Origin of the sequence: Dyella sp. (assembly GCF_035685805.1) — a bacterium.
GTDB lineage: Bacteria > Pseudomonadota > Gammaproteobacteria > Xanthomonadales > Rhodanobacteraceae > Dyella_A.
This window is the reverse complement of the sequence record NZ_DASSAB010000034.1, coordinates 112,147-168,909: the sequence shown is the minus strand read 5'-3', so window position 1 is coordinate 168,909 and position 56,763 is coordinate 112,147. Positions and strand designations below refer to the sequence as shown.

The window sequence follows — 56,763 nt, the reverse complement described above, 5'->3', positions numbered from 1 at the left end:
GGCGTCGCGCGCGGCCAGCCGTTTGAGCAGATCGCTGGCCTCCGGATGCGGCGTCATCAGGATGTCGCAGGGCAGGGCGGCGAGCATCCCCAGCGCGCGGTGGAAGTCGCCCAGACGCTCGGGATGGGCCGGATCGGTGTAGCGGTAGTTTCCCGCGGCCAGCAGGGTGAGGCTGTCGGCATAGACCATGGCCCGGCATTGAGCGCCCTCGCACGAGGTCCAGCTCCAGCTCGTGCTGCCCGGCGTGTGGCCCGGCGTGGCGTGCGCCCGGATGGCCAGCGGCCCCGCGTGCACCGTGTCTTCGTCGCCGATCACGCGCACGGTCTTTACTGCCGGAAACAGCGGTGCGTCGCCGTGCTGCGGATCGTCCACGTCCTCGCCGCCCGCGCGCAGCGCGCGCGCCTGCGCTGCGCGGGCTGCCACCTCGGCGCCGCTGTCACGCGCGAGCGCCGCGATCGCGCCGGCATGGTCGCCGTGCGCGTGGGTGTTGAGGATGACCTTGATGTCACGCAGGCGAAAGCCGAGCGCGCGGATGTTCGCCTCGATCATCGGCGCGTTCTCGGCCAGCGTACCGTCGATCAGCACGTGGCCCTGGGGCGAGGTGATCAGGATCGCGCCCAGGCCGCGGCTGCCGACGTACCAGGTGTTGCCGTAGATGCGCTCCGGCGCCTGCGGCTGGCGCCAGGTGGCGCGCATCGCGGCACCGGGCGAGGCGGCATCGGTGGCGCCAGCGCTGGCGACCAGCATCAAACCCGCGGCGGCGAGGGCGAATCGGTGGTGCAGGTGCATGCGTGGTCTCCCCTTGAGGTGATGAGCCCACGCACGCTACTGGTCGCAGGGGGCGTCCATCGGGCGATGCGTGGGCACCGCGATGACACGCTCAGTGCGCGAGCTGCGGCGTGCCCCCCACCGTGTCGAGGAAACGCGGCGCCTGCCAGACCTGCGAGTGCTGCTCGTAGCCGTAAGCGATGCCGATCAGCGTCGGTTCGCTCCACTTGGCGCCGAACAGCACGATCCCCACCGGCAGGCCGTGCGCGAAGCTCGCTGGCACGGTGATCGACGGATAGCCCGCCACGGCCGCCGGTTCGGTCGCGCCTCCGCCCACGATGTGGTCGCCCAGCACCGGGTCGGTCATGAAGGCCGGGCCGGAGGAGGGCGCCAGCAGCGCGTCGAGGTGATCCTTCGCCAGCGCCGCATCGATGCCCTCGGCGCCGGCCAGTCGCTTGGCCTTGGCCTGTGCCTCGACGTAGGCCTTGTCGGTCAGCGGCCCGCGCGCCTGCGACTGCTCGAACAGCTCCTGCGCGAACCAGGGCATTTCGCGATCCGCGTGCGCGGTGTTGAAAGCGATCAGGTCGGCCAGGGTCTTCACCTTCAGGCCGGTGCGGGTGGCGAGGTAGGCGTTGATGTCGTGCTTGAAGTCGTAGCTGAGCACGGTGCCCTCCGGCTCGCCCAGTTCATCCAGGTGCGGCAGCGTCACGGGGTCCACGATGATCGCACCCTGCGCCTTCATCACCGCGATCGCCTGCTCCAGCGCGCGGTCCGCGTTCGGCTCGGCTCCCACCAGCGCGCGCACCACGCCGATCCGCTTGCCCTCGAGTGCGCTGGCATCGAGGAAGCGGGTGTAGTCGGTGGCGTGGCGGTCGGCGTCCTTGGTGGCGGGGTCGGCCGGATCGCTGCCGGCGATCACGCTGAGCAGGGCGGCCGCATCGGCGACGCTGCGCGCCATCGGGCCGGCGGTGTCCTGGTTGTGGCTGATCGGCACGATGCCGGTACGGCTGACCAGCCCCAGCGTGGGCTTGATGCCGACCAGCCCGTTGCTGGCCGAGGGACAGATGATCGAGCCGTCGGTCTCGGTGCCGATCGCCACCGGCGCCAGCCCTGCCGCCACCGCCGCGCCGGAGCCGGCGCTGGAACCGCACGGGTTGCGGTCCAGTGCGTACGGGTTGCGCGTCTGGCCGCCGCGACCGCTCCAGCCGCTGCTGGCGTGGGTGGAGCGGTAGTTGGCCCATTCGCTGAGGTTGGTCTTGCCCAGGATGATCGCGCCGGCGGCTCGCAACCGGGCCACCAGCGGCGCGTCATTGGGTGCCGGTGCGTCGGCCAGCGCCAGCGAGCCGGCGGTGGTGAGCATGCGGTCGCCGGTGTCCACGTTGTCCTTGAGCAGCACCGGGATGCCGTAGAGCAAGCCCGGTTTGGCCGTCTGTGCGCGGGCGGCATCGGCGCGGGCGGCGAGGGCGAGCGCGTCGGGGTTGGTCTCGATCACGGCGTGCAGGGCCGGGCCCTTGCGGTCGATGCGCTCGATGCGCTCGAGCGATTGCTGCACCAGTCCGTGCGAGGTGAGCTTGCCTTCGCGCATGGCCTGCTGGAGTTGTGCCAGCGAGGCATACGCGGGATCAGCCGACTGCGCCGGCGCGGCGCTGGCGAGCAGGGTGAGTGCGACAGTGGCGTACAGCGCGGGCAGACGCATGGCGGATGGCTCCGGTAGTGGGCGTTGCGACAGGTTGTCGCGATCTTTCCAGATTAACGGCTCGCCTGCCGGCCGCGTGCCACCGGGCGGCCTATACTCTGGTCATGACTATCTCCTCATTGCCCCCACTCCGGGCGGCGTTGCTGCTGGCGTGTGTCGTCGCTGCCCCGGTTCACGCCGGGGAAGATGCGCCGCACACCGTGCCCGACACGTTGGCCCAGCGCATCGCCTCCTGCACCGCCTGCCATGGCGAACACGGCGAAGGCACGCCCGACAGCGGCTTCTTCCCGCGCCTGGCGGGCAAGCCCGCCGACTACCTCGCGCGCCAGCTGCGGTATTTCCAGCAGGGGCTGCGCAAGTACGGGCCGATGGAATACACCGTGCGCCCGCTGAGCGACGCGTACATGCACGAGATCGCCGACTATTTCGCGGCGCAGCAGGTGCCCTACAGCCGCTCGCCCGCGCCCAAGGTGTCCGATGCGCTGCTCGCGCGCGGCGAGGCGCTGACCGTGCATGGCGATCCAGCGCGCAAGGTTCCCGCCTGTGCCGCCTGCCACGGCAGCCAGCTCACCGGGGTGGAGCCGTCGACGCCGGGGCTGGTCGGCCTTCCCTACGACTACGTCAGCTCGCAGCTCGGCTCCTGGCGTACCGGAACGCGTGCGGCGGCCGCGCCGGACTGCATGGCGACCATCGCCAACCGCCTCTCGCCGGAGGACATCACCGCGGTGTCTGCCTGGCTGGCCAGCCGGGAGTTGCCAGCGGACATGCACGCCCAAGCGGCGGGCTCGGTGCAGCCGCCACTGCAGTGCGGCGTGCTCGGCGGGCCGACCGCTGCTACCGCGAGCGCGGGAGACGGCGCATGAAGTGGCTGATCCGTTCCTTCCTTCTGCTGCTGGTGCTGGCGCTCGGCGTCGTCGGGTGGTGGTTGTTCGCCTCCCATCGCGGCGACAACTCGGCAGCCCGTACAGGGCAGCTGACCGCAGGCGAGAACCTGGCCGATCGGGCACTGATCGCGCGCGGCCAGCACCTGGTGACGCTGGGCGACTGCGCGGCCTGTCATACCCGCCGCGGTGGCGCGGCGTTTGCCGGCGGCTATCAGGTGCCTACGCCGTTCGGCAACATTCCCTCGCCGAACATCACGCCGGACGACGAAACCGGCCTGGGCCGCTGGAGCTTTGCCGATTTCTGGCAGGCGCTGCATGCGGGCAAGGGACGGCACGGCGAGTTCCTGTACCCGGCGTTCCCGTACACCTCGTACACCAAGGTCACCCGCGACGACGCGCTGGCGATGTTCGCCTATCTCAAGTCGCTGGCGCCGGTGCGCCAGCCGGCCAGTGCCCTGGGCCTGACCTTCCCGTACAGCGTGCGCAGCGCGCTGGCGGCGTGGCGCACGCTGTACTTCCGCGAGGGGGTCTACCAGCCCGACGCGTCGAAGTCGACGCAGTGGAACCGGGGCGCCTACCTGGTGCAGGGCCTGGGTCACTGCAACGAGTGTCACGTGGCCCGCGATGCGCTCGGTGGCATGAGCGATCGCCCGGCGCTGTCCGGCGGCCGCATCCTGGCGCAGGACTGGTACGCGCCGGATCTCAGCACCCAGGCGCACGGCGGGCTGCAGGGCTGGAGCCGGCAGGACATCGTGGACCTGCTCAAGACCGGCCAGTCAGCCAAGGGCAGCGCATTCGGCCCGATGGCCGAGGTGGTGTCGCTCAGCACGCAGCACATGGGCGACGCGGACCTCGAAGCAATTGCCACGTATCTGCAGTCCCTGCCGCCGCGTCCGCAGCCGGCGCTCGCGGCATCCGCCATCGATGCCTCCGCCCAGATCAAGCAGGGCCAGGCGATCTACCGGCAGCGTTGCGCCGACTGCCACGGCGCCGATGGCAACGGCGTGGCCGGCGTCTATCCGCCACTCAACGGCAATTCGTCGGTGGACGAGCCGACCGGCATCAATGCAATCCGCGTGGTGTTGCTGGGCGGGTTTCCGCCCGTGACGGCCGGCAACCCGCGGCCGTATTCGATGCCTCCGTTCGCGCAGTCGCTGAGCGATGCCGAGGTCGCCGCGGTGGTCAGCTACATCCGACAGGGCTGGAGCAACCGGGCCTCGCCGGTGCTCGAGCGCGACGTGGGCAAGTATCGCCAGACGCCGATCGACTGATCGCACGGCACACGGTCGTCGATGCACAGAGCCCGCGTTCGCGGGCTCTCTTGCATGACCCGCCGCGGCGCCAGACCCTACTGCGGCGCATGGCCGGCAGCGCCGGGTAAGATGCGCCTTTGCCCCGCCACGGTCGAAGCGAACGCATGATCATCAATCCCAAAGTCCGCGGTTTCATCTGCACCACGGCGCACCCGGTGGGCTGCGCGCGCAACGTCGTCGAACAGATCGACATCACCCAGGCCAGCGGCCAGAGCGGCAACGGCCCCAAGCGTGTGCTGGTGATCGGTGCCTCCACCGGCTACGGCCTGGCATCGCGCATCACCGCGGCGTTCGGCTATGGCGCCGCCACGCTCGGCGTGTTCTTCGAAAAGCCCTCGAGCGAGACCAAGACCGGCACGGCCGGCTGGTACAACTCCGCCGCGTTCGATCAGGCGGCCAAGGCGGCCGGGCTGGTCGCCAAATCGATCAACGGCGACGCGTTCTCCGACGAGACGCGCGCGCGCGCCATCGAGCTGATCAAGGCCGAGATGGGCGGTCCGATCGACCTGGTGGTGTATTCGCTGGCCTCGCCGGTGCGCAAGCTGCCGGGCACGGGTGAAGTGAAGCGCTCGGCGCTCAAGACCATCGGCGAGCCGTTCACCGCCACCTCGATCGACACCAACCGCGACACCGTGGTCAATGTCACCGTCGAGCCCGCCACCGAGCAGGAGATCGCCGACACCGTCGCCGTGATGGGCGGCGAGGACTGGGCGCTGTGGATCGAGGCGCTGAGCTCCGCCGGCGTGCTGGCCAACGACGCTGCCACCGTGGCCTACAGCTACGTAGGCACCTCGATCACCTGGCCGATCTACTGGCACGGCACGCTGGGTCGCGCCAAGCAGCATCTGGACAACACCGCCGCCACCCTGCGCGAGCGCCATGCGGGCCTCAAGGCCCACGTCGGCGTGATGAAGTCGGTGGTGACCCAGGCCAGCGCGGCGATCCCGGTGATTCCGCTGTACGTGTCGATGGTGTTCAAGATCATGAAGGCCAAGGGCATCCATGAAGGCACCATCGAGCAGATCAACCGCCTGTTCCGCGACTTCCTCTACCGCGCCGACGGCGCCGCACCGCAGCTCGACGACGAGCACCGCCTGCGCCTGGACGACTGGGAGCTGCGCGAGGACGTGCAGTCCGAGTGCAAGGCGTTGTGGCCGACGGTGACCACCGACAACCTCAACCAGCTCACCGACTACGCCGGCTATCGCCACGACTTCCTCAAGCTGTTCGGCTTCGACCGCAGCGACGTGGACTACGGCCAGGACGTGGCGTCGGATGTGCGCTTCGACTGCGCGGCGATGTAACCCGCCCCTTCAAGCAGCAGGCCAACGGGCGCCTTCGGGCGCCCGTGTCTTTGGAGGAGCGGAAAAAACTGGCGGGTCCCGGCCTCGCTACGCGCCACGCACGAGCTTGGCCAGCTCGCGCCAGGGCTCCATCGACCAGTGCCCGCGCGCCTGTCCCGACGGCGAGGGAAGCACGAACACGCGCGTGCTGCCGATGCGCTCCGGTTGAACTCCGTAGCCAGTGATGGCCCGCCCCAGCGCCGCCTTCGCGCCGTGCTTGCTGGTGAACGCCAGCCAGCGCGGGGCGAAGCGCTCGATCTTTGCCCGCAGTGCAGGCACGTCGAATGCATCGCGCGGCAGCTCGCTGTCGTTGCCGCTGTGGAACTTGGCCAGATCGGTGAAGCCAATGCCCAGCGCCGGCAGTTGCGCGAACTCGTGCGGCGCGTAGATCCGCGGCGTGAGTGCCGCCTCGGCCAGCGCGCGCCAGAACAGGTTGCCCGGATGTGCGTAGTAGGCGCCTTCGCGCGCCGAACGCGTGCCCGCCGCCGTGCCGCAGAACACCAGCGCCAGGTGGTCCTGCAGCACGTCCGGCAGGATGTGATCGTCAGCGCCAGGGCTCATCGAGCAGGAAATCGGTGAACTGGAAGCGCTCGTCGCGCAGCACCGACTCGCCCTTGCGCAAGGCCAGCGGCGTGCGGAACAGCGGCCCGCCGAAGCTCAGCGTGTGGAACTCGCCGCGTTCCCCGCACGGGTCGACGCCGGCGGGCAGGGCATCGAGCAGGGCGCCGTCGAACGCGCGGCCGCAGAAGCTCGCCTCGAGCTGCTGCGTGTCCACGCAGCACAGCATCGCCTGGTGGCCTTCGGCGACGAAGCGGCGTGACAGCGCAGCGGTGCCCTCGCCCCAGATCGGGAACACCGCGCGCCATTCGGCCTTGCCCAGCTGGCGCACGCGGTAGTCGCGCACGTCCTGCAGGAACAGGTCGCCGAAGGCACAGTGGCGGATGCCCGGCCAACGCATGCGCGCCTCGGCGAGGGCATGGGCGTGGGCTTCCTCGTAGGCCTCGTTGGAGCCGGGCCAGTCCATTTCCACTACCAGCAGCGGCAGTTCGAGCGCGGCGGCCTGGGCATCGAGGATGTCGCGCCGCACGCCGTGCATGGCAATGCGCTCGTAGGTGCGGTTGACCGTGGTAAGCAGCGCGACCACCTGCCAGTGCGGGTCGGCACGCAGCCGCTGCAGGGCCATCAGGCAGTCCTTGCCGCCGCTCCAGGCGAGCACGATGGGCACGGAGTTCATGCCATTACTTTACGTGATCACTGCGCCCACATCGCGTGGACGTGGCTGCTGTCACGCTCATCGGCATGTTTGCCTTCTTCTCCGACCTGTTCGCCCGTTCCCCCCTGTTCCGCCTGGCCTTGACCATCGCCGCCGCCCTGCTGGTGGCGGTGGTGCTGCACCGGCTGCTTCGCGCCCTGCTGTGGCGACTGGCGAAGGGCCACCCGCTGGCGCGCGACGTGTTGCGCTACATCCGCGCGCCGATGGGCTGGCTGGTGCCACTGGTTGTGCTGGCTTTGGTGCTGCGCCTGCGTCCGGACGCGCTCTCGCCGGAGGTGGCCGGCCCGCTGGACCGGTTGATGCTGATCGTGCTGATCGGCGTGGTGACGTGGCTGGCGGTGCGCTGCGTGCATGCGGTGCAGGCGTTCTTCCAGAAACGCTTCCCGATGGACGCGACCGACAACCTGGAGTCGCGGCGCGTGCTGACTCAGGCGCGTGTGCTGGGGCGTACCGCCACGGTGCTGATCGTGCTGCTGGGACTGGCGGCGGCACTGATGACGCTGCCGCTGGTGCGGCAGGTCGGCGCCAGCCTGCTCGCGTCGGCGGGCCTGGCCGGACTGGCCGTGGGCCTGGCAGCCAAGCCGGTATTGAGCAATCTCATTGCCGGCCTGCAGATCGCGCTGACCCAGCCGATCCGCCTCGACGACGTGGTGATCATCGAGGGCGAGTGGGGCCGCATCGACGAGATCACCGGCACCTACGTCGTCGTGCGCATCTGGGACGAGCGCCGGTTGGTGGTGCCGCTGAACTGGTTCATGGAGCACCCGTTCCAGAACTGGACCCGCACCAGCTCGCAGATCATCGGCGCGGTGTTCGTATGGGTCGATTACCGCACGCCGCTCGAGCCCCTGCGCGAGGAACTCAAGCGGTTGTGCCAGGCCTCGGCGGAGTGGGACGGCCGGGTCAGCGTGCTGCAGGTCACGGATACGAACGAGCGTGCGATGCAGGTGCGGGTGCTGGTCAGTTCGGCCGACTCCGGTCGCAACTGGGACTTGCGCTGCGCTGTCCGCGAGGGCCTGCTGGCGTTCGTGCACCGGCACTACCCCGAGTCGCTGCCGCGCCTGCGCAGCGAATGGTCGGAGCCACCGGGTCATTCCGCGCGCGCCGCCGCTGCGCCGGTACCCGCGCAGCGCAGTCCGCACCCGGAGGACGGCGTCGGCGCGTCTGCGCCGGCCTCGCACGAGCGAGCCTGAGCAGCCGTCGGGGCCTGCGTCACGGCCCGCAAAGTCAAGGGCGGGCGCGCATCGACAGTGCCACGAGGCAGCCGCTATAAAGGCTGTTCAAGGCAGGGGTAGTGCGGTGAGCGAAGAGATCCTGATCAATGTGACGCCGCGGGAGACCCGCGTCGGTGTGGTCGAAAACGGCATGCTGCAGGAGGTACACGTCGAGCGGGCCTCGCGACGGGGCTACGTGGGCAACATCTACAAGGGCCGCGTGCAACGGGTGATGCCAGGCATGCAGGCCGTGTTCGTGGAGATCGGGCTCGATCGCGCGGCGTTCCTGCACGCGTCGGACATCATCCGGCCCGCGATTCCCGCCGTGGAAGGCGAGTCGACCGGCAGCGGTCACGTGCCCTCGATCAGCGAGCTGGTGCACGAAGGCCAGGAGATCGTGGTGCAGGTGGTGAAGGACCCGATCAGCACCAAGGGCGCGCGCCTCTCCACCCACCTGTCGATTCCCTCGCGCTATCTGGTGCTGCTGCCGCACGCGCGCACGCTGGGCATCTCCGCGCGCATCGAGGACGAGCCCGAGCGCCAGCGCCTGAAGGACGTGCTCAACCCGCTGATTGGCGACGACGTGCCGGGCTCGCCGCGGCTGGGCTACATCGTGCGTACCAACGCCGAAGGCCAGTCGGCCGAGTCGCTGGCCTTCGATGTGACCTACCTGGGCAAGGTCTGGCGCGTGGTGCAGGAGAACATCGCCAAGGCGAAGGTCGGCGAGCGCGTCTACGAGGAGCTCTCGCTGCCGTTGCGCAGCCTGCGCGACTCGCTCACCGACGGCATCGAGAAGGTGCGCGTGGACTCGCGCGAGACCTTCGAAAAAGTGGTCAAGTTCGTGCACAAGTTCATGCCCAGCCTGGACGACCGCATCGAGCACTACGACGGCGAGCGGCCGATCTTCGATCTCTACGGCGTGGAGGACGAGATCCAGCGCGCGCTGAAGAAGGAGGTACCGCTCAAGTCCGGCGGCTACCTGATCGTCGACCAGACCGAGGCGATGACCACCATCGACGTCAACACCGGCGGCTACCTCGGCACGCGCAACCTGGAAGAGACCGTCTACCGCACCAACCTGGAGGCCGCACAGGCAGCGGCGCGCCAGCTGCGGCTGCGCAACCTGGGCGGCATCATCATCATCGACTTCATCGACATGACCGACGAGGAGCACAAGCGCCAGGTCATCCGCATGCTGGAGAAGGGCCTGGCGCGCGACCACGCCAAGACCACGGTGTATCCAATGTCGGCGCTGGGCCTGGTGGAGATGACCCGCAAGCGCACCACCGAAAGCCTGGAGCGCCAGCTGTGCGAGCCGTGTCCGGCCTGCGCCGGCCGCGGCACGCTGAAGACCGCCGAAACGGTGACCTACGAGATCTTCCGCGAGATTACCCGCGCGGTGCGCCAGTTCAATGCGGCCAAGCTGCTGGTGATGGCCAACCCTTCAGTGGTCAACCGCATCCTCGAGGAGGAATCGACTGCGGTGGCTGAACTGGAGGAGTTCATCTCCAAGAGCATACGCTTCCAGGCCGAAGAGCATTACTCGCAGGAACAGTTCGATGTGGTGTTGCTGTAACCGGTCCGGCGGCGCGGAACGCACGCGGTGAAAAGCGCCTGGGCAAGGCATCTGCAGGGCACCTCGCGTGCGCTGGGCTGGACGATCGGCATCGCCCTGATCACCCTGGCAGTGATGGCAGCGCTGGCGCAGGTGCTGCTGCCGGCGCTGGCGCGGCACCCGCAATGGGTGGCTGCCCAGCTCAGCGAGCGGCTGCACCGGCCGGTCTCGTTCGAGGCGATGGAAGGGCGCTGGACTCCGGCCGGTCCGAGCTTCGCCCTGCACGGTGTGCGCATCGGCGAGCGTGGCCCCGGGCAGACGCCGCTGCAGATCCCGCAGGCAGACCTGTTGCTCGATTTCGGCGGCTGGTTGCTGCCCTCGCGGCACCTGCTGAACCTGCGCGCGCGCGGCCTCACGCTCGATCTCGAGCGCGGGGCCGACGGTCACTGGTCGATAGGCGGCCTGGGTAGCGACGATACGGCGGCTGCACCGGTGTCGCTGGAGCACCTCTCGCTGGACCTGTGGCTGGACGAGCTCACCATCGACGTCGCCGACCAACGGCTGGACCGGCACTACCGGCTGGTCGCCGACCAGCTGCGGGCAGGGATCGGTTCGGGCCGGGTGCGCCTGGGCGCGCGCCTGCATCGCCAGGGCGTGCGCGGGGTGTTGACCGCGGCGGGCGATTTTCGCGACGACGGCAGCAGCGGCCGGGTCTGGCTGGCGGGCGACGACCTCGACGTGAAGCCTCTGCTGGGCGACATCGATCTGGCCGGCTATACGGCCGAACGTGGCCGCGGACAGCTGGCGGCCTGGCTGGACTGGCGTGGCGGCAAGGTGGTCCGCAGCGTGCTGCAGGCCGACCTTGCCGGCGTGTCCCTGCAAGGACCCGGTGGCGCGCGGGCCGAGGTCGACGCCGTGCGCGGCGTGGCCGAAATCCGCCAGAGCACGGACGGCTACCGCGTGTCCTGGGTGGGCGACGATGGCAGTGCGCTGGTCGCGGCACTGCATCGGCCGCAATCGCCTGATGCACACGTGGGGGTCGCGGCGACCCATCTGCAGCTGGCACCGCTGGCGCCCTGGCTGGCGCTGAAGCCGGAGCTGGCGCCTGGACTGGCGCACTGGCTGGGTGCCGGCAAGCCGCGCGGCGAGCTCAGCCGCGCTGCATTGCAGTGGCAACGCGGCGCCGGCCTGGTGTCGTTGCAGGTGCAGTTCCGTGGGCTGGGCATCGATGCCGTGGATGGCTTGCCGGGGTTGGACCACCTCGACGGGACGCTGCGCGGCGACGCCGCCGCCGTGTCGCTGGAGCTGCCGGCGCAGGCGGCCGTGCTGGACCTGCCGCGCGCGTTCCGCCAGCCGTTCGCGCTTGATCGCGTGGCGGGCACGCTGGCGTTCTGGCGCGGCGACGAGGGCACGCACATCGGTATCGATGCGCTGCAGGTGGCCGGCCGCGGTTTCGACCTGGGCGCACGCGGTGACGTGCTGCTGCCTGCAGAGGGCGGTGCGCCGTTCCTCGACGTGTATGCGCGGGTGGAACACGCCGACGTCACCGCCGCCAAGCTGTTCTGGCCCCGGTCGATGTCCGAGCGGGCCGTGCAATGGCTCGACCGCGCGCTGGTGGGGGGCTCGCTCGACGAGGGTGCGGTGCTGGTGCGCGGCAGCCTCGCCGACTGGCCGTTCCGCCACAACGAGGGTCGCTTCGAGGCGCAGGGCACGCTCAATGACCTCACCCTCGACTACGGCGAACGCTGGCCGCGGGCCGAGCATGTGCACGCCGTGGCCAGCTTCGTCGACAACGGCATGCTGGTGCAGGCCAGCAGCGGTGATGCGCTGGGGCTGACGGTGGAGCGTGCGGTGGCGCTGATCCCCGATTTCGGCGACGCCATGCTCGACCTCAACGTGACCGGCACCGGCACCGGCGGCAACCTGATGAATTTCGTGCGGCGCAGTCCCATCGGCGCCGGCGAGGCAGACACCCTGTCCAAGCTGCAGCTGGGCGGGAAGGGCGATTTCAACTTCCACCTGCAGCTGCCGTTCAAGCCCGGCGCCGAGCTCACCCTGGGCGGTACGGCCCAGCTCACCGATGCCGATCTGCTGGCGCCGGAGTGGAAGCTGCGGCTGGACGGGCTCACCGGCCCGCTGCAGTTCGATGCCCACGGCCTTCGCGCCGGCCCGCTGCAGGCGGGCTTTCGCGGGCAGCCATCCAGCGTGCAGATGCGGATCGCCGATGCCACCGGCGACCCCAACCTGGTCTTCTCCGCCAGCATGGACGGACGCTACAGCCTGGCCGAGCTGGTGCAGGATCAGCCAGCCATCGGGTGGCTGGGCGAGGCCTCCGACGGGCGGGCCGACGTGCGCATCGGTTTCGACATCAGTCGCGATGCGGCCGGCGCGCCGCTGCATCAGCTGCTCACGGTCGACTCCACCCTGCAGGGCATCGCGCTCAAGCTGCCGGCGCCGCTGGACAAACCCGGCGGCAGTGTCCTGCCGCTGCACGTGACGCTGCCGCTGCCCACCGCCTCGGCCGACCTGCAGGTGGCGTTGGACGACGTGCTGCGGGCACGCTTTCGCCTGCCCGGCGCGCAAGGCGAGCCGCTCGGGGGCGCGCTGGTGCTGGGCGGCGCGATGCCCGACAGGGTGCCGGCGCAGGGGCTGCGCGTGCGCGGCCACGGCGATCGTCTCGACGTGAGCGGCTGGATCGCCCACGTGATGTCCGGCAGCGGCAACGGCGACGCGCCCACGCTGGAGAGCATCGACGTCACCGCCGACCACGCCAGCGTTTTCGACGCGGTGTTTCCCGGCCTGCACCTGCAAGTGCAACCCGAGGCCGGCGAGCTGAGCGTGGACGCCGACAGCCGCACCCTGTCCGGGCATTTCCAGGTGCCCACCGCCGATCTGGATCGACGCGGGATCACCGCGCGCCTCAAGCACCTTTACTGGCCGAAGGCGGCAGCCCCGGCCGGCACACCGGAGCGGGTGGCGGAGCGTGCGCCAGACACCGGGCCCACGCCGGCGCAGGCGGCCCGCACCGGCATCAACCCCGCCAGCCTGCCGCCGTTGCACCTGCTGGTGGACGACCTGCGCCTGGGGGATGCCCGGCTGGGCGAGGCGCGGCTGGAGAGCTGGCCCACCGCCAGCGGCATGCATCTGGACCAGTTGCGCGCGCTGTCCCGAAGCGTGCAGATCACCGCTTCCGGCGACTGGAACGGGACGCCCGCGGACAGCCAGACCCACATGCGCATCGACTTTGCTGCCGAAGATCTGGGCAAGATGCTGTCGGTGCTGGGCTTCGACGGGCTCTTCGACGGCGGCAAGACCCGCGCGCACCTGGATGGACGCTGGCCGGGCGGGCCGTCGGCCATCACCCTGGCCAACCTCGACGGCACCCTGGACGTCGACGTCACCGACGGCCGCATCCCCGAGGCCGCCTCGCCCGGCGTCGGCCGGCTGCTCGGGCTGGTGTCGCTGGCCGAGGTGCCACGCAGGCTGACGCTCGATTTCGGCGACGTGTTCGGCAAGGGGCTCGCCTTCGACCGCATCCATGGCAGCTTCGTGTTCGCCGACAGCGTCGCCACCACCAGCAACCTGAAGATCAGCGGCCCGGCGGCGGAGATCGCGGTCAGCGGCCGCACCGGCCTGCGGGCACGCGACTACAACCAGCAACTGCTGGTGGTCCCCCATGTGGGCAACAGTCTGCCGGTGGTCGGCGCGGTGGTCGGCGGGCCGGTGGGCGCGGCGGCGGGCTTCGCCGTGCAGGGGTTGCTCGGCAAGGGGCTGAACAAGGCGGCGAGCGCCCGTTACACGATCACCGGCAGCTGGGACAAGCCGGTGATCACGCTGGTGGAGAAGCGCGCCGCGCCGCCGGCCGCTCCGGCACCGGCGGCCAGCGCGCCGGCTCCGGCCTTGCCCGCTGAGCCGGTGCGCTAGTCGGGCGCCTTGGCTGACGCCGCCGGGCCACGGAACGGGAACAACTGCTGGCGAACGAAGCCGTCCGGCATGTAGTCGCCGACCACACCGTATTTCTCCGGGAACGTCTTGGTCGATTTCACCGCCGTGCCGAACAGGTAGTCCAGGAACGCGTAGTGCGCGGCGTAGTTCCTGTCGATCGCCTCGTCGTCGGAAGCGTGGTGCCAGTGGTGGAAATCCGGCGTCACCACCAGGTACTTCAGCGGCCCCCACGGCAGATGCACGTTGGCGTGGTTGAACACCGCCTGGAAGCCGACCACGAGGATGTAGGCGTTCATGACGCCTTCGCTGAAGCCCAGGATGTACAGCGGCGCCAGCACGCACACCCGCGTCACGATCAGCTCCAGCATGTGCTGGCGCGAGCCGGCCAGCCAGTCCATCGTCTTGGCGCTGTGGTGCACGGCGTGGAAGCGCCACAGGAACGGCACCTCGTGGTACGCGCGGTGGGTCCAGTACTGCGCCAGGTCCGCCACCAGAATGCACGCCAGCAGCTGCGGCACGAACGCAATGTGCTGCACGGTCTGCTGGAACGCGCTGGCGGTGAGCCAGCCGAACAGGTGGTGCAGCAGGAAATTCACCGTCAGCAGCGCCAGCCCCACCAGGAAGTGGTTGACCGCGAAATGCTTCAGGTCGGTCTGCCATTCCCTGCGGAACACCGTCTGCCCCTTGTACAGCGGGAACAGTTTCTCGATCGCCACGAACACGAGGGTGGAACCGAGCAGGTCGAGGATGAACCAGTCCAGCCCGATGTACGGCGTGTGGTCGGGAAAGCTGCCGACCGGCACCCGCGATCCGCCCAGGGCGGTGGCAGCCAGCACCAGCGCGAAGGCGACCAGGTTGAGGTTGCGCGAGCGGCCCAGCACCAGGTTGCCCAGCGCCATGCCGCCGGCGACCAGCAACGCGCCGAGCAGCAGCTGGCGCAGCAGGTCCACCGAGTACTTGTGGCGCAGGTCGGGTGTGGTCAGGTATTGCGGAAAGTGGAACGCCAGTACCGCCAGCAGGCTCAGCACCGCGAGCGACAGCGCCACCACGCCGCTGACCTTGCCCCGCCCCGGCTTGAGTTCGCCGTCGCGCTGGAGCATGGCCGCGGTTTCGGCCACCGGCTGGTGCACCGCGTGCTCGATGACATCGCGCGCGAGCTTGCGTTTGGAAAATGGCTGCATGATCGGTTCCCCTGTGGACGCCTTCCTGGCGATGCCGCATCGTAGCCAAAGCCGTGTCCGGCGGCAGCTTTAAACACGCCGCGTGCGGCCCCACCTTTGCCCGACACCCCGTTTTGCGAGTGCCTGCGTATGTCTTCCCTGATCGAGCAAGCCCAGAGCCGCCTGTTGACCCCGGGCGGACTGGCCACCGGCGACCTGGATCGCGTGTTCAGCCAGCTGATGGCGCCGTCCATCGATGCGGCGGACCTGTACTTCCAGCATTCGCGCAGCGAGTCGTGGCTGCTGGAGGAGGGCATCGTCAAGGACGGCAGCCATTCGATCGAGCAAGGCGTGGGCGTGCGGGCGATCAGTGGCGAGAAGACCGGCTTCGCCTATTCGGACGAGATCGTGCTGCCGCAACTGCTGGAGGCCTCGAAGGCGGCGCGCGCGATTGCCCAGGACGGCCGCGGCGCCGGCCGCCCGCTGGCGCTGGGCAACACGCGCCAGCTGTACCCGGCGATCGACCCGGTGGACAGCCTGCCCAATCCGGAGAAGATCGCGCTGCTGCGTGAGGTGGACGCCTACGCGCGCTCGCGCGATCCGCGCATCACTCAAGTGATCGTGAGTATCGCCGCCACCATCGACACCATCCTCATCGCTGCCTCCGACGGCACGCTGGCGGCCGACGTGCGTCCGCTGGTGCGCCTCAACGTGCAGGTGATCGCCGAGGCCAACGGCCGCCGCGAGCAGGGCCATGCGGGCGGTGGCGGCCGCTACGGCTACCGCGAGCTGATCGAGAACGGTCGCGCCCTCGCCTTTGCCGACGAGGCCGTGCGCCAGGCGCTGGTCAACCTCGACTCGATCGACGCACCGGCCGGGCAGATGACGGTGGTGCTGGGACCGGGCTGGCCGGGCGTGCTGCTGCACGAGGCGATCGGCCACGGGCTGGAGGGCGACTTCAACCGCAAGGGCAGCTCGGCTTTCGCCGGGCGCATCGGCCAGCGCGTGGCGGCCCGGGGCGTCACCGTGGTGGACGACGGCACGCTCGGTGGCCGTCGCGGCTCCCTCAGCATCGACGACGAAGGCACTGCGACCGAGTGCACCACGCTGATCGAGGACGGCATCCTCAAGGGCTACATGCAGGACAAGCTCAACGCGCGGCTGATGGGCGACAAGCCGACCGGCAACGGCCGGCGCGAGTCGTTCACCCAGCTGCCGATGCCGCGCATGACCAACACCTACATGCTGGCCGGCCAGCACGATCCGGCCGAGATCATCCGCTCGGTGAAGAAGGGCATCTACGCGCCCAACTTCGGTGGCGGCCAGGTCGACATCACCAGCGGCAAGTTCACCTTCTCGGCCAGCGAGGCCTATCTGATCGAGGACGGGAAAATCACCGCGCCGGTGAAGGGCGCCACCCTGATCGGCTCCGGCCCCGAGGTGCTCAACCGCGTCTCGATGATCGGCAACGACCTGGCGCTGGACGAGGGCGTCGGCGTGTGCGGCAAGGACGGCCAGAGCGTGCCGGTGGGCGTGGGCCAGCCGACCCTGCGCATCGACGCGATGACGGTGGGCGGCACCGCGTCCTGATCCGGCGGATCGCGCGGTGATGCACGCACGCCAGTCGTTCGCGGGACGAACATGAATCACATGGACCCGCAGTGGTTTTCCTGGAGAAGCCTTTGCGATGAGTGGAGCCGGAAAGACCTGCACGGCACGTCCCTGCGCGTGCTGACCCTGCTCGTGGTGCTGTGGCTCGCCATCAATCCGTCGCTGCTGCCGCTGGCGGCGTGGGTGGATTCGGTGGGCATCGAGTCGGCGTTGGCCCTGCTCGAGATGCAACTGGTGGTGGGGGTGCTGCTGGCGATCGAGGTTTACTGCCCACGGCTGTGGCCGGCGCTGGCGGACGGCACACGCCGGGCCGGGCGCTTCTTCAGCCGGCTGCGGATGTTCGTCGGCATGTACGTCCGCGACCTCTGAGCGGGAGTACCGCGTGGCGAATGCGCCCCATCGCGCCAGTGGCTGTCACGGCCGGTTGTGCAGTAGCCTGCGCCGGGTCCACGCCCGATCCTTCTATGGAGAGATGATCATGCTGACGCCGCAGATCCAACGTCCCACCGCTGCCTTCGTGGGAGCTTCGTGGCTCGCCCTGCTGACCGGCTCGGTTGCCTACCTGATCGGCCTGTGGAACGCGCAGATGGTGCTGAACGAGAAGGGCTACTACTTCACCGTGCTGATCTACGGCTTGTTCTCCGCCGTTTCGCTGCAGAAGTCGGTGCGTGACCGGATGGAAGGTGTCCGCGTCACCGGAATCTACTTCGGCCTGTGCTGGGTGTCGCTGGCGCTGGCGGTACTGCTGCTGGCGGTGGGGCTGTGGAATGCATCGCTCAGCCCGAGCGAGAAAGGCTTCTACGCGATGTCGTTCCTGCTCAGCCTGTTCGCCGCAGTCGCCGTGCAGAAGAACGTGCGCGACATGGCGCTGCATGAAGGCGAGCCGGAGCTCGGCGGCGGCATCGGCGAGGGCTGAGCCGCCGCGGCACGCGCCTGCAGCCCGGTCTCAGTCGGCGGTGCCGTTCTCGCCCTGGTCGGCCGGCATCCCGGCTTCCGCCGCGGCATCGGCCTGCAGTTCCTTCAGCAGCTGGAAAATCTCGCGGTACGCCTTCGGTGGCTTGTTCGGCACGTTCTTTTCCACCCTGGCCTGGCGGATCAGCGAGCGCAGGTGCTGCCGGTCGACCTCGGGGTGATGGGTGATCAGCTCGGCCAGCGCGTCGTCGGAGCTGTCTTCGGCGATCAGCCGCTCGCGCATGGACTCCATCCGGTGCATGGCGGCGGTTTCCTGCCGCAGCTTGTCGCGGTTGTCGCCCAGCGCGGCATGCGCGGCGGCGAACTCGGCGTCGTCGTGGCGGCGCATGACCTTGGCGAGAAAGCCCAGCTGGCGCTTGCGCGCGATGTGCGCGGTGATCCGGCGCACGTTGGCGACTTCCTCGCGCACGTCGTCGGGCAATTCGATCCTGGCGAGCTTGGCCGGCTGCATCTCCACCAGCTGGATCGCGAATGCCAGCACGGCCTTGGCGTCGCGACGCTGCTGGGTGCGGCTGGGGCCGTATTCGGCGTCGTCCAGTTCGTGCTGGTTGCGGCTGCGGCTGGGGCTCACGGGGTGCTTCCGGTGGATGGCATGACGGGATGGGCGGATTCGGGCTCGGCCTGCTCCAGCGCAAAGCGCGGGATCGGCTCACCCTCCAGTTCCACCGTTTCGCAGAACATCGCCGCGGGACGAACCCACAGGCCGTGCTCTCCGTACAGCGCCTGGTACACGACCAGCGGCTCCATGGTTTCGCTGTGACGGGCGGTGCCCAGCACGCGGTAGCGCTGGCCCTTGTAGTGACGGTAAATGCCGGCGGCAGGTTGCATGGAGTTCTCCGCAGCGGCCAGACTGGCCCGCTCTTTTCATCGCGTCCGCGCGACCCCATGTGGAGTCGTCTGGATGGCTCGGGACCGACATCGGGCTCCCGGGGGCCATCCATTCTACCCGTCACCTCGCAGGAAACCTAAGTGAGCGAAACCGCCATCAGCACGGACCGCAGCCGCGATGATCTCGATCGCCTGGCCAACCTCGCCGAGGACGTGATCCGCCGCGCCCGCGTCGCCGGCGCCAGCCAGGCCGAGGTAGCCGCCAGCATCGACACCGGCCTGAGCGTGAACGTGCGTCTGGGCGAGGTGGAGACGGTCGAGCACACCCGCGACCGCGGCTTCGGGCTGACCGTGTATTTCGGCCAGCGCAAGGGCTCGGCCAGCACGGCGGACCTCAACCCCGAGTCGCTGCAGGCGACCATCGAGCAGGCCTGCGCGATCGCCCGCTACACCGAGGAAGACCCCGCTGCCGGCCTCGCCGACGCGGCGCTGATGGCCACCGAATTTCCGGATCTGGATCTGTGGCATCCGTGGTCCATCGATACCGCCGGCGCGATCGCGCTGGGCCAGCGCATCGAAGATGCCGGTCGCGCGCACGCGGGCATCACCAACTCCGACGGTGCCGGCGTACAGATGGGCGAGAGCGTGTCGGTGTACGCCAACTCGCACGGTTTCGTGGGACGCGAGCGCGGTACCCGCCACTCGATCTCGCTGTCGCTGATTGCCGGCGATGACGAAGGCATGCAGCGCGACTACTGGTACGACAGCGTGCGCGACGCGTCGCGTTTCATGGACGCCAGGGCGCTCGGCGACCGCGCAGCGCAGCGCACGCTGGCCCGCATGGGCGCGCGCAGCCTGAGCACCCGGCAGTGCCCGGTGCTGTTCGCGCCGGAGCTGGCGCGCGGATTGATCGGTCATCTGCTCAGTGCGGTGAGCGGCGGGGCGCTGTACCGCCGGTCGAGCTTCCTGATCGACCACGTCGGCAAGCCGGTCCTGCCTGGCTGGATGAACCTGGTCGAACGGCCGCGCCTGATCGGTGGCCAGGGTTCGGGTGTGTTCGACGCCGAGGGCGTGGCGACACGCGACAGCAGCCTGGTGGAGCACGGGGTGCTGGTGCGCTACGTGCTCGGCAGCTACTCGGCACGCAAGCTCGGCCTGCAGACCACCGGCAACGCCGGCGGCATCCACAACCTGATCGTCGAGCCCGGCAGCGGCGACGGCGAGCTAAGCGATTTCGACGGCATGCTGCGGCGCCTGGGCACCGGCCTGCTGGTGACCGAGGTGATGGGGCAGGGGGTGAACACCACCACCGGCGACTACTCCCGCGGCGCCTCCGGCTTCTGGGTGGAGAATGGACGGCTCATGCATCCGGTGGAGGAGATCACCATCGCGGGCAATCTGCGCGAGATGCTGGCAGGCATCGTGGCGGTCGGCTCCGATGTCGATCCGCGCTCGCATCTGTTGTGCGGTTCGATCCTGCTCGAGCGCATGACGGTAGCTGGCGAATGAGGCCAAGCGGTCGGGTCTCGTACCGGGTCGGAAGTCCTCTCGGCAAGAACCTGCGATCGCGGTAGCATCTGCGGCAAATCGCCACGCGGTGGCGGTTCTTCAGTGACTACTACCGAGGGCATGCCATGAGCGTTCCACCCGATGATGTCGTTCCGCCGCCGCCGCATGATCCGGTGCCGCCATTCGATCCGGTGCCCCCGCCCGGCGGTTCGCCCTCGGCCGAGGAACGCCAGTGGGCCATGTTCGCGCACCTGTCCGCGCTGGTCGGCGGCCTGCTCACCGGCCACTGGCTGGGCATCGGCTGCTTCATCGCGCCGCTGATCATCTGGCTGGTGAAGAAGGACACCATGCCTTTCGTCGCCGACCAGGCGAAAGAGGCATTGAACTTCAACATCACCGTGGCCATCGCCGGCCTGATCTGCGGCCTGCTGATGTTCGTGCTGATCGGCTTCGTGCTGCTGCCGGTGCTGGGCATCGTCTGGCTGGTGCTGGTGATCATGGCGACCATCAAGGCCAACGAGGGTGTCGCCTACCGTTACCCGTTCGCGCTGCGCCTGATCAACTGATCGCGCGCGCGCTGGCTGGAAGAAAAAAGCAGCCCTCGGGCTGCTTTTTTTTCGGTGCTTCAGCAGTCACGGCTGACCGCGCTGGGCCCGGCGTCAATGCCGCCGCTGCGCGGCATAGCTCGCCAGTTCGCGCAGCAGGGCCGCGTGCGCGCCCAGCGGCGCCAGCGCCTCGAACGCCTGGTCGGTGAGCTCGACAAGCCGGCTCCGCGAGGCCTCGAGGCCGAGGATCGAGGAAAAGGTCGGCTTGTCGGCGGCGGCGTCCTTGCCGGCCGTCTTGCCGATGACGGCCGAGTCGCCTTCCACGTCCAGGATGTCGTCGCGCACCTGGAAGGCGAGCCCGACCAGGCCGGCGTAGCGGTCCAGCGCGTCGAGCGCGTCGGGGCTGGCGCCGGCAACCAGGCCGCCCAGGCGCACGGAGGCGCGGATCAAGGCGCCGGTCTTGCAGGCGTGCATGTGTTCGAGCTCGGCGAGCGTGAGCGCACGGCCCACCGCGGCCAGATCCAGGGCCTGGCCACCGGCCATGCCTTCGGCGCCGCAGGCGCGCCCCAGCGCGCGCTGCATCGCGATCGCGACAGCCGGATCCACCGGCGCATGTGCCAGCCCCTCGAATGCCAGGGCCTGCAACGCGTCGCCGGCGAGTATCGCCATCGCCTCGCCGAAGACGACGTGGCAGGTCGGCCGGCCCCGCCGCATGGCGTCGTCGTCCATCGCCGGCAGGTCATCGTGCACCAGCGAGTAGGCATGGATCAGTTCGACCGCGCAGGCGGGCGGATCGAGCGTGCTTGCCTCGCAACCCAATGCGTGGCCGGCGGCGTACACCAGCAGCGGGCGCAGCCGCTTGCCGCCGCCGAGCACGGCGTAGCGCATGGCGCGATGCAGCTCGACCGGGGCGGCATCGTCGCGCGGCAGTGCGGCGGCCAGGGCCCGGTCGGCCCGGGCGACGAGCGCCGCGAGGGATGGGCTCAGCGAGGTGGTCATGGGGTGCGGGTCGGTGGGCTGGCGTGCGATGGCCAGCGTGATGCTCAGAGTTCGGGTTGAAACGGTTCGGCGCCGTCGGGGGCGTCCGGATCCAGCAGCAGGCGCACGCGCAGATCCGCTTTCTCCAGCGCCTGCTGGCAGTGCCGGTACAGGCCGATGCCACGCTCGAACGACGCCAGCGAATCGTCCAGGCTCAGGTCGCCGCCTTCCATCCTGGCGACCAGTTGTTCGAGCTCGTCGAGCGAGTGCTCGAAATCGGCAACTGGCGCGGTGTCGGCGGGTGCGGGAGCGGTCTTGGCCATGGCCGGGAACGCTAACGCAGCAAGGGCGCCGAAGCAATCGAAAAGCGGCGTCGCGGGGGCCACCGCACACCGGGCGCAGTCGGTTCCGCAGCGCTGTCGGCGGGTGCGGCAAGCGAGGTTGCGTGAGGCACGCAGGTCACGAAATGCAGGGCGTCGCCGGAGCGCGCCCACCTGCCGGGCCGCAGCGATCATGCCGCACCGTGTTCATCGCCCCGGGCGCCAGCGCAGGCGCTCGCCGGGCGCGCCCAGCAGGGCTTCGCCGCGTGCGGTGAGCCAACGGTCGCCGACGGCGATCAGCGCGCCGTCCTCGTGGATCATCGGGCATGCCGTGCGCTGCCATGGGGGCAGCGCGGCCTGCTGCCACAGGTCGCGCAGCTCGCGCGTGTGGCGATCGCCGGCTGGCTTGAGGTGTTCGCCGCCGCGACGCACACCGACGATGAGCGGCCGCGCGAGCGTGCCCTCGAGCGTCAGCGTGCCGCCATCAGGAAGGGCCAGTGCTTCGCCTGCCCAGGAGGCTTGCCATGCCGGGTCGATCAGGGTTGCCGGCGGCAGCGCCCACAGGCGGCCTTTCCACACGTGCAGCTCGGCGCCGGGCCAGCGGATGCACGGGACCCGTCCCTCGCGCGCATCCAGTTGCCGCTGGATCTGCGCCCGTTGCCCCCGTCCAGGCGCAGGCAGCTGGCGGGCGTGCAGCCAGTGGTCGAGCAGCGGTTCGCGCAGAGCCGGCGCCAGCTGTCGCCAGCCGCTGGCATCGAGGCTGCCGGTGTGCGGGTCGTGCAGGGTATCGAAGGCAACGAGCCAGCGCTCGCGCAGCGCGTCGGCGGCCTGTCGGCAGAGTGCGGCGCTGTGGGTGATGGCATCGACCGCGTGCGGCCAGTGTGCGGCCAGTCGCGGCAGGATGTCGTGGCGCAGCAGGTTGCGTCGCAGCCGGGCGTCGGCATTGGACGGATCGCGCACACACCCCAGCGCATGCGTCTGCACGTAGTCCTCGAGCGCAGCACGCGGCAGCGCGAGCAGCGGGCGCCACAGCTCGCCTGCACCCAGTGGACGACGCTCGCGCATGCCGCCGAGGCCTTCCGGCCCGGCACCGCGCAGCAGCTTCAGCAGCACGGTCTCGACCTGGTCGTCGCGGTGATGAGCGGTCAGCAGCTGCTCGCCCGGCGCGAGCGCGGCGGCGAGTGCGGCGTAGCGCGCCTCGCGCGCGGCGGCCTCGATGCCGCGGCCGGACGCGCGGTCCACCGCCACCTCGAGCACCTCGCACGGCAGCGCGAGCGCCGCGCAGAAGGCGCGGGCGTGGTGCGCCCATTGCGCACTGTCCGGGTGCAGTGCGTGATCGACATGGATGGCCCGCAGCGAGCGGGTACGCGGCAGCGCGGCCAGCGCATGGAGCAGTGCACTGGAGTCAGGCCCGCCGCTGAAGGCGACACACAGGGCGCCCGGGGGTGTTTCGGCCAGTTGCGCGGCGAGGTGCTGGAGAAGGGACGGGGACAACGGCGGTTCCGCAAGGTCGGCAGGCGCACAGTGTAGGACGCACCTGCGCCGGGCCGTTCGCCAGGGGACGCGCCACGCGCGGCCATGTCACGCATGCGGCGCTGGATACGCGGGGCACAGGCACGCACTCGTGCGGTCGGGGCGCGGTTCTACTTGCGGCGCTTGTCCCGCGCGTACAGCGTGCGGGCGGGGCCGTCGCCACGCTGGTCGATCTCGAACAGGCCGATCGCCTCGACCAGTTCGCTGAGCTTGCGGTAGCCGTAGTTGCGCGGGTCGAATTCCGGCGCCTGCTTGGCCACGCTGGAGCCGATCGCCCCAAGGTGCGCCCAGCCGTCCTCGTCCTCGGCCGCCGCGATGGCCTTGCGGAACAGGTTGAGCAGCTTGGTGTCCTGCTTGAGCTCCTGCCGGGAGAGTTTCTTCGGCGGCTGGATCGGGTGCGATCGCTCGGCCTCGTCCTTCACCGTGTCGTCCAGCTGCTGCACCAGCACGTCGGTGTAGATGAACCGGTCGCAGGCCTTGACGAAGGGGTCGGGCGTCTTGCGTTCGCCGAAGCCGTACACGTTCAGGCCCGACTCGCGGATGCGCCGGGCCAGCGAGGTGAAGTCACTGTCGCTGGAGACGATGCAGAAACCCTGGAAGCGATCGGTGTAGAGCAGGTCCATCGCGTCGATGATCATCGCCGAGTCGGTGGCGTTCTTGCCCCGGGTGTAGCTGAACTGCTGCACCGGATGGATCGAATACTCCAGCAGCACATCCTTCCACCCCTGCAGCTGCGGGCTCGTCCAGTTGCCGTAGATGCGCTTGACGTAGGCGGTGCCGTACTTGGCGATTTCCGCCAGCAGTCCTTCGACGATTGCCGGCTGTGCATTGTCGGCGTCGATGAGCACGGCCAGGCGCTCGGAGGTGGGGGTAGCCATGACGTTGCTCCTTCGACGGGTCCAGCACGCATCATCGCAGAGCCGGCGCTCAGTACGGCACACCCGCCCCGGTCAGTTCGGCGCGCAGGGCGTCCAGCCCGAGCCAACCCGCCCAGTGCGCGACCTCACGGCCGTGGCGGAAGACGTAGTAGGTCGGCATGGCCCAGGAAGAGAGCATCGTCCATTCGCGGTCGTGCCAGGCGATATGGACAGGCTGGGTGGGAAAGGCACGGTTCCACGCTGCGGCGTCAGCCAGCGCGGTGGTGTCGCTGGCCAGCCAGATGGCGTGCTGACGGAACAAGATGTCCAGCTGCGGATCGGCCGCGATGGCGCGGACGGCGTCCTCCGAAAAATGGCAGCCCGCCACCACCACGATCCGCAGCGGTACGTCGAGACCGGCGTTCTCCCGGATCATGTGGCGGCCGTCCGCCCTGACGGTCAGCAGCGTGGGCCCGTTGCCGCGCACGGTGTGGTCTCGGAGCGTCGGCAGCGCAGGGGCGGACATGGCCGGATGGTCACGCATCAGTGCCTGGGCCGCGTCGAAGCGGCGTGCTGCGACGTGGGCGCGAAACAGGGGCAGGTAGTCCGTATCGTTTGCCATGCCTCGCTGCTGCAGTGCGTCGAGCACGCGGGCGAGGTCATCGCCGGCACGACCGTCGGGATCTGCGTCCAGCGCCATGCGCGCTGCACGTGCCAGCAGGCGCAGGTCCGGCGTGCTGCTACGTGCGAGCGCTACAGGGCTCATGTCGCCGGTGAACAGCCGCGCGTAGTCGGCCGATATGGCCGCGTGGCGGTCGGCGTCGGTGCCGCTTCGGCCTGGCTGCTGCAGTGCGTCGAAGCGTTGTTCGACGGGAGTCTCCGGACATGAGCCCGCCGTGCAGCCGCGGACCGCCGCATCGGTGGCCCGCTCGAACTTGCGCTGCGCGTACTCCTGCGCAGACAGACCCACGCCGGCGCCGTACTTCTCAGCGCCGAACAGCGTCAGCACCGCCTCGGCCTGGGCATGGTCAAGCTCTTGATCGAGGTCATCGATGGCAAACCCGGCGAGGCCGCGGGGCCCGAACTTCAGGCTACCCAGGAAGCGCCTGCGCGCGCCCGGCGGCAGTGCGCCCAGCGGCGAGCGTTCGATCGGCGTGTCGTGCAGGTAGCGGGCAAGCGCCTCGGGCGTGGTGATGGTCACCTCGCGGGCCCGTGCCTGGGGTGCCGCCAGCGCAAGCCCGGCGGCAAGGATGATGCCGAATGGAGCAATTCGTGTCATGGCGATTCCCTTCGCACCCGACGGTCCGGCGACGTCACCGCCGGCTCAGTTGCCGGCGTAGGCACCGTAGCCGCGCAGGCGCAGGTAACGTTGCTCGAGCAGGTCGCTGACGTTCATCGCCTCGAGCTTGTCCAGTTCGTTCAGCAGCACCGCCTTGAGGCGGATCGCCATCGACTGCGGGTTGCGATGGGCGCCGCCAAGCGGCTCGCGCACCACCTTGTCGATCAGGCCGAGCTCGAGCAGGCGCGGCGCGGTGACGCCCATCGCGTCGGCGGCATCGCGTACCTTGTCCTGGCTCTTCCACAGGATCGAGGCGCAGCCTTCGGGCGAGATCACCGAGTAGATCGAGTACTGCAGCATGATGGTGCGGTCGCCCACGCCGATCGCCAGCGCGCCGCCGGAGCCGCCTTCGCCGATCACGGTGCAGATCACAGGCACCTTCAGCCCGGCCATCTCCAGCAGGTTGCGGGCGATCGCCTCGCTCTGGCCGCGCTCCTCGGCGCCCACGCCGGGATAGGCGCCGGGCGTGTCGATGAAAGTCAGCACGGGCAGGCCGAAGCGCTCGGCCATCTTCATCAGGCGCAGCGCCTTGCGGTAGCCCTCGGGGCGCGGCATGCCGAAGTTGCGGCGCACCTTGCCCTTGGTGTCGCGGGCTTTCTGGTGGCCGATGATCATCACCGAGCGGCCGTTGATGCGGCCAAGGCCGCCCACGATCGCCGCGTCGTCGGCGAACGCGCGGTCGCCGGCGAGTTCGTGGAACTCCTCGCAGATCGCCGCGATGTAGTCGAGCGTGTAAGGACGACCGGGATGGCGCGACAGCTGGGTGACCTGCCAGGAATTGAGGTTGCGGAAGATCTCGGCCGTCTTGACTTTGAGCTTCTCGCGCAGGCGGCGCACCTCGTCGTCGATATTGAACGCCTGGCCGTCGCTGGCGTGGCGAAGCTCGTCTATCTTCGCTTCCAGCTCGGCAATGGGTTGTTCGAAATCGAGGAAGTTGGGGTTCATTCGCTGCGTTTCAGGACAGTAAGCGGGCCAGTATAGCGGGGCGCGCAAAAACGGGAGAACGCTGCCGTATGGGTCTGGAGCGAGAAGTTATCGACGAGGAGCGAGAAGCCAGAGCGAGCAGGTCGCACGCTGGCCGGCTGCTTTTCTCTCACTCCTCTCCGCTCACTCCTGGCTCTTCACGATGCGCAGCCGCGCGGCTTCCACGCCGGGCAGCGCGCGCACCGCGCGCAGCAGATCGGGCACCGCTTCCACCCGCCAGTCCTCGCCCAGCTCCAGGTCGGCCTGGGCGTCGCGGTTGTGGTAACCGTGCAGCATCACGCTCGCGCGGCCGCCGCGAAAGCCCGCGAGCGTGCGCTGCAACTGGGCCGGGAAGTCGGCGGTGACGCCATTGAGCTTCAGCCGCAGCAGGCGCGCGTGCCGCCGGCAGGCGTCGGCCAGGGTGACGGCGCTGCGCGCGCGTACCTGAAAGCCGCCGCCGGAGAAATCATCAATGCGCAGCCCGCCCTCGACGATCAGCATTTCGTCGCGCACCAGCAGGGGCGCAACCTGCTGGAACAGCTCGCCGAAGAAACTCACCTCGATGGTGCCGCTGCCGTCTTCCAGTCGCACGAAAGCATCCGAATCGCCGCGCTTGCGCACGGCCGTGACCATGCCGGCGACGGTCCATGGCGTGTCCGGGCCGCGGCGGAAGCGGTTGGCCTCGCCGTCGTCGTTCTTGCGCGGACGGGGCGGCTGGTAGCGGTCGACGATCTCGCCCAACGGGCAAGTGGACAGCTGGGCCAGTTCGTCCTTCCATGGGTCAGTGGGATGACCGGAGAGGTAGTGGCCGAGCGTGTCGCGCTCGCCCTTGAGCATGTCTTCCAGCGGCCACTCCGGCGCGGTGGGCAGGTCGATCTGCACTACCGGCGTGATCGCGCCCATGGCGGCGCCGAACATGTCGTTCTGGCCCGACTGCTTGTCGCGCAGGTGCTGCTCGGCCGCCTTCATGGCGTCGGGCAGCTGCAGCATCAGGCTGGCGCGGGTCGGCGCCAGTGCATCCAGCGCACCGGAGTAGATCAGCGCCTCGAGCACGCGGCGGTTGAGCTTGGTCGGATCGACGCGGCGGCAGAAGTCGGCGAGGTCGGTATACGGCCCGTGGGCGCGTTCGGCCACGATCGCCTCGCACACGCCCTGGCCGACACCCTTGATTGCGCCCAGGCCGTACTGGATCGTCTTCGATCCGGTGGCGACGAACATGAACTCCGACGCGTTCACGTCCGGCGGCATCACGGTGATGCCGATCGCGCGCGACTCGTCCAGGAACGTCACCGCCTTGTCGGTGTTGTCCATGTCCGAGGAAATCGTCGCGGCCATGAACTCGGCCGGGTAGTGCGCCTTCAGCCAGGCGGTCTGGTAGGACACCAGCGCGTAGGCGGCGGCATGCGACTTGTTGAAGCCGTAGCCGGCGAACTTCTCCATCAGGTCGAAGATCGAGTCGGCCTTGTCGCCGGTGAGGCCGTCCTTGGCGGCGCCCTCGCGGAATTTGGCGCGCTCCTTGGCCATTTCCTCGACTTTCTTCTTGCCCATCGCGCGGCGCAGCAGGTCGGCGCCGCCGAGCGAGTAGCCGCCGACGATCTGCGCCATCTGCATCACCTGCTCCTGGTAGACCATGATGCCGTAGGTCTCTTTCAGGATCGGCTCGACGCGCGGGTCGGGGTATTCCACTTCCTCGCGGCCGTGCTTGCGCGCGACGAAGCTGGGGATCAGGTCCATCGGGCCGGGGCGGTACAGCGCCACCAGCGCGATGATGTCCTCGAAGCGGTCCGGCTTGGCGTCCTTGAGCATGCGCTGCATGCCGGAGGATTCGAGCTGGAACACCGCGACGGTCTGGGCTTTTTTCAGCAGCTCGTAGGGCTTGGGGTCGTCCAGCGGCAGCTGCGAGATATCCAGCGGCGCTTCGCCGGTTTCCGCGCGGCGCGCATTGATCGCCTTCACCGCCCAGTCGATGATGGTGAGCGTGCGCAGGCCGAGGAAGTCGAACTTCACCAGGCCGACCGCTTCGACGTCGTCCTTGTCGTACTGGGTGACCACGCCGCCGCCGCCCGGCTCGGAATACAGCGGGGCGAAATCGGTCAGCGGGGTCGGCGCGATCACCACGCCGCCGGCGTGCTTGCCGGCGTTGCGGGTGAGGTTCTCGAGCTTGAGCGCCAGGTCGATCAGCGGCCGCGCTTCGTCCTCGTCCTGCTCGTACAGCTCGCAGAATTCCCTGACCACGCGGTCCGGTTCTTTCTTCGATTTCTCCGAGCGGCCCAGCGCGTCGTTCAGGGTGAGGTCGAGCGGCCGCGGCGGGATGAGCTTGGCGATGCGGTCGACCGCGTTGTAGCCCATGCCGAGCACGCGACCGGAGTCGCGCAATACCGCCTTGGCCGCCATCGAGCCGTAGGTGATGATCTGGCTGACGTGGTCGCGGCCGTACTTGCGCGCCACGTAGTCGATCACCTCGTCGCGGCGATCCATGCAGAAGTCGATGTCGAAGTCGGGCATCGACACGCGTTCGGGGTTGAGGAACCGCTCGAACAGCAGCTCGAACTGCAGCGGGTCGAGGTCGGTGATCTTCAGCACCCAGGCGACCAGCGAGCCGGCACCCGAACCACGACCCGGGCCCACCGGGATGCCGTTCTGCTTACCCCAGTTGATGAAGTCGGCCACGATCAGGAAGTAGCCGGGGAAGCCCATCTTCACGATCACGTCGAGCTCGCGCTCGAGCCGGGCCTCGTAGTCGGCCAGCGTCTTGCCGGCGGCCAGTGGCGCTGCCGCCAGGCGCTCCTTCAGGCCCTGCCGCGAAAGTTCGCGGATGTAGCTGTCGAGGTCGTAGCCCTCCGGCACCGGGAAGTCGGGCAGGTAGTAGGTGCCGAACTGCAGCTCGAGATTGCAGCGCTTGGCCAGCTCGACGGTGTTCTCGAGCGCCTCGGGCAGGTCGGCGAACAGCGTCGCCATCTCGTCTGGCGTCTTCAGGTACTGCTGGTCGGAATAGTCGCGTGGGCGCTTCGGGTCGGCCAGCACGCGGCCCTGGTTGATGCACACGCGCGCCTCGTGGGCCTCGAAATCATCCTGGCGGAGAAACCGCACGTCGTTGCTGGCGATCACTGGCAGGTTCAGCTCGGTGGCCAGTGCCAGCGCGGCGGTGTTCCACAGCTCTTCGTTTTCGCGGCCGCAGCGGGTCAGCTCGAGGTAGAGACGGTCGGGAAACAGGCGGGTCAGCGGGCGCAGCCGCGCCGAGGCCGCGTCGACGCCCTGGTTGAGCGCGATGCGGCCGATCTCGCTGTCTCGACCGAGCAGGGCGATCAGGCCGTCACTGGCTTCCGGCGTCAGCCACGCGGCCTCGACCAGCGCTTTGCCGCCGTGCTGGCCGTCGCGCCACGCGCGCGACACCATCCGCGAGAGATTGAGGTACCCCGGCCGGTTCTGGCACAGCACCGTCATGCGCCAGGGGCGCGGGTCGTCGGGCGAGGCGATCCACAGGTCGCAGCCGCCGATCGGCTTGATGCCCGCCGCGCTGCACGCCTTGTAGAACTTGACCAGCGCGAACATGTTGCACTCGTCGGTCAGCGCCACCGCGGGCATGTCGGCGCGCACGCAGGCTTCGACCAGCGCCTTGATGCGGATGGTCGAATCGACCAGCGAGTACTCGCTGTGCAGGTGCAGGTGGGCGTAGCGAGCGGACATGGCGTGCGCGCGAGGTGGTCGCCCAGCCTAGCGGCGTGCCTGCACAGCGGCAAGAATTGACTTCGGCGCGGCGGCGGCCAGCCCTTGCACGACAAGGGCTGGCGAGCCCGCGCCCGACGGCGTCGGCAGTCCGGGGAACGAGCTTCTCAGCGAATCGCGAAGCGGGCGCTGTCGGCCAGCATCGGCAGGTGGTCCAGCGGACCGATCTTCAGTGCCCGATGGTCGTAGTCGTGATGTTCCACGGCCAGTGTGACGGTGGCCGGATCGCCAGCTTCGCCCGGCGCAGCCGGTTCCGGGGCCGGCGCGTTCCACATGATCCGTGGACGGGGCAGCGAGAGGTTCATGACGTGACTCCTGGCGGCCAGGCCGCCGGCGGTTTTCGGGCCGCGTGCGGCGCACGCGACCCGCGCGACGCGTCCGTGCGGGTGGAGGCGGCAGCGTGCCCGGGTCGGGCACGGTCAGCGCTTCCGGGTCATGGATGCCGCGCCGGGGCAAACGGTTGCAGCGTGGCGGCAGCGGCAGCGTACGCCCGCGGCCAGCGACCCGGCCCGTGCCGACAGACACACGCCGGCTGGCCCGGCCGATGCAGTAAGCCAGCCACGCTGGCGGTGCAGTCAGAACAACTCGTGCTGGATCAGCGAACGGCAAACCGGGGCAAAGCTGCGGCGGTGCTCGGGACACGGCCCCAGACGCTGCAGCGCGGCGAGGTGCTCGGGCGTGGGATAGCCCTTGTGTGCCGCGAAACCGTAGCCCGGGTGCACGGCATCCAGCGCCACCATCAGGCGGTCGCGGGTGACCTTGGCCAGGATCGAGGCCGCGCTGATCGCCGGTTCCAGCGCATCGCCGCCCACGATGGAGCGGCCCGGGCAGGGCAGGTCGCGCGGCACCTTGTTGCCGTCGATCAGCGCCATGTCCGCCCGCCGCGGCAGGCCCGCCACCGCGCGGCTCATGCCGACCATGGTCGCCTGGAAGATGTTCAGGCGGTCGATCTCGTCCGGTCCCACCACCACCACGCAGTGCGCGATCGCCCGCTCGAGCACCAATGGATAGAGTGCCTCGCGGCGCGCTTCGCTGAGCTTCTTCGAATCGTCCAGGCCGTCGATCGGGCGGCGCGGATCGAGCACCACGGCGGCGACCACCACAGGGCCGGCGAGCGGCCCGCGGCCGGCCTCGTCGACACCGGCGGTCAGCCGACGTTTACGCAGCTGCACCGTGCTCATCGGCGTGTCGATCGCGCGGATGCAGCCGGCCCGGCAGCCCGGCCGATCGCGGATTCACCGTGCATGCGGCGTCTCCAGCAGCTCCGCCACGGCGGCGGCCGCGGCGTCGCCCGCATGGCCCTGGAGATCGACCTTGAGCGCCCGGTGCAGCTGCTCGAAGGTGGCCACTACCCGGCTGCGCCGCTCGCTGTCGTTGAACAGCGCCAGCGTGTCCGCCGCCAGGTGGGCGGCGGTGAAATCGTCCTGCATGCGCTCGGCCACGGGCAGCGGCTGGTCGGCGCCCGCGGCGCGGGCGAGCACGTTGGGCAGGGAGTAGATGTCGGTCTTGAGCATGCGCAGCAGCCGGGCGATGCGGTAGCTCAGCGGCGAGACGCGGTAGCCGACCACCATCGGGCGCTTTGCCAGCATCGCCTCCAGCGTGGCGGTGCCGGAGGCGATCAGCACCACGTCGGCGGCGAGCATCGCCTGGTGCGCGTTGCCCTCGATCAGGCGCGGTGGCACCGGCCACCGGCGGCCCACCTGCCCGAGCAGCTGCTCGAGGCGGGCGTGCACGCGTGGATTGGCCGAGGGAATCACCACCTGCAGGCCGGGAATGGCTGCAGCCACCCGCGCTGCCGCATCGAGAAACGTGGGGCCGAGACGCTCGATCTCCGAACCGCGGCTGCCTGGCAGTACGGCCAGCACCGGCACGTCATGCGGCAGATCGAGGGCATCGCGGGCGCCGGCGCGGTCGCCGACCAGCGCGAAGCGGTCCGCCAGCGGATGCCCGACGAAGCGCGCATCCACACCGTGCCGCGCGTAGATCGGCGGCTCCATCGGAAACAGGCACAGCACCCGATCGGCGCTGCGACCGATCTTCTCGGCGCGCTTCTCGCGCCAGGCCCACACCGACGGGCTGACATAGTGCACGGTGCGCACGCCCGCCTCGCGCAGGCGCCGTTCCACGCCCAGGTTGAAGTCCGGCGCATCGATGCCGATCAGCACCGCCGGCCGTGCGGCGATCAGCCGTTCCACCAGCTGCCTGCGCAGCCGCAGCAGCCGCGGCAGGTGGCGGACCACCTCGGCCAGGCCGAACAGGGACAGCTCGGACATCTCGTCCCACGACTCAAGGCCCTGGGCCTGCATGCGCTTGCCGCCGATGCCGACGAAGCGCGCGGCAGGATAGCGCTGGCGCAGCGCGGCGAGCAGATCGCCACCGAGCTGGTCGCCGGACTCTTCGCCGGCGATCACGGCGATCAGGGGAGCTGGCGCGGATGTGTTCATGGGTCGGTCTCCGGACCGGGCGAGCGGCTGCCCTCGCTCGCGGGCCGCGTCAGCGGGCGAGCGCCCGCTCGCTGCGGTCGAGGAACTCCAGCATCGCGCGCACGTCGTCGCTGTCTTTGGCCTGGGCCACCAGCTGCTCGCGTGCCTCGGCCTGGCTCAGGCCCGCCATGTACAGCGTGCGGTACGCGCGCTTGATCGCCGAGATGCGCGGCGCATCGAACCCGCGACGCTTGAGCCCTTCGCTGTTGATGCCGCGCGGGCGCCCGTGCTGCTCGTTGGCCATCATCACGAACGGCGGCACGTCCGATCCCACCAGGCAACCCATGCCGATGAACGCGTGCGCGCCGACCTTGCAGAACTGGTGCACGCCCGAGTAGCCGGACATGATCGTCCAGTCGCCGATCTCCACGTGCCCGGCCAGCGCCGAATAGTTGGAAAACACCACGTTGTTGCCTACCTGGCAGTCGTGTGCCACGTGCACATAGGCCAGCAGCCAGTTGTCATTGCCGATGCGGGTCACGTGTCCGCCATCGCCGGTGCCGCGGTTGACCGTGACGAACTCGCGGATCAGGTTGCGATCACCGATCACCAGTTCGGTGCGTTCGCCGGCAAACTTCTTGTCCTGCGGCGGCCCGCCGAGCGAGGCGAACTGGCTGATGCGGTTGTCGCAGCCGATCCGGGTGGGCCCCTCGATCACCACATGCGGGCCGACCACGGTACCTGCGCCGATCTGCACATCGGCGCCGATCACGCTGTAGGCGCCGATGCTCACGCGCTCGCCGATCACCGCCGACGGGTCGATCACGGCGGTGGGATGGATTACAGCGTCAGATGCCGCGGTGGACGCGCTCATTTATCGGACCTCGCCGCGCACATCAGTTCGCAGCTGGCCACGTCCTTGCCGTCCACCTGCGTGCGGGCCACGAACAGGCCCATGCCGCGCATCAGGCGCTTGAGCGACACCTCCATGCGCAGCTGGTCGCCGGGCACCACCGGGCAGCTGAAGCGGGCGTTGTCCACCTTCACCAGGTAGAACAGCGGGCTGCCGCTGTCTCCTTTCATGCGGCTGCTGATCTGGGTCAGCAGTCCGGCGGTCTGCGCCATCGCCTCGACGATCAGCACGCCCGGCATGACCGGATGGCCGGGGAAGTGGCCCTGGAAGAACGGCTCGTTGATGGTCACGTTCTTCAGCGCCACCACGCGGGTGTCCGGCTCAAGTTCGATCACCCGGTCGACCAGCAGGAACGGGTAGCGGTGGGGCAGCAGTTGCTGGATCTGCTCCACGTTCACCGGCAGGCTGAAGTCCGCTGCGGAATCACTCATTGTTGCTGTCCTTCTCCAGCGCCGTGAGTCGGCGCACATGCTCGTCGAGGTGCTTGAAACGGGCAGCGTTCTTGCGCCACTGGCGATTGTCCTGCAGTGGTGTGCCCGAGGAATATTCGCCCGGCTCGCGGATCGAGTGCGTCACCAGGCTCTTGGCGGTAATGGTAACGCGGTCGGCCAGCTCGAGATGGCCGAGCACGCCGGCGTTGCCGCCGATCATGCAGTAGCGGCCGATCTTCGCGCTGCCGGCCACCGCGGCGCAGCCGGCCATCGCGGTGTGCGCGCCGACGTGGACGTTGTGGGCGATCTGGATCTGGTTGTCCAGGCGCACATCCTCTTCCAGCACGGTGTCGTCCAGCGCGCCACGGTCGATGGTGGTGTTGGCGCCGATCTCGCAGTCGTCGCCGATGCGCACGCCGCCGAGCTGCGGCAGCTTGATCCAGTGGTCGGTGTCAAAGGCCAGTCCGAACCCGTCCGAGCCGATCACGGCGCCCGGGTGCACCAGCACCCGCCTGCCCAGGGTCACCCGGGTCACCAGCGTGACCCGCGCCACCAGTCGTGACTGTGCGCCCACCACGCACCCCTCGCCGATGACGCAGTGCGGGCCGAGCACGACGCCGTCCTCGATCACGGCGCCGGCCTCCACCACGCAGCACGGCCCCACGCTGGCGCTCGGACTGACCGTTGCGTCGGGCGACACGACGGCGCTGTGGTGGATGCCGGCGGGAGCCGCCGGCAGTGGTTCGAACAGCGCGGCGATGCGGGCGTAGGCGACATAGGGATCGCGTGCGATCAGCGCCGCGGACGGGCACTGCGCCGCATCGGCCTCGCGCAGCACCACCACGCCGGCGCGCGTGCCGGCGAGCTGGCCGGCGTACTTGCTGTTGGACAGGAAAGTGAGCTGGCTGGGGCCGGCACCGGCCAGGGTGCCCACGCCATCGATGACGCGCGCACCGTCGCCCCTGGCGACGAGACCGAAGCGCTCGGCGAGGTCGTCCACCGTGTAGTTCTTCACGCTCATGTTCGCTCCCGATAAGCGCGCCATTGTAGGCGAGCCGCCGGCAGCTGTCCGTGCGCCCGCGCAGGGCGTGCCGATGGCGCAAAAGAAAAGCGCGGCCGTGGCCGCGCTTTCCATGCCGCTAGACCGAATGCCGCCTGGTCAGAACTGGCTGCCGAAGGTGAACTGGATGCGCTCCTCGTAATGACGATCGGCGGGCTTGGAACGGATCGGCGTGGCGAAGTTGATGATCAGCGGACCGATCGGCGCCTGCCAGTGCAGCGAGATACCGGCCGAGGCGCGCAGGTCGGATGCCTTGAAGCTCTGGTAGTCCTTGTAGGCATTGCCGACGTCGACGAACAGCGACACACGGGCGGTGTTGATGTCCTTGAGGAACGGCAGCGGCAGATACAGCTCGGTGGTGCCGAGCACCTTGAACGCGCCGCCGATCGGCTGGGCATAGTTGTAGTAGCTGCCGTTGCAGTTGCCCTTGGCATCAGGCTGGATGCTCTGGCCATTGGCACCGACGCCCGAGCAGACGCGCGGGCCGAGCGTGTTGTCCTGAAAGCCGCGCACGTCGCGCACGCCGCCGGCGTAGAAGTTCTGCCAGAACGGATAGTCCACCGGATCGCCGGCCTTGTAGGCACCGTTGTAGGTGGTGTTCTCGTACGTCTGGTTGCCGTAGGTCTTGCCGTACTGCGCCTGCGCATCGGTGTAGAGCACGAAGCCGCCGCCGATCGGCCAGTAGTGGTTGGCCTCGGTGCTCAGCCGGAAGTACTGCACGGTGGAGCCGGGCAGCGCCACGTCGGTGGAGGCCGACAACAGGCCTCCGCGGGTGGGCGCCCAGTAGCCGTTGCGGGTGTCGTGGTTCCAGCCCAGCGTGCCGGTCCACTCGTGGATGGTCTTGTGGCCCAGCGCGTTCTGATAGTCGAGCAGGACCTGCGGGGTGTAGCCCTGATACAGGTTGATCTTGTTGCTGCTCAGGCCCAGGCCCACGCGCAGGCTGTCGGTCTCGGTGATCGGGATGCCGAGGTAGGTCGAGAACGACTTGGCACTGGTGGCGTAGTTGGCGAAATCGGTGTTGCCGTAGTCGGTCTTGGAGTAGCCCAGGGTGTAGCCGATGCCGATGCCGTTGTCGGTGAGATACGGGTTGTAGTAGCTGGCGTTGACGCGCTTGTAGTACGTGCTGGTCTCGGCGCCCACGCTGAAGCTGTCGCCGGTACCCAGGAAGTTGTTCTGCGACACCGAGGCCGAGAGGATGATGCCGGAGTACTGCGAATAGCCCACGCCGAACTGCAGGCTGCCGGCGGACTGTTCCTCCACCTTCACGGTGACGTCGACCTGGTCTTCCGTGCCCGGCACCAGCTGCTTGTCGATGTCGACCTTCTTGAAGTAGCCCAGCTGCTGCAGGCGGATCTTGGAACGATCCACCGCGGCCTGCGAGTACCACGAACCTTCGAGCTGGCGAAGCTGGCGGCGCATCACGTCATCTTCGGTGCGGGTGTTGCCCTGGAACACCACCCGGCGCACGTACACGCGCTGGCCCGGCTCAATGTAGAAGGTCATGTCGACCGTGCGCTTGTCCTTGTCCAGCTTCGGCACCGGCGTGACCTTGGCGTAGGCAAAGCCGATGTTGGCGAGGATGCCCTTGATCGAGTCGGAAGTAGCCTCGACCGCGGCGCGGTTGAAGGTATCGCCTTTCTTGACGAATACCAGCTTGCGCAGGGTGTCCTCCGGCAGAATCAGCTTGCCCAGCAGGTGCACGTCCGAGACGGTGTAGACCTCGCCCTCCTTGATGCTGGCGGCGATGTACATCTCGCGCTTGTCCGGCGCAATGGTGACCTGGGTGGAGTCCACGCCGAAGTCCGCGTAGCCGCGATTCATGTAGTAGGACTGCAGCTTTTCCAGGTCGCCGGACAGCTTCTCACGCGAGTACTGGTCGTTCTTGGAATACCACGACAGCCAGTTGGTGGTGCCGGACTCGAAGTCGTCCTCGATGGCCTTGTCCGAGAACACCGTGTTGCCGACGATGTTGATCTCTTTCAGCTTGGCGACCTTGCCCTCGCGGATCTCGATGTCGATCGACACGCGGTTGCGGTCCAGCCGCGTCACGTGCGGCTCGATCGACACGTTGTACTTGCCGCGGTTGTAGTACTGGGTGATCAGCTCCTGCTTGACGCGGTCCAGCGAGAGTCGGTCGAACGTCTCGCCCTCGGACAGGCCGATCTCCTTCAGGCCCTTGCGCAGGTCCTCTTCCTTGATGTCCTTGTTGCCGCGCAGGGTGAGCTTGGCGATCGACGGCCGCTCGACCACCTTGATCACCAGGATGCTGCCTTCGCGGTCGATCTCGACGTCGCTGAAAAACTTGGTGTTGTAGAGCGCGCGGATCGCCCGGCGCGCCTCGTCCTCGGTGAACTGGTCGCCCTTGTTCACCGGCAGGTAGTTGTAGACCGTGCCCGCGGAGATGCGGCTGAGGCCATCGATGCGGATATCGGAAACGACAAACGGCTCGAACGCGAGCGCATTGGCGGAGAGGGAGGCGAGCAGGATCAGGGCGGCGATACGCTTCATCGTCGTTTCCGTTGGGTTATTTCGACGGAACGATCGCAAGGATCGCCCCGGACAATGCGTGGGACAGGAGCACATCCTGCGATGGTTGGAGAGCAGCCGACCCGCGTCGTGGCGCTGCGGCGCATCCATGGCGCCGGCAGAACGGCCAGCCGGCGGTGCGGGCGAGCGTCGGTGCCGTCACGACAGCAGGATGCGGTGAAGATCGTTGTAGAACGCCAGGCCCATCATCGTGAACAGCAGGGCGAGCCCCACGTACTGGCCGGCGATCATGGTGCGCTCGCTCACCGGGCTGCCCTTGACCAACTCGATAAGGTAATACAGCAGGTGACCGCCGTCCAAGAGCGGGATCGGCAACAGGTTGAGGATGCACAGGCTGAGCGACACCATGCCCAGGAAGTTGAGGAACCAGGCCGGGCCCATGCTGGCCGACTGGTTGGCAACCTGGGCGATGCCGATCACACCGGAGAGATTCTTGGTGGAAGCTTCGCCGGTCAGCATCTTGCCGATCATGTGGAAGGTCTGGGCGGCGCTGTTCCAGGTGGTGTCCAGCGAGGCGCGCAACGCCTTGATCGGGCCAAAGTGCTGGATCGCCTGCTCGCGCGGCGCCGCACCCACGCCGATTACCCAGTTCACCGGCTGCCCTTCCAGCGAAATCTTTCGTGCGACCACAGTGAGCGGTACGCTCTTGCCGTCGCGCTGGACGGTAATCGCCAGCGTTGGCGAGCGCGCCGCCTGTTCGGGGACGACCTGCTGGAACTGGCTGTAGTCGGCAATCGCCACCCCATTGACGCTGAGGATGCGGTCACCGGCGCGCATGCCGGCTGCGGCCGCGGGCTTGTCCGGCATCACGGTGGCGGCAATCGGCGGCAGCGCGGCCAGCGAGAGGCCGAGCGTGTCGAGATACTTGCCCACGTCCTGGCCCGGCGGCAGCCGATCCAGCGGCAGCGTGACCTGGTGCTGTGAGCCATCGGTGCTGCGGACTTCCAGCGCGATCGGCTCACGGCCCAGCATGCCGTTGATCACGCCGTCCATCGCGCCGGTCCAGGTGCTCACTGCATGGCCGGACACGCTCAGCACTCGGTCACCCGGCTGGATGCCTGCCTCTGCCGCGAGGCTGTGCGGCGCCGCCGTAACAACCGGAGCCGCGTCGGGCCGGCCGAGCATGAACATCGCCCAGAAGGCGGCGAGGGTGAAGATCAGATTGAACCCGGGGCCGGCCGCCACGATGGCAATGCGCTTCCAGACCGACTTGGCCGTGAACTCCTGGTCGCGCAGCGCAGGGTCGACCTCACCCTCGCGCGCATCGAGCATCTTCACGTAACCGCCCAGCGGAATCATCGCCACCTGGTACTCGGTGCCATCGCGCGCGGTGCGCTTCCAGATCGCCCGGCCGAAACCCACCGAGAAGCGCAGCACCTTGACGCCGCAGCGGCGCGCGACCCAGAAATGGCCGAATTCGTGAAAGGTCACCAGCACGCCAAGCGTGACCAGCAACCAGAACACCGAGCCGAAAAAAGGATTCATCAGTAAGAGCTTATCAGCATGCGTTGCGAAGGATGCGCCGTGCCGCAGTGCGCGCGGCGAGGTCGCGGGCGACCAGCGTTCGGATATCGACCACCGGTTGCGCCGGCAGTTCCGTCAGCACGCTTTCGACCAGCTCGGCGATGCCCAGGAAGGGCAGCGAACCGGCAAGAAACGCATCTACCGCGACCTCGTTCGCCGCGTTGAGAATTGCCGGCGCGTCGCCACCGGCACGCAGCGCCTGGAACGCCAGTGCGAGGCAGCGGAAGGTGTCCAGGTCCGGTGGCTCGAACTGCAGCGGGGCCAACCCTGCCAGGTCAAGCGGCGGCACCGCCGTGTCCACCCGGTCCGGCCAGGCCAGCGCGTGTCCGATGGCCGTGCGCATGTCCGGATTGCCCAGCTGCGCCAGCACCGAGCCATCCACGTAGTCGACCATCGAGTGCACCAGGCTCTGCGGGTGCACCAGCACCTCGATCGCGTCGGCCGGGGCACCGAACAGGTGGTGCGCCTCGATCACCTCCAGCCCCTTGTTCATCAGGGTGGCGGAGTCGACCGAGATCTTGCGGCCCATGACCCAGTTGGGGTGGGCGCAGGCCTGGTCGGGCGTGATGGCGGCGAGCTGGGCCCGCTTGCGGCCGCGGAACGGACCGCCCGAGGCGGTCAGGATCAGCCGGCGGACACCGCTGCCGGCGAGGTCAGGGCGACCGCCCGGCAGGCACTGGAAGATCGCGTTGTGCTCCGAGTCGACCGGGATCAGCTCGCCGCCGCCCTCGCGCAGCGCCGCCAGCAGCAGCGGGCCGGCCATCACGATGGATTCCTTGTTGGCCAGCAGCAGGCGCTTGCCGGCCCGCGCCGCGGCCAGGGTGGAATCCAGCCCGGCGGCGCCGACGATGGCTGCGACCACCGTGTCGCACAACGGCCCGGCGGCCGCGGCGGCGACGGCCGCCTCGCCGCTGGCTACCTCGCAGCGCACGCCAGATGCTGCCAGCCCCCGGGCGAGCGCTTCCTCCAGCGTCGGGTCGGCGATGATCGCCAGCTCCGGGCGGTGCCGCGCACACAGCGCGACCAGCGCGTCCACCTGCCGGTGTGCCACCAGCACGGTGGCCTGGAAACGCCCGGGATGACGGGCGATCACGTCGAGGGTGCTGCCACCGATCGAGCCGGTGGCGCCCAGTACGCCCACCCGCCTCATGTCAGCGGGACGATGTCGAGCAGCCACAGGCCGAGCGCGAACACCGGCATCGCGGCGAACACGCTGTCCAGGCGGTCGAGCAGCCCCCCGTGACCCGGGAAGATCTGCCCGGAATCCTTCATCTTGGCGTGCCGCTTCATCAGGCTCTCGATCAGGTCGCCGACGATCGATGCGGCCACGGTAAAGGCGGCCAGCACGATCAGGCCGAGCAGGCGCGCGTCGTGCACCCCGAGCATCCAGCCGCCCGCCACCACCACCGCGCCGGCTGCCACGAATGCCCCGTACACGCCAGCCCAGGTCTTCCCCGGGCTGATCTGCGGCGCCAGCTTTCGCTTGCCGAGGAAGCGGCCGGCGAAATAGGCGCCGATGTCGGCGGCCCACACAATCGCCAGCGCCAGGAAGGTCCACCAGTGGCCGTACGGCGGCGCCCGGTGGATCAGCACCAGCGCCGCCCACGCCGGCACCATCACGAACAGCCCGGCCAGCAGCTTGATGCGCCGATTCTCGGGGGTGGGCGCGGCGGCAAAGGCGAAGTGGCGCAGCCACAGGCAAGCAATGCCCCACCAGCACACGCCAAGCAGCGTCAATGCCCCCCACACCAGCGGCTGGCGCGGCCACCACGCGGCCAGCAGCAGTGCCGCCACCAGCACCAGCATCGCGGCACGTGCGGGCGTGCCGGTGAGGCCGCTCAGGCGGGTCCACTCCCACACGCCGACCAGGAAGGCGGCAGCCACCACCAGGGCGAACACGGGCGTGGCCGGCCACAGGATGATCGCCAGGGCCAGCGGAATGAGCAGCAGTGCGGTGAGGGTGCGCTGGAGCAGCATGGAAATCCTTTCGGTCAGGGCCGGGTCGCCGGGTCGGCAACCTGCTCGCTGGTGCGGCCGTAGCGCCGTTCGCGCCGGGCATAGTCGTCGATGGCGCGGGCCAGGCAGGCCTGGTCGAAATCCGGCCACAGCGTATCGGTGAAGTAGAGCTCGGCGTAGGCCACCTGCCAGAGCAGGAAATTGCTGATGCGATGCTCGCCGCCGGTGCGGATGAACAGGTCCAGTGGCGGCAGTTCGGCCAGGCACAGGCCGCGGCCAAAATACGCCTCGTCCAGTGCCTCGGGCGCGAACTCGCCGCGCGCGATGGCCGCCGCGGCGGTACGCGCCGCCTGCACGATGTCCCATCGGCCACCGTAATTCACCGCCACGGAGAGATGCAGCCGACGGTTGTCGGCGGTGCGCGCCATCGCGGCGTGCATGCGCTGGCGCAGGTCGTCACCGAAGTGCTCCAGCGCGCCGACGAACCGCAGCCGCACGCCCTGGGCGTGCAGCTCCTCCACCTCCTTGTCCAGAGCGCGCAGGAACAGTGTCATCAGCGCGCTGACCTCGTCCTGCGGCCGCTGCCAGTTTTCGCTGGAGAAGGCGAACAGGGTGAGCGCCTCGACGCCCTGGCGGATACAGCCCTCGACCACCTCGCGCACCGCCTTGCGGCCGGCGTTGTGGCCGAAGCTGCGCGGCTGGAAGCGGGCCTTGGCCCAGCGGCCGTTGCCATCCATGACGATGGCGACATGCCGCGGTACGCGGGCTGCGCGCGGATCGGCGGCGGTCACGGCGCGCGCCAGACGTGCCGACCCGTCGCCGCGACGGCGCCGGGAGTGGCCGGAGCTGGCGCCAGTGGCATCATCAGATCGCCAGCAGCTCTTCTTCCTTGTGCTTCACCACCGCGTCGACGTCCTTGACGAAACGGTCGGTGAGCTTCTGGATCTCGTCGTCCGCGCGGCGCTCGTCGTCCTCGGTGATCAGCTTGTCCTTGAGCAGGTCCTTGACCTGCTGCAGGGCATCGCGGCGGATGTTGCGGATCGCGATCTTGGTGTTCTCGCCCTCGTGGCCCACGTGCTTGGCCAGCTCGCGGCGCCGCTCCTCCGTGAGCGGCGGCATGTTCAGGCGAATCACCGTGCCGGCGGTGGTCGGCGTGATGCCGACATCCGACGCCATCAGGGCCTTCTCGATCACCGCCACCAGGCTTTTCTCGAACGGCGTGATGATGATCGAGCGCGAATCGCCCAGCGAGACGGAGGCGACCTGGTTCAGCGGCATGTCCGAGCCGTAGTAGGGCACCTTGATGTTGTCCACCAGCGCGGTGCTGGCGCGGCCGGTGCGCAGGCGGGTGAGGTCGTGCTTGAGCGCGTCGATGCTCTTGCCCATGCGGGTCTGGGCATCGTTCTTGATGTCGTTGATCATGGGCGGTCTTCCGTTGGAACAGGCTAGCCGCCGAGTATACCAGCGGCTTGCGGGCGGCCTGGAAGCCGCCCGCGGCGCGGACGGTGCCGGCTCAGCTGGCGCCGACCGTGGTGCCGATCGACTCGCCGCGCATGATGCGCATGAGATTGCCCGGCACGGTCATGTCGTAGATGCGCATCGGCAGGCGATGGTCGCGGCACAGTGCGATCGCCGCGGTGTCCATGACGGCCAGCTTGCGTTCGATCACCTCGTCGTAGGTGAGGTGGTCGTAGCGGGTGGCATCGGCGTGCTTGGCCGGATCGGCGGTGTAGATGCCGTCGACCTTGGTGGCCTTCAGCAGCACGTCCGCGCCCACTTCCACGGCGCGCAACGCGGCGGCCGAATCGGTGGTGAAGAACGGGTTGCCGATGCCTGCCGCGAACAGCACGATGCGCCCTTTCTCGATGTGCCGGATGGCGCGGCGGCGGATGAAGTCTTCGGCCACGTCGTGGATGGGCAGGGCGCTCATCACGCGGGCAAAGCCGCCGCGCTTCTCGATCGCGTCCTGCATGGCCAGCGCGTTCATCACCGTGGCGAGCATGCCCATGTGGTCGCCGGTGACGCGGTCCATGCCGGCCGCGGCGAGGCCGGCACCGCGAAAGATGTTGCCGCCGCCGATCACCACGCCCACCTGGATGCCGGCGCGCTGCGCCTCGATGATCTCGTCCGCGAGGCGGCCGATCACCTTCGGGTCAATACCGTAGTCGGCCTCGCCCATCAGCGCTTCACCGGACAGTTTGAGCAGGATGCGCTGGTACTTGAATGTTTCGCTCATGAAAACTCCGGCTGGGGGTGGGGCAAACCGCTTCATTGTAGCGGTGGGGAGGCGGTGTCGGTGAGCATTATCTGCCGCGGACGGGTGGTGCTCAGGTCGATCCGGCGAGCGGGGCGCGTGGCCCGCGCGCATAAAAAAAGCCGCGACGGTGCGCGGCTTTTTTCAACACGTGGTGCGGGTCGATCAGCCCTGCATCGCCTTGGCGACTTCGGCCAGATAGTCTTCCTGCACCTTCTCGATGCCTTCGCCGACCGCCAGACGAGCCACCGAAAGCACTTCGGCACCGTCCTTCTTCAGCGCATCGGCCACGGTCACGTTGGTGTCCAGCACGTACGGCTGGCCCAGCAGGGTGACCTCGGAGACGATCTTGTTGATCTTGCCGGCGATGATCTTCTCGAGGATCTCGGCCGGCTTGGCCTTGTCCTTGTCGGTCATCTGGCTCAGCGCGATGTCCTTTTCCTTCGCCACGAAATCGGCGGGGACGTCCTCGGCCTTCACGTACTGCGGGTTCATCGCGGCCACGTGCATGGCCACGCCCTTGGCCAGCTCCTCGGAGCCGCCCTTCAGGGCCACTAGCACGCCGATGCGGCCGCCGTGGATGTAGCTGCCGATCACGCCGTCGCTCTCCACCCGCACCATGCGGCGCACTTCGATCTTCTCGCCGATAGTGGCGATCAGCGCCTTGGCGCCCTCGGCCACGTTGCTGGCGCCCGGGTAGGCGGCGGCATTGAGCGCGTCGACGTCGGCAGCACCGGACTCCAGCGCGATGCCGGCCACGTTGTCGCTGAACTTGAGGAAGCTGTCGTCCTTGGCGACGAAGTCGGTTTCGCAGTTGACCTCGACCAGCACCGCCTTGCCGGCGCTCTGGGCAGTCACGATGCGGCCCTCGGCGGCCACGCGGCCGGCCTTCTTGTCGGCCTTGGCCAGGCCCGACTTGCGCAGCCATTCCATTGCGACTTCGATGTCGCCGTTGTTCTCGACCAGCGCCTTCTTGCATTCCATCATGCCGGCGCCGGACCGCTCGCGCAGTTCCTTCACCAGTTGTGCGGAGATGTTGCTCATGTCAATTCCTCGAATACTTTGAAGTGCCGCGCCGGGGTGACCCGGCCCGGCACGGGGAAGCAGGCTTACTCGGCGCTGGTCGACTCGCCACGACCGCGGCCACCGTCACGGCGCGGTGCGCCGGCGCCCTTCTTGGCCGGGCCACGGTTGTCGCGACGCGGAGCGGCCGACTTGCGGTCGTCGTCCTTCGCCACCGGGTTGCCTTCCTCGTCCAGCTCGACGAACTCGTCGGCGTCGCCCTGGGCGGCGTTCGGCGCGGCGGCCTTGCCTTCCAGGATCGAATCGGCGGCGGCGCGGGCGTACAGCTGGATCGCGCGGATCGCGTCGTCGTTGCCCGGGATGGCGTAATCGACCAGGTCCGGGTTGTAGTTGGTGTCGACCACGGCGATCACCGGAATGCCGAGCTTCTTCGCTTCCAGCACGGCGATGTCTTCGTGGCCGATGTCGATCACGAACAGCGCGTCGGGCAGGCGGTTCATGTTCTTGATGCCGCCCAGCGAGTTCTCGAGCTTCTCGCGCTCACGGCGACGGGCCAGCACTTCGTGCTTGACCAGCTTGTCGAACGAGCCGTCGGTCTCGGCCGCTTCCAGCTCCTTCAGACGGGCAACCGACTGCTTCACGGTGCGGAAGTTGGTCAGCATGCCGCCGAGCCAGCGCGAGGTGACGAACGGCATGCCGGCGCGCGCGGCTTCCTCAGCCAACGGCTCGCGGGCCGAACGCTTGGTGCCGACGAACAGAATGGTGCCGCGCTTCTGGGCCAGGCCCGAGAGGAAGTTCATCGCGTCGGTGAACAGCGGGAGCGTCTTCTCGAGGTTGATGATGTGGATCTTGCCGCGGGCGCCGAAGATGTACGGGGCCATCTTGGGGTTCCAGTAACGGGTCTGGTGACCGAAATGGACGCCCGCTTCGAGCATCTGGCGCATGGTGACTTGGGCCATGGGTGTAACTCCGAATTGTCGGTTCCGAAAAGGAACCTGGGGGTTGGGACCTCCACGCATCCCCACCTTCGACCGCGGCGTTTCCTGAGGTTTGGCGGAAACGGACGCGGCACCCCGAAGGCGGTGCCGATACGTGTGTGGCGTTGGTTGGGCTTGCTCCGCGGCGCGGTTACAATGCCCGTTCGCTTTGCACGGTCGCGCCCCGAAAACGGCGCATGCGGCCTGCAAAACCCGTGAAGTGTAGCCGGTGCGCCGGTTAGGCGGCAAGGTGGAGGTGGTTGTTGAACCCGCACCGGCCGCCGCCATCTAGGTGGAATCATGGCGATAACCCTCAAGACCCCCGAAGACCTCGCGGCGATGCGCGTGGCCGGTCAGCTCGCGGCCGAAGTGCTGGCGCTGCTCAAGGAACACGTCAAGCCGGGCGTGACCACCGAAGAGCTCGACCGCATCGCCTACGAGCACATCGTCAACGTGCAGAAGGCGATCCCGGCGAACGTGGGCTATCACGGCTTCCCCAAGACCCTGTGCACCTCGGTCAACCACGTGATCTGCCACGGCATCCCGACCGAGAGCAAGGTGCTCAAGGACGGCGACATCATCAATCTCGATGTCACCGTCATCAAGGACGGCTGGCACGGCGACACCAGCCGCATGTATTTCGTCGGTACCCCGTCGGTGCTGGCCAGGCGGCTGGTCGAGACGACCCACGAGGCAATGATGCGGGGCATCCAGGCGGTGCGCCCGGGCGCGACGCTGGGCGATATCGGTGCGGCGATCCAGAAGCACGCCGAGGCGGCGGGCTTTTCCGTGGTGCGCGAGTACTGTGGCCACGGCATCGGCAAGGTCTACCACGACGAGCCGCAGATCCTGCACTACGGCAAGAGCGGCACCGGCATCGAGCTGAAGAAGGGCATGACCTTCACGGTCGAGCCGATGATCAACGCCGGCAAGCCGCAGACCAAGCAACTGCCCGATGGCTGGACCGTGGTCACCAAGGACCACTCGTTGTCGGCCCAGTGGGAGCACACGATCGCCGTGACCGACGACGGCTTCGAGATCCTCACCCCCTGGCCGGATGCCTGAGCGCGGGAAGTGAGGGAATAGGAGCTAGACGCGAGCGAGGGCGCCCGGTCGACGTGGCGCCCTTCTTTTTTGCGTGAGCTATGAGGCCCGGTGAAGCGCGGTTGCTGCGGCGCCGGATGGCGCTGGGCCCTACACTCGACTCTCACTTCTCACTCCTTTTCGCCATGCCCGCCAACGCCATCCCGCTGCCGCCGCTGCCGCGCCTTCCCGTCGCGGTGCCGCGCTCGGGTGTCTCCACCGAAGCACGCGCTGCGCTGCGGCAGTTGCTGGGGGACGTCGATCGCGCGATCACCACCGCCTTCCGCGACGGCGCGGACGCGCCGGCGCTGGCCACGCGTCGCGGCGAATCGGTGGCGCGCGTGGTGGTGCATGTGTGGAACGCCTGCCTGGGCGAGGTTGCCGACACCGCACTGTTCGCTGTCGGCGGTTTCGGCCGCGGCATGCTCTTTCCCTACTCCGATGTCGACCTGCTGGTACTGACCACCCGCAGCGACCCGGCCCTGCATCGGGCACTGGAGCAGTGCTTCGCCACGTTCTGGGATATCGGCCTGAAGGTGGGCCATGCGGTGCGCGAGCCGGCGCAGTGCCGGGCACTGGCCGCGGAAGATGCGAGCGTGTTCACCAGCATGCTCGACGCCCGGCGGCTGGCTGGCGACCCCGCGCTCAACGCCGTGCTCGGCGCCATCGTGGAAGATCCGGCGCTGTGGCCGCCGCGGGCCTATCTCGCCGCGCGACTGGCCGAGCGCGATGCCCGCCACGCCCGTTTCGACGACACCGCCTACAACCTGGAGCCGAACCTGAAGGACGGCCCGGGCGGCCTGCGCACGCTCGACGCCCTGCGCTGGCTGGGACGACGGCTCGCCCACGCGGCCGACTTCCGCAGCATGGTCGCCGCGGGTCTGCTCGACCCGGCCGAGTGCGAGAGCCTGCTGCAGGCCGAAGCCACCTTGCGCCGCTACCGCTTTGCGCTGCACCTGGAGGCGGGACGGCCGGAAGAGCGTCTGCTGTTCGATTACCAGCGCAGTCTCGCCTCGCGCATGGGTTTCGAGGACGAGCACGAGAAGAATCTCGGCGTCGAGCAGTTCATGCAGGGCTACTACCGCGCCGCCAGCCAGGTGGAGCGCCTGGGGGTGCAGATCGTCGAGCGGTTCGAGGAAATGCTCGAGCCCGATGGCGCGAGCGTGTCGATCGGCGGCGATTTCGTGCAGCACGGCCGACGCATTGCCGCGCGCGATCCGGACCTGTTCGAGCATCGCCCGGCCGCCCTGATCGAGATATTCCTGGCCCGGCTGGACCACCCCGAGCTGATCGGCTTCAGCGCCGACACCATGCGGCGCATCCACCAGGCGACGGCTCGGCACGGCACCACGCTGGCCGACGACGAGGCGGCGCTGGCGGCTTTTCTCAAGCTGCTCCAACGCGGCGCCCCCGCGGTAGACGCGCTGTGGCGGATGAACCGGCATGGCCTGCTGGCGGCGATCCTGCCGGCCTTCGGCACGGTGTTCGGCCGCATGCAGTACGACCTGTTCCACGTGTACACGGTGGACGAACACACGCTGCGCGTGCTGCGCAACCTGGCGCGGTTCGCCGATCCGGCCGCGGCAAAGGAGTTCCCGCTCGGCTGCCAGATCTGGGCCGCGCTGGAGAAGCCCGAACTGCTGCTGCTGGCGGGCTTGTTCCACGATATCGCCAAGGGTCGCGGCGGCGATCACTCGGTGCTGGGCGAGGAAGACGCACGCGCGTTCTGCCGCCGGCTGGGGCTGTCGCCGGAGAGCGTGGAGACGGTGGCCTGGCTGGTGCGCTGGCACCTGCTGATGAGCACCACGGCGCAGCGCCAGGACATCACCGATCCGGAGGTGGTCAACCGCTTCGCCGAGACCGTCGGCGATCGCCTGCAACTGGATCGGCTGTACCTGCTCACCATCGCCGACATCATCGGCACCAGTCCGCGGCTGTGGAACGCCTGGAAGGATCGCCTGCTGGCCGATCTCTACACCGCCACCCGCTACGCACTGCGCAGCGATGCGGCGTTGCCGCGCGATGCCGGCGCCAGCATCGCCGAGTGCCGTACCTATGCAGTGGCACTGCTGGAAACCGAGGGCTTCGCGCCAGCGGACGTGGAGCGGGTGTGGCGCGATTTCCCCGAGCGGAGTTTCCTGCGTCATCGTCCCGAGCAGGTCGCCTGGCAGACCGCGGCGATCCTGCGGGCGAACGGCGCCTTGCCGTTGGTGGAGGTGCACCCGTTCTCGATCCGTGGCAGCACCGAATTGTTTGTCTATGCGCCTGATCGCGACGGCTTGTTCGCCACCGTCACGGCGATGCTCGACCGCATGCATTTCTCGGTGATGGAAGCGCGCGTGCTCAGCTCGCCCAGCGGGCTGGCGATGGATACCTTCCTGCTGCTCGAGGCAGACACCCAGATGCCGGCCAATGCCGCGCGCTCCGAAGAGCTGCGCCAGCGCCTGCTGCGCGCGCTGGCCGAGGCCAAGCCCGTGCAGCCGACCCGGCGCGGATTGCATCGTCACCTGAAGCATTTCCAGATGTCGCCGCGCATTGCCTTCAGCGCCATGGGCGGGCGCACCCAGATGGCGCTGGTGTGCACAGATCGGCCCGGCCTGCTCGCCGCCGTGGCGCAGGTACTGCTGGAGGTTGGCGTGCGCGTGCATGACGCGCGCATCGCCACCTTCGGCGAGCGGGTGGAAGATTTCTTCCAGCTGACCGATCGCCACGATGCGCCGCTGACCTCCGAGCTGCAGGAGCGGCTGCAGGACGCCCTGCTGCAACACCTGGCGCCGCCCAAGGGTTGAGCCGGCGCGCCACGTGACGGCGCGGAGTATCGTCGGCGAGCCGCGACTGGCGGCCTACGCTGGGGATGTGCCATGTCGATCAAACGCTTCGTTGCGCTCGCTGCGGCGGCCATATGCCTGTGGGGAGCGCTGATCGCACCGGCCGTGGCGGCCGAGCCCGCGGCCAAGCCGGTGCAGTGGGTGTACCCGCTGATTCCCAGGTTCGGTGCCGTGCATCCGCGTCCGGACCTGCCCGAACAGCCCGATCCCAGCGTCGACTACAAGGTCTTCGTGGACGTGGTCGGCGAAAGCAAGGATCCGTCCAAGCCGCTGGAGTCGCTTGACCGTCTGGCGAGGCTGGTCAATCTGATGGCCTATGCCGGCGTGCCGGCCGAGCATGTGCACATCGTGGCGCTGCTCGAGGGCCATGCGACACGCGCCGCGTCGGGCAACGCGCTGTACCGCAAGCACTTCAAGGTGGACAACCCCAACCTGGAGATCCTCCACGCGCTCAAGGTCGCCGGCGTGCGCATCATGGTGTGCAGCCAGGCGCTGGCCAGCATGAACCTGGACGACAGCTCGGTGTCGCCGGATGTCACTGTGACGCTGTCCGCGCTCACCGATGCGGTCATCTACGGCCAGCGCGGCTACAGCTACATGCAGCTGTAGCGGCCGCGCGGACGTCTGGACGGCCAATCGCCGCACCGCGGCGCGCCTGCGGCGGGCACGCCGTCAAGTGCAGTAACCTTGGCGGCCCGACCTCCGATCACAGGCCGTACCCCGCCCATGCAGCAGCTTGCCTCCCTCATCGACGACGCCTTCGAGCGCCGCGCCTCGCTCGCCCAGAGCGAGATCGAAGCCCACCTGCGCCCGGCCGTCGGCCAGGTGCTGGATCTGCTGGAAAGCGGCGAACTGCGCGTGGCCGCGCCGGATGGCCAAGGCGGCTGGACCGTCCACCAGTGGGTGAAGAAGGCGGTGCTGCTGTACTTCCGCATCAACGACAACCGAGTAGTGGACGGCGGCCCCGCCGGTGCCTTCGACAAGGTGCCGCTGCGCTTCGCCCACGGCGACGACGCCTCGCTGCAGCAGCTCGGCGCGCGTGTGGTGCCCGGCGCGCTGGTGCGCCGCGGCGCGCACATCGCGAAGGACGTGGTGCTGATGCCGAGCTACGTGAACATCGGCGCCCACGTCGGCAGCGGCACGATGGTCGACACCTGGGCCACGGTGGGCTCGTGCGCACAGATCGGCGCGCGCGTGCACCTGTCCGGCGGCGTGGGCATCGGCGGCGTGCTCGAGCCGCTGCAGGCCAACCCGACGATCATCGAGGACGACTGCTTCATCGGCGCGCGCTCGGAGGTGGTCGAGGGCGTGGTGGTGGAAAAGGGCAGCGTGATCGGCATGGGCGTGTTCCTCGGCCAGAGCACCCGCATCTACAACCGCGCTACGGGCGAGGTCAGCTACGGGCGCATCCCCGCAGGCTCCGTGGTCGTATCCGGAAGCCTGCCTGCCAAGGACGGATCGCACAGCCTCTACGCCGCGGTGATCGTCAAGCAGGTGGACGAGAAGACCCGGTCCAAGACCGGCATCAACGACCTGCTGAGGAGTTTCGAATGAGCGTCGATCTGTATGGCCTGGCCAAGTGCGGCACCTGCGACAAGGCGCGCGCCTGGCTGGATGCGCACAAGGTCAAGCACAGCTTCACCGACTACCGCGACGAGCCGATCGCCCCGGCCACGCTCAACGCGTGGGCGAAGGAGCTGACCTGGGAGAAGCTGGTCAACCGCGCCAGCTACACCTGGCGCGATCTCACCGAGCAGCAGAAGGCCGCCTCGACCGACGCGCAGTGGCTCGCCCTGATCAAGGAATATCCCGCCCTGGTGAAGCGTCCGGTGGTGGTGAAGGACGGCGCGGTGAGCGTCGGTTTCACCGAGAAGAAGTTCAAGGAGCTGTTCGGTGGCTGAAGCCGCCGTGCTCTACGGACTGGCCGGCACCGATGCGTGCCGCAAGGCTTGCGCGTGGCTGGACCGCTTCGGCCACGCGTACCGGTTCGTCGACACCCTGCGCGAAAGGCCCGCGCCCGAGGCGCTGAAGGCCTGGGCGCAGGCCGCCGGCGGCTGGGATGCGATGGTCGACCGCAGCGGCAAGGCCTGGAAGAACCTGCTGCCGCAGCGGCGCAACCCGGAGAGCGATCCGGAATGGACGCTGCTGATCCGCGAGCATCCCGGCGTGCTGCGCCAGCCGCTGGCGGTGCTGCCGGACGGACGCGTCGCCGTGGGCTTCAGCGGCGGCAGCTACGAGAAACTGTTCGGCAAGACCGCCAGGACCCAAGCATGAGCGACGTGCTCGACCTCACCTGTGACCTGATCCGCCGCCGCTCGGTGACGCCGGACGACGCCGGCTGCCAGGAGAGCATTGCCGCACGCCTCGCGCATGCCGGTTTTCGCGTGCGCCATCTGCGCCACGACGAGGTCGACAACCTGTGGGCCACGCACGGTGAACACGGTCCCACGCTGGCCTTCCTCGGCCACACCGACGTGGTGCCGACCGGGCCCGCCGAGGCGTGGCGCTTCGATCCGTTCGCGCCCACCGTGGTCGACGGCGTGCTGTACGGCCGCGGCGCGGCGGACATGAAGGGTTCGGTGGCCGCGATGGTGGTGGCGCTGGAGGCCTTCGTCGCCGCGCATCCGGATCATGCCGGCCGCGTCGGCCTGCTGCTGACCAGCGACGAGGAAGGCCCGACCAACCTCGATGGCGTGCGCAAAGTCGCCGAGCAGTTCCGCAGCGAGGGCGAGCGCATCGACTGGTGCGTGGTCGGCGAGCCGTCGTCCACCGCGCGCCTCGGCGACCTGATCCGCGTGGGTCGGCGCGGCTCGCTCAGCGGCACGCTCACCGTGCGCGGCGTGCAGGGTCACGTGGCGTATCCGGAGAAGGCGAAGAATCCGATCCACGCCGTCGCTCCCGCACTGGCCGAACTGGCCGCCGAGCGCTGGGACGAGGGCAACAGTGATTTCCCGCCCACCTCGTTCCAGGTCTCCAACCTCAACGCGGGCACCGGCGCCAGCAACGTGATTCCCGGCACGCTCACGGCGCTGTTCAACTTCCGCTACAGCACGGCGAGCACGGCGGATCAGCTCAAGGCGAGCACCGAGGCGATCCTCGATCGCCACGAGCTGGACTACGCGCTGGAATGGAACCTCTCCGGCGAGCCGTTCCTCACCCCACCGGGCGGCCGCCTGCGCGAGGTGGTGGTGGCTGTGTGCCGCGACCTGGCCGGCGTGACGCCCGTGCAGAGCACCGGCGGTGGCACCTCGGACGGCCGCTTCATCGCGCCGCTGGGCGCCGAGGTGGTGGAGCTGGGGCCGGTCAACGCGACCATCCACCAGGTGGACGAGTGCGTGGCGGTGGCCGACCTGGAGGCCTTGCCGGCGCTGTACGAAGGCGTCTGCGTGCGGCTGCTGGCGGACGCGGCGCGCGGCTGAGCGCCGCGCGCCGCGACGTTGCGGCTACTGCGACAGCCCGATCTGCTGCATGAAGGCCTGGTTGTCCCAGAACAACCACTCCTCGACCATCACGCCGTGCTCCCAGCGACCGATCGTGGTCATCGACAGGGTGAACGCCTTGCCGGTGGGCGGCAGCGTCTTGCCGTTGCCCACCGGCATCGGCTGGCTGAAGTGGCCCTGCAGCACGCCTATCACCGCCGTGATATCGCCCTGCGCGATGCGGATCGGGTGCTGGTCGATGTGGGTATCCGGCGCAAACACGAACATCGGCTTGAGCGCGGCGATGTGATCGGCGAGGCCGCGCGTGGTGTGGCCGTCCGGGTAGTGCACCAGGATGTCCGCGGCATGGCTGCGCCCAAGCTCGTCCCATTTCTGGTGGCTGTAGACATTGAAGTCGAGGTCGTCGAAGGTGGCCAGGTGCTTCTGCTGCCGGGCCTCGGTGGCGTGGATTTTGGCCAGTTCGGCCTGCACCGCGCCGGCGCTGCTGGCGGCGGCAGCCGTGCCGGATAGCGCGAGCAGGCCGGCCAGTGCGAGCAGCGGACGGCGAAGGGTAAGACGGTGCATGGTGATCCCCTGGGCAATGAACCAACGGTGGAACGGGGCGGCCGCACGGGCCACTTCGGGAAACTCAGTACGCCGCAGTGGCCAACTGGCGCACGTAATGGGCCTGCTCGATCACCTCGACGAAGGCATCGGCGTAGTCGCCGTAATGGATCTGGCTGTGCCCGTCGGTATCGGTGAGGAAGGCATCGGCCTGGGTGCGGAAATGCCCCCGCCGTGCGCCCGGGCCGATCTGTCCGGCCGGTGCCAGAAAGGTCCAGTCCAGATCGGACGCCGCGCGATACACCGCCAGCGCGGCGCGATGGGCCAGCGCCTGGCCCTTGTAGGCCGCGGGAAAGTCGGGCGAGTCGACCAGCTGCAGGCCCGGCGCGATCAACAGGCTACCCGCGCCGCCCACCACCACCAGCCGCTTCACGCCCGCAGCGCGCGCAGCGGTGACCAAGGCATGCGCCACCGCCACCAGCGTGCCCGGATCGCCCTGGCCGGGGCCGTAGGCACTGGCGAGTACGTCGTGGCCACGCACGGCCTCGGCGAGGCGCTGCGGGTCGTCCAGTGCGGCGACGGTGGTGCGAACGCCGTCCAGCTCGGGCGGCAGCTCGAGCGTGCGACGCACCAGCGCCGTGACGGCGTGTCCGCGCTGATGCGCACGCTGGGCGATGTGGCGGCCGATCTGGCCGGTGGCGGCAACAAGGGCGATCTTCATGACGGTATCCGCAACGATGGAGCCGTCATCCTGACGGTGCGAATGGTGCGGAAAAACCGCGTATAACGGCCGGGTCTTTTGCGGGGGATGAAACAATGGATCGACTGCGCGCCATCGGCGTGTTCGTGGAAGTGGCAGATCGGGGCAGCCTCACCGCGGCGGCTGAAGCGCTGGACGTATCCCGCGCGATGGTCTCGCGCTACCTGGCGGATCTGGAGGCATGGCTGGGCGTGCGGCTGTTCCATCGCACCACCCGGCGGATCAGCCTGACCGCGGCGGGCGAGGCTGCGCTGGCGCGCTGCCGCGAGCTGATCGAACTGTCCGACGGCATGCGCGAGGCGCTGGTCGACGACGCTGCCGCACCGTCCGGAAGCATCCGCATCACCTGCAGCTCGTCGTTCGGTCACAGCTATCTGGCTGCCGCAGTGGCCGAGTTCGTGGCGCGCCACCCGCATGTCTCGGTCGACCTGCTGCTGCTCGATCGCACGGTGAACCTGGTGGAGGAGCGGGTGGACCTGGCCATCCGCATCGCGCACGAGCTCGATCCCAACCTGATTGCCCGCCAGTTGTCGGTGTGTCGTTCGGTGCTGTGCGCGGCGCCGGCGTATCTGGCGGCGCGCGGCACGCCACAGCGGCCGGAAGACCTCGCGCGGCACAACTGCCTCACCCATCACTTCGTCGGCAAGAGCCTGTGGACGCTCGGCCGTGGCGACGATGCGGTGTCGGTAGCGGTGGGAGGCAACATCAGCGCCAACGACGCCAGCGCGGTGATGGCCGCCGTGCTCGCGGGCGCCGGGATCGGGCTGCTGCCGACCTACCTCGCCGCGCCGCTGCTGCGCGACGGCAGCCTGGTGCAGCTGCTGCCTTCGTGGCCGCCAAAGACGATGGGCATCCACGCGGTGTACGCCTCGCGCCAGCGCATGCCGCCGGCCGTGCGCGCCTTCCTCGACTTCATCGCCGCGCGGCTGGGCGACGCGCCGCCGTGGGATGAGGGGATCGCCTAAGCCGCGTGCGCGTTGGCGACAGCTGGCCGGCTGCAGGGCGTGTCGTCAGGCTGGAACAGCTGCACCTTCATCACGTCACCTGCAACGAACTGCCATGACGGTCCGTCGCACGTCGTTGATCATCCTGCTCGCCGCGCTGTTCGCCGGCGCCGCCGGCCACGCTTCCGATGCCGCGCCCGCTGCCGCCGCGGACAGCGACGGCGGGCAGTGATTGCCACGTTGCCTATGCCACCGCTACGCCAAGGCGACGGCGGCGACGCCCAGCGAGATTGCCGCTGGCGCCGAGGCCGTCTGCCGGGACGCGATGACGTCGTACCGGCGGCACGCCGCCACTCAGGTACCCGCCGCAGAGAACCTGGCGGGCCTCGCGACGAACCAGCGCGCGGCGATGGTGCACGAGCGGTTCCGCCACGCCCGCGGTGGCCATCGACACGGTGATCCGCGAGACCGCCAACGAGGCGCTGCTCCGCCCATGAGCCCGCCCTGATCCACGCGGCGAACGTCGCCGGTGGGCCCTTCCTCAGATCTTCGACCTTCGCACCCGCTTCGATGGCGACGGCAGCCAATGCACCGCACCGCCGGCTCGTCTCGCTAGCGCGCTTGCGTGCCGCGCGATGATGGGGATGCTCTCGACGGCGGCCCCCGCGGCCCGCGGGTGACGACGTGATGCGGGCCGGCGGCGCGTTTTTCTCATCCGAACGCCTTGCTGCCGAGCTTGCTGGACGACCGGCCGGTCACCGCGGCGCGGCTGGCACACGGTGATCGATCGCACGAAGGCAGAGACGTTGCCGTAGCGGCCGGGTGCAGGGGCGGTGGACAGTGGTCAGCCGTCCGCGCAGGCCTGCGCACGTTGGCGCAGCAGGGCCTGCTCGCGGGCGTTGCCGGTCAGCGCCGCGGCCTGCAGGAACGCCTCCCGCGCCTCCGGGCGGCGGCCGAGCTTTTCCAGCAGGTCGCCGTGCACGGCTGGCAACAGGTGGTAGTGCGCCAGCGCCGACATGCCGCGCAACGTCTCGACCAGCGGCAATGCCGCAGCCGGGCCTTCCGCCATTGCCACGGCGACCGCGCGGTTGAGCTCCACCACCGGCGAGGGCATCGCCTCGGCCAGCCGGTCGTACAGCGCCGCGATACGCGGCCAGTCGGTGGCTGATGCGTCCCTGGCGCGCGCATGGCAGGCGGCGATCGCGGCCTGCAACGCGTACGGCCCCTCGCTGCCGCCGAGTTTCTCGGCGCGGGACAGCGCGGTGAGCCCGCGCTGGATGGCCAGGTGGTCCCAGCGGGCGCGGTTCTGCTGCGCCAGCAGGATCGGCGTGCCGTCCGGCTCGATCCGCGCCGCGCTGCGCGACGCCTGGATCTCCAGCAGGGCGAGCAGGCCGTGCACCTCCGGCTCGTCGGCGAGGTGGGCGGCCAGCGTCCGCGCCAGGCGCAGTGCCTCCTCGCACAGCGCCGGGCGCATCCAGTGGTCGCCGGTGCTGGCGGCGTAGCCTTCGTTGAAGATCAGGTAGATCACGCCGAGCACGCCGTCCAGCCGCGCCCTTCGCTCATCGCCGCGCGGCACCTCATACGCCAGCTGCCGCTCGGCAAGCGTGCGCTTGGCGCGCACGATCCGCTGCGCCACGGTGGCTTCGCTCTGCAGGAACGCGCGTGCGATTTCCGCCGTGGTGAGGCCGCCGAGCAGGCGCAGGGTCAGCGCGATCTGCGCCTCCC

General features: G+C 69.0%; 51 protein-coding genes (2 of these 51 cut by a window edge). 19 read left to right on the top strand and 32 right to left on the bottom strand.

The window, feature by feature from the left end:
* Positions 1-789, bottom strand: the 5' portion of a protein-coding gene (gene bla, locus VFG40_RS08705) for a subclass B3 metallo-beta-lactamase (protein WP_324896964.1). It extends 108 nt beyond the left edge of the window; only the first 789 of its 897 coding nucleotides appear in the window; the start codon lies at positions 787-789; its stop codon lies beyond the left edge, outside the window.
* A 91-nt stretch (positions 790-880) separates the two neighbouring features.
* Positions 881-2,464, bottom strand: coding sequence for an amidase (locus VFG40_RS08700; protein WP_324896963.1), 1,584 nt, complete (start codon positions 2,462-2,464; stop codon positions 881-883).
* A gap of 104 nt (positions 2,465-2,568) precedes the next feature.
* On the opposite strand from VFG40_RS08700, the gene VFG40_RS08695 reads away from it, so the two are divergent.
* The 3 genes from VFG40_RS08695 to fabV all read left to right on the top strand — a co-directional run bounded on the left by VFG40_RS08695 (position 2,569) and on the right by fabV (position 5,965).
* Positions 2,569-3,327 (top strand): c-type cytochrome, encoded by a 759-nt coding sequence (locus tag VFG40_RS08695; RefSeq protein ID WP_324896962.1) that lies wholly within the window; start codon positions 2,569-2,571, stop codon positions 3,325-3,327.
* On the top strand, positions 3,324-4,619 hold the full coding sequence (locus tag VFG40_RS08690) for a c-type cytochrome (protein WP_324896961.1): 1,296 nt from the start codon (positions 3,324-3,326) through the stop codon (positions 4,617-4,619). The genes VFG40_RS08695 and VFG40_RS08690 overlap by 4 nt, the downstream gene beginning before the upstream one ends.
* Positions 4,620-4,765: 146 nt before the next feature.
* On the top strand, positions 4,766-5,965 hold the full coding sequence (fabV, locus tag VFG40_RS08685; RefSeq protein WP_324896960.1) for an enoyl-ACP reductase FabV: 1,200 nt from the start codon (positions 4,766-4,768) through the stop codon (positions 5,963-5,965).
* 87 nt (positions 5,966-6,052) lie between these two features.
* Here the strand turns inward: fabV and VFG40_RS08680 are convergent, their stop codons facing one another.
* Positions 6,053-6,565, bottom strand: a complete 513-nt coding sequence (locus VFG40_RS08680; RefSeq protein ID WP_324896959.1) for a mismatch-specific DNA-glycosylase — start codon at positions 6,563-6,565, stop codon at positions 6,053-6,055.
* The gene (locus VFG40_RS08675) at positions 6,549-7,238 is read right to left on the bottom strand and encodes a Dph6-related ATP pyrophosphatase (protein ID WP_324896958.1); all 690 of its coding nucleotides are present in this window, start codon (positions 7,236-7,238) and stop codon (positions 6,549-6,551) included. The genes VFG40_RS08680 and VFG40_RS08675 overlap by 17 nt, the downstream gene beginning before the upstream one ends.
* Positions 7,239-7,279: 41 nt before the next feature.
* On the opposite strand from VFG40_RS08675, the gene VFG40_RS08670 reads away from it, so the two are divergent.
* The 3 genes from VFG40_RS08670 to VFG40_RS08660 all read left to right on the top strand — a co-directional run bounded on the left by VFG40_RS08670 (position 7,280) and on the right by VFG40_RS08660 (position 13,970).
* Positions 7,280-8,470: a mechanosensitive ion channel family protein gene (locus VFG40_RS08670; RefSeq protein ID WP_324896957.1), complete on the top strand. Its 1,191-nt coding sequence runs from the start codon at positions 7,280-7,282 to the stop codon at positions 8,468-8,470.
* A gap of 106 nt (positions 8,471-8,576) precedes the next feature.
* Positions 8,577-10,067: a ribonuclease G gene (rng, locus tag VFG40_RS08665; protein WP_324896956.1), complete on the top strand. Its 1,491-nt coding sequence runs from the start codon at positions 8,577-8,579 to the stop codon at positions 10,065-10,067.
* 27 nt (positions 10,068-10,094) lie between these two features.
* Complete coding sequence (locus VFG40_RS08660; protein ID WP_324896955.1) at positions 10,095-13,970, top strand: YhdP family protein; 3,876 nt, start codon at positions 10,095-10,097, stop codon at positions 13,968-13,970.
* Here the strand turns inward: VFG40_RS08660 and VFG40_RS08655 are convergent.
* Positions 13,967-15,172, bottom strand: a complete 1,206-nt coding sequence (locus VFG40_RS08655; protein ID WP_324896954.1) for a sterol desaturase family protein — start codon at positions 15,170-15,172, stop codon at positions 13,967-13,969. The genes VFG40_RS08660 and VFG40_RS08655 overlap by 4 nt on opposite strands.
* A gap of 129 nt (positions 15,173-15,301) precedes the next feature.
* On the opposite strand from VFG40_RS08655, the gene tldD reads away from it, so the two are divergent.
* The 3 genes from tldD to yiaA all read left to right on the top strand — a co-directional run bounded on the left by tldD (position 15,302) and on the right by yiaA (position 17,678).
* Complete coding sequence (gene tldD / locus VFG40_RS08650) at positions 15,302-16,741, top strand: metalloprotease TldD (protein WP_324896953.1); 1,440 nt, start codon at positions 15,302-15,304, stop codon at positions 16,739-16,741.
* A 51-nt stretch (positions 16,742-16,792) separates the two neighbouring features.
* On the top strand, positions 16,793-17,131 hold the full coding sequence (locus tag VFG40_RS08645) for a hypothetical protein (protein ID WP_324896952.1): 339 nt from the start codon (positions 16,793-16,795) through the stop codon (positions 17,129-17,131).
* Positions 17,132-17,240: 109 nt separating this feature from the next.
* Positions 17,241-17,678 carry an inner membrane protein YiaA gene (yiaA, locus tag VFG40_RS08640; protein WP_324896951.1) on the top strand — a complete coding sequence of 146 codons (438 nt, stop codon included), beginning with the start codon at positions 17,241-17,243 and terminating at the stop codon, positions 17,676-17,678.
* Between the two features lie 30 nt (positions 17,679-17,708).
* Here yiaA and yjgA read toward each other — a convergent pair whose 3' ends face one another.
* Positions 17,709-18,305, bottom strand: a complete 597-nt coding sequence (gene yjgA, locus VFG40_RS08635) for a ribosome biogenesis factor YjgA (protein WP_324896950.1) — start codon at positions 18,303-18,305, stop codon at positions 17,709-17,711.
* Positions 18,302-18,562, bottom strand: coding sequence for a DUF1653 domain-containing protein (locus VFG40_RS08630; RefSeq protein WP_324896949.1), 261 nt, complete (start codon positions 18,560-18,562; stop codon positions 18,302-18,304). Before VFG40_RS08630 ends, yjgA begins: the two co-directional genes overlap by 4 nt.
* Positions 18,563-18,703: 141 nt before the next feature.
* Between VFG40_RS08630 and pmbA the strand changes: the two genes are divergently transcribed.
* Together pmbA and VFG40_RS08620 are read left to right on the top strand one after the other, a co-directional pair.
* Positions 18,704-20,071, top strand: coding sequence for a metalloprotease PmbA (pmbA, locus tag VFG40_RS08625; protein ID WP_324896948.1), 1,368 nt, complete (start codon positions 18,704-18,706; stop codon positions 20,069-20,071).
* Positions 20,072-20,196: 125 nt separating this feature from the next.
* Entirely contained in the window at positions 20,197-20,637 is a 441-nt protein-coding gene (locus tag VFG40_RS08620) for a DUF4870 domain-containing protein (protein ID WP_324896947.1), read from the top strand.
* Positions 20,638-20,730: 93 nt separating this feature from the next.
* Here the strand turns inward: VFG40_RS08620 and VFG40_RS08615 are convergent, their stop codons facing one another.
* The 22 genes from VFG40_RS08615 to rpsB form a co-directional block, all read right to left on the bottom strand.
* Positions 20,731-21,615: a polyprenyl synthetase family protein gene (locus tag VFG40_RS08615; RefSeq protein WP_324896946.1), complete on the bottom strand. Its 885-nt coding sequence runs from the start codon at positions 21,613-21,615 to the stop codon at positions 20,731-20,733.
* A gap of 44 nt (positions 21,616-21,659) precedes the next feature.
* Positions 21,660-21,917: an exodeoxyribonuclease VII small subunit gene (locus VFG40_RS08610; RefSeq protein ID WP_324896945.1), complete on the bottom strand. Its 258-nt coding sequence runs from the start codon at positions 21,915-21,917 to the stop codon at positions 21,660-21,662.
* Positions 21,918-22,121: 204 nt separating this feature from the next.
* The gene (tilS, locus tag VFG40_RS08605; protein WP_324896944.1) at positions 22,122-23,408 is read right to left on the bottom strand and encodes a tRNA lysidine(34) synthetase TilS; all 1,287 of its coding nucleotides are present in this window, start codon (positions 23,406-23,408) and stop codon (positions 22,122-22,124) included.
* Between the two features lie 149 nt (positions 23,409-23,557).
* Positions 23,558-24,325 carry an NYN domain-containing protein gene (locus tag VFG40_RS08600; RefSeq protein WP_324896943.1) on the bottom strand — a complete coding sequence of 256 codons (768 nt, stop codon included), beginning with the start codon at positions 24,323-24,325 and terminating at the stop codon, positions 23,558-23,560.
* A 49-nt stretch (positions 24,326-24,374) separates the two neighbouring features.
* Positions 24,375-25,583 carry a hypothetical protein gene (locus VFG40_RS08595; RefSeq protein WP_324896942.1) on the bottom strand — a complete coding sequence of 403 codons (1,209 nt, stop codon included), beginning with the start codon at positions 25,581-25,583 and terminating at the stop codon, positions 24,375-24,377.
* Positions 25,584-25,628: 45 nt separating this feature from the next.
* Positions 25,629-26,588, bottom strand: coding sequence for an acetyl-CoA carboxylase carboxyltransferase subunit alpha (locus VFG40_RS08590; RefSeq protein ID WP_324896941.1), 960 nt, complete (start codon positions 26,586-26,588; stop codon positions 25,629-25,631).
* A 162-nt stretch (positions 26,589-26,750) separates the two neighbouring features.
* Complete coding sequence (gene dnaE / locus VFG40_RS08585; protein WP_324896940.1) at positions 26,751-30,293, bottom strand: DNA polymerase III subunit alpha; 3,543 nt, start codon at positions 30,291-30,293, stop codon at positions 26,751-26,753.
* Between the two features lie 146 nt (positions 30,294-30,439).
* Positions 30,440-30,637 (bottom strand): hypothetical protein, encoded by a 198-nt coding sequence (locus VFG40_RS08580; protein ID WP_324896939.1) that lies wholly within the window; start codon positions 30,635-30,637, stop codon positions 30,440-30,442.
* A gap of 270 nt (positions 30,638-30,907) precedes the next feature.
* Entirely contained in the window at positions 30,908-31,513 is a 606-nt protein-coding gene (gene rnhB, locus VFG40_RS08575) for a ribonuclease HII (RefSeq protein WP_324896938.1), read from the bottom strand.
* Positions 31,514-31,567: 54 nt separating this feature from the next.
* Positions 31,568-32,776: a lipid-A-disaccharide synthase gene (gene lpxB / locus VFG40_RS08570; RefSeq protein WP_324896937.1), complete on the bottom strand. Its 1,209-nt coding sequence runs from the start codon at positions 32,774-32,776 to the stop codon at positions 31,568-31,570.
* Positions 32,777-32,825: 49 nt separating this feature from the next.
* Positions 32,826-33,629: an acyl-ACP--UDP-N-acetylglucosamine O-acyltransferase gene (gene lpxA, locus VFG40_RS08565; RefSeq protein ID WP_324896936.1), complete on the bottom strand. Its 804-nt coding sequence runs from the start codon at positions 33,627-33,629 to the stop codon at positions 32,826-32,828.
* Positions 33,626-34,099 (bottom strand): 3-hydroxyacyl-ACP dehydratase FabZ, encoded by a 474-nt coding sequence (fabZ, locus tag VFG40_RS08560; RefSeq protein WP_324896935.1) that lies wholly within the window; start codon positions 34,097-34,099, stop codon positions 33,626-33,628. Before fabZ ends, lpxA begins: the two co-directional genes overlap by 4 nt.
* The gene (gene lpxD, locus VFG40_RS08555) at positions 34,092-35,120 is read right to left on the bottom strand and encodes a UDP-3-O-(3-hydroxymyristoyl)glucosamine N-acyltransferase (RefSeq protein ID WP_324896934.1); all 1,029 of its coding nucleotides are present in this window, start codon (positions 35,118-35,120) and stop codon (positions 34,092-34,094) included. Before lpxD ends, fabZ begins: the two co-directional genes overlap by 8 nt.
* A 138-nt stretch (positions 35,121-35,258) precedes the next feature.
* The gene (gene bamA, locus VFG40_RS08550) at positions 35,259-37,667 is read right to left on the bottom strand and encodes an outer membrane protein assembly factor BamA (protein ID WP_324896933.1); all 2,409 of its coding nucleotides are present in this window, start codon (positions 37,665-37,667) and stop codon (positions 35,259-35,261) included.
* Positions 37,668-37,844: 177 nt separating this feature from the next.
* Complete coding sequence (rseP, locus tag VFG40_RS08545; RefSeq protein WP_324896932.1) at positions 37,845-39,191, bottom strand: RIP metalloprotease RseP; 1,347 nt, start codon at positions 39,189-39,191, stop codon at positions 37,845-37,847.
* Positions 39,192-39,204: 13 nt separating this feature from the next.
* Complete coding sequence (locus tag VFG40_RS08540; RefSeq protein WP_324896931.1) at positions 39,205-40,380, bottom strand: 1-deoxy-D-xylulose-5-phosphate reductoisomerase; 1,176 nt, start codon at positions 40,378-40,380, stop codon at positions 39,205-39,207.
* Positions 40,377-41,207 carry a phosphatidate cytidylyltransferase gene (locus VFG40_RS08535; protein ID WP_324896930.1) on the bottom strand — a complete coding sequence of 277 codons (831 nt, stop codon included), beginning with the start codon at positions 41,205-41,207 and terminating at the stop codon, positions 40,377-40,379. Before VFG40_RS08535 ends, VFG40_RS08540 begins: the two co-directional genes overlap by 4 nt.
* Before the next feature lie 14 nt (positions 41,208-41,221).
* Positions 41,222-41,989 (bottom strand): polyprenyl diphosphate synthase, encoded by a 768-nt coding sequence (gene uppS, locus VFG40_RS08530; protein WP_414649274.1) that lies wholly within the window; start codon positions 41,987-41,989, stop codon positions 41,222-41,224.
* Positions 41,990-42,050: 61 nt separating this feature from the next.
* Positions 42,051-42,608, bottom strand: a complete 558-nt coding sequence (gene frr / locus VFG40_RS08525) for a ribosome recycling factor (RefSeq protein ID WP_324896928.1) — start codon at positions 42,606-42,608, stop codon at positions 42,051-42,053.
* Between the two features lie 91 nt (positions 42,609-42,699).
* Complete coding sequence (pyrH, locus tag VFG40_RS08520; RefSeq protein ID WP_324896927.1) at positions 42,700-43,422, bottom strand: UMP kinase; 723 nt, start codon at positions 43,420-43,422, stop codon at positions 42,700-42,702.
* Between the two features lie 183 nt (positions 43,423-43,605).
* Complete coding sequence (gene tsf / locus VFG40_RS08515; protein WP_324896926.1) at positions 43,606-44,484, bottom strand: translation elongation factor Ts; 879 nt, start codon at positions 44,482-44,484, stop codon at positions 43,606-43,608.
* A 65-nt stretch (positions 44,485-44,549) separates the two neighbouring features.
* On the bottom strand, positions 44,550-45,422 hold the full coding sequence (gene rpsB / locus VFG40_RS08510) for a 30S ribosomal protein S2 (RefSeq protein WP_324896925.1): 873 nt from the start codon (positions 45,420-45,422) through the stop codon (positions 44,550-44,552).
* A 318-nt stretch (positions 45,423-45,740) separates the two neighbouring features.
* Between rpsB and map the strand changes: the two genes are divergently transcribed.
* The 7 genes from map (at position 45,741) to dapE (ending at position 52,770) form a co-directional block, all read left to right on the top strand.
* Entirely contained in the window at positions 45,741-46,505 is a 765-nt protein-coding gene (gene map / locus VFG40_RS08505; RefSeq protein ID WP_324896924.1) for a type I methionyl aminopeptidase, read from the top strand.
* Between the two features lie 164 nt (positions 46,506-46,669).
* A complete protein-coding gene (gene glnD, locus VFG40_RS08500) occupies positions 46,670-49,312 on the top strand; it encodes a [protein-PII] uridylyltransferase (RefSeq protein ID WP_324896923.1) in 2,643 nt (880 codons plus the stop codon).
* Between the two features lie 72 nt (positions 49,313-49,384).
* The gene (locus VFG40_RS08495; protein ID WP_324896922.1) at positions 49,385-49,960 is read left to right on the top strand and encodes a DsrE family protein; all 576 of its coding nucleotides are present in this window, start codon (positions 49,385-49,387) and stop codon (positions 49,958-49,960) included.
* 117 nt (positions 49,961-50,077) lie between these two features.
* Positions 50,078-50,905: a 2,3,4,5-tetrahydropyridine-2,6-dicarboxylate N-succinyltransferase gene (gene dapD / locus VFG40_RS08490; RefSeq protein WP_324896921.1), complete on the top strand. Its 828-nt coding sequence runs from the start codon at positions 50,078-50,080 to the stop codon at positions 50,903-50,905.
* Positions 50,902-51,252 carry a Spx/MgsR family RNA polymerase-binding regulatory protein gene (locus tag VFG40_RS08485; protein ID WP_324896920.1) on the top strand — a complete coding sequence of 117 codons (351 nt, stop codon included), beginning with the start codon at positions 50,902-50,904 and terminating at the stop codon, positions 51,250-51,252. The genes dapD and VFG40_RS08485 overlap by 4 nt, the downstream gene beginning before the upstream one ends.
* Complete coding sequence (locus VFG40_RS08480; protein WP_324896919.1) at positions 51,245-51,625, top strand: ArsC/Spx/MgsR family protein; 381 nt, start codon at positions 51,245-51,247, stop codon at positions 51,623-51,625. The genes VFG40_RS08485 and VFG40_RS08480 overlap by 8 nt, the downstream gene beginning before the upstream one ends.
* Entirely contained in the window at positions 51,622-52,770 is a 1,149-nt protein-coding gene (gene dapE / locus VFG40_RS08475) for a succinyl-diaminopimelate desuccinylase (protein WP_324896918.1), read from the top strand. The genes VFG40_RS08480 and dapE overlap by 4 nt, the downstream gene beginning before the upstream one ends.
* Positions 52,771-52,794: 24 nt before the next feature.
* Here dapE and VFG40_RS08470 read toward each other — a convergent pair whose 3' ends face one another.
* Complete coding sequence (locus VFG40_RS08470; protein ID WP_324896917.1) at positions 52,795-53,355, bottom strand: ester cyclase; 561 nt, start codon at positions 53,353-53,355, stop codon at positions 52,795-52,797.
* Between the two features lie 64 nt (positions 53,356-53,419).
* Positions 53,420-54,055, bottom strand: a complete 636-nt coding sequence (locus VFG40_RS08465) for an NAD(P)-dependent oxidoreductase (RefSeq protein WP_324896916.1) — start codon at positions 54,053-54,055, stop codon at positions 53,420-53,422.
* A 95-nt stretch (positions 54,056-54,150) separates the two neighbouring features.
* Between VFG40_RS08465 and VFG40_RS08460 the strand changes: the two genes are divergently transcribed.
* Positions 54,151-55,059, top strand: a complete 909-nt coding sequence (locus VFG40_RS08460; RefSeq protein ID WP_324896915.1) for a LysR family transcriptional regulator — start codon at positions 54,151-54,153, stop codon at positions 55,057-55,059.
* A gap of 823 nt (positions 55,060-55,882) precedes the next feature.
* Here VFG40_RS08460 and VFG40_RS08455 read toward each other — a convergent pair.
* Positions 55,883-56,763 carry the 3' portion of an RNA polymerase sigma factor gene (locus VFG40_RS08455; protein WP_324896914.1) on the bottom strand. 379 nt of this gene lie beyond the right edge of the window, so the window shows 881 of its 1,260 coding nt (coding positions 380-1,260); its start codon lies off the right edge, out of view; the stop codon is at positions 55,883-55,885.

Excerpts from the sequence above, each read along its gene's own strand:
- VFG40_RS08700 (WP_324896963.1), bottom strand. The coding sequence starts at position 2,464 with ATGCGTCTGCCCGCGCTGTACGCCACTGTCGCACTCACCCTGCTCGCC.
- VFG40_RS08695 (WP_324896962.1), top strand. The coding sequence starts at position 2,569 with ATGACTATCTCCTCATTGCCCCCACTCCGGGCGGCGTTGCTGCTGGCG.
- VFG40_RS08690 (WP_324896961.1), top strand. The coding sequence starts at position 3,324 with ATGAAGTGGCTGATCCGTTCCTTCCTTCTGCTGCTGGTGCTGGCGCTC.
- fabV (WP_324896960.1), top strand. The coding sequence starts at position 4,766 with ATGATCATCAATCCCAAAGTCCGCGGTTTCATCTGCACCACGGCGCAC.
- VFG40_RS08680 (WP_324896959.1), bottom strand. The coding sequence starts at position 6,565 with ATGAGCCCTGGCGCTGACGATCACATCCTGCCGGACGTGCTGCAGGAC.
- VFG40_RS08675 (WP_324896958.1), bottom strand. The coding sequence starts at position 7,238 with ATGAACTCCGTGCCCATCGTGCTCGCCTGGAGCGGCGGCAAGGACTGC.
- VFG40_RS08655 (WP_324896954.1), bottom strand. The coding sequence starts at position 15,172 with ATGCAGCCATTTTCCAAACGCAAGCTCGCGCGCGATGTCATCGAGCAC.
- tldD (WP_324896953.1), top strand. The coding sequence starts at position 15,302 with ATGTCTTCCCTGATCGAGCAAGCCCAGAGCCGCCTGTTGACCCCGGGC.
- VFG40_RS08645 (WP_324896952.1), top strand. The coding sequence starts at position 16,793 with ATGAATCACATGGACCCGCAGTGGTTTTCCTGGAGAAGCCTTTGCGAT.
- yiaA (WP_324896951.1), top strand. The coding sequence starts at position 17,241 with ATGCTGACGCCGCAGATCCAACGTCCCACCGCTGCCTTCGTGGGAGCT.
- VFG40_RS08630 (WP_324896949.1), bottom strand. The coding sequence starts at position 18,562 with ATGCAACCTGCCGCCGGCATTTACCGTCACTACAAGGGCCAGCGCTAC.
- VFG40_RS08620 (WP_324896947.1), top strand. The coding sequence starts at position 20,197 with ATGAGCGTTCCACCCGATGATGTCGTTCCGCCGCCGCCGCATGATCCG.
- VFG40_RS08615 (WP_324896946.1), bottom strand. The coding sequence starts at position 21,615 with ATGACCACCTCGCTGAGCCCATCCCTCGCGGCGCTCGTCGCCCGGGCC.
- VFG40_RS08610 (WP_324896945.1), bottom strand. The coding sequence starts at position 21,917 with ATGGCCAAGACCGCTCCCGCACCCGCCGACACCGCGCCAGTTGCCGAT.
- VFG40_RS08600 (WP_324896943.1), bottom strand. The coding sequence starts at position 24,325 with ATGGCTACCCCCACCTCCGAGCGCCTGGCCGTGCTCATCGACGCCGAC.
- VFG40_RS08595 (WP_324896942.1), bottom strand. The coding sequence starts at position 25,583 with ATGACACGAATTGCTCCATTCGGCATCATCCTTGCCGCCGGGCTTGCG.
- VFG40_RS08590 (WP_324896941.1), bottom strand. The coding sequence starts at position 26,588 with ATGAACCCCAACTTCCTCGATTTCGAACAACCCATTGCCGAGCTGGAA.
- dnaE (WP_324896940.1), bottom strand. The coding sequence starts at position 30,293 with ATGTCCGCTCGCTACGCCCACCTGCACCTGCACAGCGAGTACTCGCTG.
- VFG40_RS08580 (WP_324896939.1), bottom strand. The coding sequence starts at position 30,637 with ATGAACCTCTCGCTGCCCCGTCCACGGATCATGTGGAACGCGCCGGCC.
- rnhB (WP_324896938.1), bottom strand. The coding sequence starts at position 31,513 with ATGAGCACGGTGCAGCTGCGTAAACGTCGGCTGACCGCCGGTGTCGAC.
- lpxB (WP_324896937.1), bottom strand. The coding sequence starts at position 32,776 with ATGAACACATCCGCGCCAGCTCCCCTGATCGCCGTGATCGCCGGCGAA.
- lpxA (WP_324896936.1), bottom strand. The coding sequence starts at position 33,629 with ATGAGCGCGTCCACCGCGGCATCTGACGCTGTAATCCATCCCACCGCC.
- fabZ (WP_324896935.1), bottom strand. The coding sequence starts at position 34,099 with ATGAGTGATTCCGCAGCGGACTTCAGCCTGCCGGTGAACGTGGAGCAG.
- lpxD (WP_324896934.1), bottom strand. The coding sequence starts at position 35,120 with ATGAGCGTGAAGAACTACACGGTGGACGACCTCGCCGAGCGCTTCGGT.
- bamA (WP_324896933.1), bottom strand. The coding sequence starts at position 37,667 with ATGAAGCGTATCGCCGCCCTGATCCTGCTCGCCTCCCTCTCCGCCAAT.
- rseP (WP_324896932.1), bottom strand. The coding sequence starts at position 39,191 with ATGAATCCTTTTTTCGGCTCGGTGTTCTGGTTGCTGGTCACGCTTGGC.
- VFG40_RS08540 (WP_324896931.1), bottom strand. The coding sequence starts at position 40,380 with ATGAGGCGGGTGGGCGTACTGGGCGCCACCGGCTCGATCGGTGGCAGC.
- VFG40_RS08535 (WP_324896930.1), bottom strand. The coding sequence starts at position 41,207 with ATGCTGCTCCAGCGCACCCTCACCGCACTGCTGCTCATTCCGCTGGCC.
- frr (WP_324896928.1), bottom strand. The coding sequence starts at position 42,608 with ATGATCAACGACATCAAGAACGATGCCCAGACCCGCATGGGCAAGAGC.
- pyrH (WP_324896927.1), bottom strand. The coding sequence starts at position 43,422 with ATGAGCGAAACATTCAAGTACCAGCGCATCCTGCTCAAACTGTCCGGT.
- tsf (WP_324896926.1), bottom strand. The coding sequence starts at position 44,484 with ATGAGCAACATCTCCGCACAACTGGTGAAGGAACTGCGCGAGCGGTCC.
- rpsB (WP_324896925.1), bottom strand. The coding sequence starts at position 45,422 with ATGGCCCAAGTCACCATGCGCCAGATGCTCGAAGCGGGCGTCCATTTC.
- map (WP_324896924.1), top strand. The coding sequence starts at position 45,741 with ATGGCGATAACCCTCAAGACCCCCGAAGACCTCGCGGCGATGCGCGTG.
- glnD (WP_324896923.1), top strand. The coding sequence starts at position 46,670 with ATGCCCGCCAACGCCATCCCGCTGCCGCCGCTGCCGCGCCTTCCCGTC.
- VFG40_RS08495 (WP_324896922.1), top strand. The coding sequence starts at position 49,385 with ATGTCGATCAAACGCTTCGTTGCGCTCGCTGCGGCGGCCATATGCCTG.
- dapD (WP_324896921.1), top strand. The coding sequence starts at position 50,078 with ATGCAGCAGCTTGCCTCCCTCATCGACGACGCCTTCGAGCGCCGCGCC.
- VFG40_RS08485 (WP_324896920.1), top strand. The coding sequence starts at position 50,902 with ATGAGCGTCGATCTGTATGGCCTGGCCAAGTGCGGCACCTGCGACAAG.
- dapE (WP_324896918.1), top strand. The coding sequence starts at position 51,622 with ATGAGCGACGTGCTCGACCTCACCTGTGACCTGATCCGCCGCCGCTCG.
- VFG40_RS08470 (WP_324896917.1), bottom strand. The coding sequence starts at position 53,355 with ATGCACCGTCTTACCCTTCGCCGTCCGCTGCTCGCACTGGCCGGCCTG.
- VFG40_RS08465 (WP_324896916.1), bottom strand. The coding sequence starts at position 54,055 with ATGAAGATCGCCCTTGTTGCCGCCACCGGCCAGATCGGCCGCCACATC.
- VFG40_RS08460 (WP_324896915.1), top strand. The coding sequence starts at position 54,151 with ATGGATCGACTGCGCGCCATCGGCGTGTTCGTGGAAGTGGCAGATCGG.